The 56,913-nt window shown below is 63.1% G+C and carries 51 protein-coding genes and 1 riboswitch (2 of these 52 cut by a window edge); of the genes, 17 read left to right on the forward strand and 34 right to left on the reverse strand.

What is annotated here, in order from left to right:
* The 3 genes in view from nadB to LQ788_RS14940 are tightly spaced (at most 1 nt apart) and all read left to right on the forward strand, a layout consistent with a single transcriptional unit that may run on beyond the window.
* Positions 1-889: the 3' portion of an L-aspartate oxidase gene (nadB, locus tag LQ788_RS14930; RefSeq protein ID WP_231442266.1), read on the forward strand. The gene continues 785 nt to the left of window position 1, outside the view; only the last 889 of its 1,674 coding nucleotides appear in the window; its start codon lies beyond the left edge, outside the window; its stop codon occupies positions 887-889.
* Entirely contained in the window at positions 883-1,806 is a 924-nt protein-coding gene (gene nadC / locus LQ788_RS14935; RefSeq protein WP_231442268.1) for a carboxylating nicotinate-nucleotide diphosphorylase, read from the forward strand. Before nadB ends, nadC begins: the two co-directional genes overlap by 7 nt.
* A gap of 1 nt (position 1,807) precedes the next feature.
* Positions 1,808-3,022 carry a cysteine desulfurase family protein gene (locus tag LQ788_RS14940; RefSeq protein WP_231442270.1) on the forward strand — a complete coding sequence of 405 codons (1,215 nt, stop codon included), beginning with the start codon at positions 1,808-1,810 and terminating at the stop codon, positions 3,020-3,022.
* A gap of 49 nt (positions 3,023-3,071) precedes the next feature.
* Here the strand turns inward: LQ788_RS14940 and LQ788_RS14945 are convergent, their stop codons facing one another.
* Complete coding sequence (locus LQ788_RS14945) at positions 3,072-5,015, reverse strand: HNH endonuclease signature motif containing protein (protein WP_231442272.1); 1,944 nt, start codon at positions 5,013-5,015, stop codon at positions 3,072-3,074.
* A gap of 754 nt (positions 5,016-5,769) precedes the next feature.
* Here LQ788_RS14945 and LQ788_RS14950 point away from each other — a divergent pair.
* Entirely contained in the window at positions 5,770-5,958 is a 189-nt protein-coding gene (locus LQ788_RS14950; RefSeq protein ID WP_231442273.1) for a hypothetical protein, read from the forward strand.
* A 3-nt stretch (positions 5,959-5,961) separates the two neighbouring features.
* Here LQ788_RS14950 and LQ788_RS14955 read toward each other — a convergent pair whose 3' ends face one another.
* From LQ788_RS14955 to LQ788_RS15020, 14 genes are all read right to left on the reverse strand, one after another.
* Positions 5,962-6,693, reverse strand: a complete 732-nt coding sequence (locus LQ788_RS14955; RefSeq protein WP_231442275.1) for a TenA family protein — start codon at positions 6,691-6,693, stop codon at positions 5,962-5,964.
* A gap of 94 nt (positions 6,694-6,787) precedes the next feature.
* A complete protein-coding gene (thiD, locus tag LQ788_RS14960) occupies positions 6,788-7,654 on the reverse strand; it encodes a bifunctional hydroxymethylpyrimidine kinase/phosphomethylpyrimidine kinase (RefSeq protein ID WP_231442276.1) in 867 nt (288 codons plus the stop codon).
* Entirely contained in the window at positions 7,651-8,394 is a 744-nt protein-coding gene (gene thiE / locus LQ788_RS14965; protein WP_231442278.1) for a thiamine phosphate synthase, read from the reverse strand. Before thiE ends, thiD begins: the two co-directional genes overlap by 4 nt.
* On the reverse strand, positions 8,391-9,257 hold the full coding sequence (gene thiM, locus LQ788_RS14970; protein WP_231442287.1) for a hydroxyethylthiazole kinase: 867 nt from the start codon (positions 9,255-9,257) through the stop codon (positions 8,391-8,393). The genes thiE and thiM overlap by 4 nt, the downstream gene beginning before the upstream one ends.
* A riboswitch (TPP riboswitch) is annotated at positions 9,245-9,348 on the reverse strand. (Overlaps the previous gene by 13 nt.)
* Before the next feature lie 289 nt (positions 9,349-9,637).
* Positions 9,638-10,849 carry a sugar ABC transporter permease gene (locus tag LQ788_RS14975; protein ID WP_231442288.1) on the reverse strand — a complete coding sequence of 404 codons (1,212 nt, stop codon included), beginning with the start codon at positions 10,847-10,849 and terminating at the stop codon, positions 9,638-9,640.
* On the reverse strand, positions 10,846-11,670 hold the full coding sequence (locus tag LQ788_RS14980; RefSeq protein WP_231442290.1) for an ATP-binding cassette domain-containing protein: 825 nt from the start codon (positions 11,668-11,670) through the stop codon (positions 10,846-10,848). The genes LQ788_RS14975 and LQ788_RS14980 overlap by 4 nt, the downstream gene beginning before the upstream one ends.
* Before the next feature lie 20 nt (positions 11,671-11,690).
* The gene (locus LQ788_RS14985) at positions 11,691-12,785 is read right to left on the reverse strand and encodes a substrate-binding domain-containing protein (protein ID WP_231442292.1); all 1,095 of its coding nucleotides are present in this window, start codon (positions 12,783-12,785) and stop codon (positions 11,691-11,693) included.
* Positions 12,786-12,904: 119 nt separating this feature from the next.
* Positions 12,905-13,927: a LacI family DNA-binding transcriptional regulator gene (locus LQ788_RS14990; RefSeq protein WP_231442294.1), complete on the reverse strand. Its 1,023-nt coding sequence runs from the start codon at positions 13,925-13,927 to the stop codon at positions 12,905-12,907.
* Positions 13,928-14,193: 266 nt separating this feature from the next.
* The gene (locus LQ788_RS14995) at positions 14,194-16,731 is read right to left on the reverse strand and encodes a GNAT family N-acetyltransferase (protein ID WP_231442296.1); all 2,538 of its coding nucleotides are present in this window, start codon (positions 16,729-16,731) and stop codon (positions 14,194-14,196) included.
* Complete coding sequence (locus LQ788_RS15000) at positions 16,728-18,305, reverse strand: lysine N(6)-hydroxylase/L-ornithine N(5)-oxygenase family protein (protein ID WP_231442298.1); 1,578 nt, start codon at positions 18,303-18,305, stop codon at positions 16,728-16,730. Before LQ788_RS15000 ends, LQ788_RS14995 begins: the two co-directional genes overlap by 4 nt.
* Positions 18,302-20,011 carry a pyridoxal phosphate-dependent decarboxylase family protein gene (locus tag LQ788_RS15005; RefSeq protein WP_231442300.1) on the reverse strand — a complete coding sequence of 570 codons (1,710 nt, stop codon included), beginning with the start codon at positions 20,009-20,011 and terminating at the stop codon, positions 18,302-18,304. Before LQ788_RS15005 ends, LQ788_RS15000 begins: the two co-directional genes overlap by 4 nt.
* Positions 20,012-20,359: 348 nt before the next feature.
* Positions 20,360-21,886 carry an IMP dehydrogenase gene (guaB, locus tag LQ788_RS15010; protein ID WP_231442302.1) on the reverse strand — a complete coding sequence of 509 codons (1,527 nt, stop codon included), beginning with the start codon at positions 21,884-21,886 and terminating at the stop codon, positions 20,360-20,362.
* Between the two features lie 185 nt (positions 21,887-22,071).
* Positions 22,072-22,734: a GntR family transcriptional regulator gene (locus LQ788_RS15015; RefSeq protein WP_231442304.1), complete on the reverse strand. Its 663-nt coding sequence runs from the start codon at positions 22,732-22,734 to the stop codon at positions 22,072-22,074.
* A gap of 116 nt (positions 22,735-22,850) precedes the next feature.
* Positions 22,851-23,873: a pseudouridine synthase gene (locus LQ788_RS15020; RefSeq protein WP_231442306.1), complete on the reverse strand. Its 1,023-nt coding sequence runs from the start codon at positions 23,871-23,873 to the stop codon at positions 22,851-22,853.
* A gap of 148 nt (positions 23,874-24,021) precedes the next feature.
* Between LQ788_RS15020 and LQ788_RS15025 the strand changes: the two genes are divergently transcribed.
* The 3 genes from LQ788_RS15025 (at position 24,022) to LQ788_RS15035 (ending at position 25,489) form a co-directional block, all read left to right on the forward strand.
* A complete protein-coding gene (locus tag LQ788_RS15025) occupies positions 24,022-24,468 on the forward strand; it encodes a hypothetical protein (RefSeq protein ID WP_231442307.1) in 447 nt (148 codons plus the stop codon).
* Between the two features lie 51 nt (positions 24,469-24,519).
* A complete protein-coding gene (locus LQ788_RS15030) occupies positions 24,520-24,915 on the forward strand; it encodes an SRPBCC family protein (RefSeq protein ID WP_231442309.1) in 396 nt (131 codons plus the stop codon).
* A 109-nt stretch (positions 24,916-25,024) separates the two neighbouring features.
* The gene (locus tag LQ788_RS15035) at positions 25,025-25,489 is read left to right on the forward strand and encodes a hypothetical protein (protein WP_231442311.1); all 465 of its coding nucleotides are present in this window, start codon (positions 25,025-25,027) and stop codon (positions 25,487-25,489) included.
* 92 nt (positions 25,490-25,581) lie between these two features.
* Here the strand turns inward: LQ788_RS15035 and LQ788_RS15040 are convergent, their stop codons facing one another.
* From LQ788_RS15040 to LQ788_RS15095, 12 genes are all read right to left on the reverse strand, one after another.
* Complete coding sequence (locus LQ788_RS15040) at positions 25,582-27,003, reverse strand: FtsX-like permease family protein (RefSeq protein ID WP_231442313.1); 1,422 nt, start codon at positions 27,001-27,003, stop codon at positions 25,582-25,584.
* Complete coding sequence (locus LQ788_RS15045; protein WP_231442315.1) at positions 27,000-27,842, reverse strand: ABC transporter ATP-binding protein; 843 nt, start codon at positions 27,840-27,842, stop codon at positions 27,000-27,002. The genes LQ788_RS15040 and LQ788_RS15045 overlap by 4 nt, the downstream gene beginning before the upstream one ends.
* 244 nt (positions 27,843-28,086) lie before the next feature.
* Complete coding sequence (gene groL / locus LQ788_RS15050) at positions 28,087-29,679, reverse strand: chaperonin GroEL (protein ID WP_231442318.1); 1,593 nt, start codon at positions 29,677-29,679, stop codon at positions 28,087-28,089.
* A 36-nt stretch (positions 29,680-29,715) separates the two neighbouring features.
* On the reverse strand, positions 29,716-30,009 hold the full coding sequence (gene groES, locus LQ788_RS15055) for a co-chaperone GroES (protein WP_009883265.1): 294 nt from the start codon (positions 30,007-30,009) through the stop codon (positions 29,716-29,718).
* Between the two features lie 435 nt (positions 30,010-30,444).
* Positions 30,445-31,596, reverse strand: coding sequence for a resuscitation-promoting factor (locus LQ788_RS15060; protein ID WP_231442319.1), 1,152 nt, complete (start codon positions 31,594-31,596; stop codon positions 30,445-30,447).
* 305 nt (positions 31,597-31,901) lie between these two features.
* Complete coding sequence (locus LQ788_RS15065) at positions 31,902-32,822, reverse strand: TatD family hydrolase (protein WP_231442321.1); 921 nt, start codon at positions 32,820-32,822, stop codon at positions 31,902-31,904.
* Positions 32,822-34,543, reverse strand: a complete 1,722-nt coding sequence (metG, locus tag LQ788_RS15070) for a methionine--tRNA ligase (protein WP_231442323.1) — start codon at positions 34,541-34,543, stop codon at positions 32,822-32,824. The genes LQ788_RS15065 and metG overlap by 1 nt, the downstream gene beginning before the upstream one ends.
* Before the next feature lie 223 nt (positions 34,544-34,766).
* Positions 34,767-35,828: a hypothetical protein gene (locus tag LQ788_RS15075; protein WP_231442325.1), complete on the reverse strand. Its 1,062-nt coding sequence runs from the start codon at positions 35,826-35,828 to the stop codon at positions 34,767-34,769.
* 343 nt (positions 35,829-36,171) lie between these two features.
* Positions 36,172-37,050, reverse strand: a complete 879-nt coding sequence (rsmI, locus tag LQ788_RS15080) for a 16S rRNA (cytidine(1402)-2'-O)-methyltransferase (RefSeq protein WP_231442327.1) — start codon at positions 37,048-37,050, stop codon at positions 36,172-36,174.
* A gap of 104 nt (positions 37,051-37,154) precedes the next feature.
* Positions 37,155-37,619, reverse strand: a complete 465-nt coding sequence (locus LQ788_RS15085) for a DUF4190 domain-containing protein (RefSeq protein WP_231442329.1) — start codon at positions 37,617-37,619, stop codon at positions 37,155-37,157.
* A gap of 88 nt (positions 37,620-37,707) precedes the next feature.
* A complete protein-coding gene (locus LQ788_RS15090; protein ID WP_231442331.1) occupies positions 37,708-38,157 on the reverse strand; it encodes a DUF4190 domain-containing protein in 450 nt (149 codons plus the stop codon).
* Between the two features lie 210 nt (positions 38,158-38,367).
* Positions 38,368-39,003: a DUF4190 domain-containing protein gene (locus LQ788_RS15095; protein ID WP_231442333.1), complete on the reverse strand. Its 636-nt coding sequence runs from the start codon at positions 39,001-39,003 to the stop codon at positions 38,368-38,370.
* 170 nt (positions 39,004-39,173) lie between these two features.
* Here LQ788_RS15095 and LQ788_RS15100 point away from each other — a divergent pair, with 170 nt between their 5' ends.
* The 3 genes from LQ788_RS15100 to LQ788_RS15110 all read left to right on the forward strand — a co-directional run bounded on the left by LQ788_RS15100 (position 39,174) and on the right by LQ788_RS15110 (position 43,556).
* The gene (locus LQ788_RS15100; protein ID WP_231442336.1) at positions 39,174-41,138 is read left to right on the forward strand and encodes a dolichyl-phosphate-mannose--protein mannosyltransferase; all 1,965 of its coding nucleotides are present in this window, start codon (positions 39,174-39,176) and stop codon (positions 41,136-41,138) included.
* 130 nt (positions 41,139-41,268) lie between these two features.
* Positions 41,269-42,672 carry a cytidylyltransferase domain-containing protein gene (locus LQ788_RS15105; protein ID WP_394801313.1) on the forward strand — a complete coding sequence of 468 codons (1,404 nt, stop codon included), beginning with the start codon at positions 41,269-41,271 and terminating at the stop codon, positions 42,670-42,672.
* Positions 42,669-43,556, forward strand: coding sequence for an N-acetylneuraminate synthase family protein (locus LQ788_RS15110; protein WP_231442339.1), 888 nt, complete (start codon positions 42,669-42,671; stop codon positions 43,554-43,556). Before LQ788_RS15105 ends, LQ788_RS15110 begins: the two co-directional genes overlap by 4 nt.
* Positions 43,557-43,713: 157 nt before the next feature.
* Here the strand turns inward: LQ788_RS15110 and LQ788_RS15115 are convergent, their stop codons facing one another.
* Both LQ788_RS15115 and LQ788_RS15120 read right to left on the reverse strand, forming a co-directional pair.
* Positions 43,714-44,928, reverse strand: coding sequence for an MFS transporter (locus LQ788_RS15115; protein WP_231442340.1), 1,215 nt, complete (start codon positions 44,926-44,928; stop codon positions 43,714-43,716).
* Positions 44,925-45,551, reverse strand: a complete 627-nt coding sequence (locus LQ788_RS15120) for a Chromate resistance protein ChrB (RefSeq protein WP_231442342.1) — start codon at positions 45,549-45,551, stop codon at positions 44,925-44,927. Before LQ788_RS15120 ends, LQ788_RS15115 begins: the two co-directional genes overlap by 4 nt.
* 37 nt (positions 45,552-45,588) lie before the next feature.
* Here LQ788_RS15120 and LQ788_RS15125 point away from each other — a divergent pair, with 37 nt between their 5' ends.
* A complete protein-coding gene (locus LQ788_RS15125; protein WP_231442344.1) occupies positions 45,589-46,101 on the forward strand; it encodes a DUF2127 domain-containing protein in 513 nt (170 codons plus the stop codon).
* Positions 46,102-46,154: 53 nt separating this feature from the next.
* Here the strand turns inward: LQ788_RS15125 and LQ788_RS15130 are convergent, their stop codons facing one another.
* Entirely contained in the window at positions 46,155-47,939 is a 1,785-nt protein-coding gene (locus tag LQ788_RS15130; RefSeq protein WP_231442346.1) for a hypothetical protein, read from the reverse strand.
* 147 nt (positions 47,940-48,086) lie between these two features.
* Here LQ788_RS15130 and LQ788_RS15135 point away from each other — a divergent pair, with 147 nt between their 5' ends.
* Genes LQ788_RS15135 through LQ788_RS15150 form a run of 4 tightly spaced genes read left to right on the forward strand, consistent with a single transcriptional unit; the run spans position 48,087 to position 52,852 of the window.
* Entirely contained in the window at positions 48,087-49,058 is a 972-nt protein-coding gene (locus LQ788_RS15135) for a glycosyltransferase family 2 protein (protein ID WP_231442348.1), read from the forward strand.
* Positions 49,058-50,476 carry an alpha-2,8-polysialyltransferase family protein gene (locus LQ788_RS15140; protein ID WP_231442350.1) on the forward strand — a complete coding sequence of 473 codons (1,419 nt, stop codon included), beginning with the start codon at positions 49,058-49,060 and terminating at the stop codon, positions 50,474-50,476. Before LQ788_RS15135 ends, LQ788_RS15140 begins: the two co-directional genes overlap by 1 nt.
* Positions 50,473-51,642, forward strand: coding sequence for a hypothetical protein (locus LQ788_RS15145; RefSeq protein ID WP_231442353.1), 1,170 nt, complete (start codon positions 50,473-50,475; stop codon positions 51,640-51,642). The genes LQ788_RS15140 and LQ788_RS15145 overlap by 4 nt, the downstream gene beginning before the upstream one ends.
* Entirely contained in the window at positions 51,629-52,852 is a 1,224-nt protein-coding gene (locus LQ788_RS15150; RefSeq protein WP_231442355.1) for a DUF6716 putative glycosyltransferase, read from the forward strand. Before LQ788_RS15145 ends, LQ788_RS15150 begins: the two co-directional genes overlap by 14 nt.
* A gap of 3 nt (positions 52,853-52,855) precedes the next feature.
* On the opposite strand, the gene LQ788_RS15155 is transcribed toward LQ788_RS15150, so the two are convergent.
* Positions 52,856-53,635 (reverse strand): TetR/AcrR family transcriptional regulator, encoded by a 780-nt coding sequence (locus LQ788_RS15155; RefSeq protein WP_231442356.1) that lies wholly within the window; start codon positions 53,633-53,635, stop codon positions 52,856-52,858.
* A 77-nt stretch (positions 53,636-53,712) separates the two neighbouring features.
* Here LQ788_RS15155 and LQ788_RS15160 point away from each other — a divergent pair, with 77 nt between their 5' ends.
* Both LQ788_RS15160 and LQ788_RS15165 read left to right on the forward strand, forming a co-directional pair.
* Positions 53,713-54,705 (forward strand): ATP-binding cassette domain-containing protein, encoded by a 993-nt coding sequence (locus LQ788_RS15160; RefSeq protein WP_231442358.1) that lies wholly within the window; start codon positions 53,713-53,715, stop codon positions 54,703-54,705.
* Entirely contained in the window at positions 54,702-55,484 is a 783-nt protein-coding gene (locus LQ788_RS15165; RefSeq protein WP_231442361.1) for an ABC transporter permease, read from the forward strand. The genes LQ788_RS15160 and LQ788_RS15165 overlap by 4 nt, the downstream gene beginning before the upstream one ends.
* A 21-nt stretch (positions 55,485-55,505) precedes the next feature.
* Here LQ788_RS15165 and LQ788_RS15170 read toward each other — a convergent pair whose 3' ends face one another.
* From LQ788_RS15170 to LQ788_RS15180, 3 genes are all read right to left on the reverse strand, one after another.
* The gene (locus LQ788_RS15170; RefSeq protein ID WP_231442364.1) at positions 55,506-55,994 is read right to left on the reverse strand and encodes an SRPBCC family protein; all 489 of its coding nucleotides are present in this window, start codon (positions 55,992-55,994) and stop codon (positions 55,506-55,508) included.
* 76 nt (positions 55,995-56,070) lie between these two features.
* On the reverse strand, positions 56,071-56,433 hold the full coding sequence (locus LQ788_RS15175; protein ID WP_231442365.1) for an iron chaperone: 363 nt from the start codon (positions 56,431-56,433) through the stop codon (positions 56,071-56,073).
* Between the two features lie 54 nt (positions 56,434-56,487).
* Positions 56,488-56,913 carry the 3' portion of an SRPBCC family protein gene (locus LQ788_RS15180; protein WP_231442367.1) on the reverse strand. Its footprint extends 192 nt past the window's final position, so only the last 426 of its 618 coding nucleotides appear in the window; its start codon lies beyond the right edge, outside the window; its stop codon occupies positions 56,488-56,490.

Raw genomic sequence — 56,913 nt, forward strand, 5'->3', positions numbered from 1 at the left:
CGGATCCGGCTTCCTCATCTCCGAGGCCGTCCGTGGCGCCGGAGCTCTCCTCCTCGACGCGAACGGTCACCGTTTCATGCCCGATATTGATCGCCGAGGTGAGCTGGCGCCCCGTGATGTCGTGGCCCTAGCGATCCACCGGAGAATGGCAGCCCAGGATGGCCGCCCGTGCTACCTCGACGCCCGATCTGTTCCCGAGGTTGTCACTCACTTTCCCAGCATCGCTCGCGGCCTGGCTGCGCACGGCTTCGATCTGTCCGCTGATCTCATCCCGGTCACGCCGGCTGCCCACTACTTCATGGGCGGAATCACCACTGACCTGGACGGACGCACCAACATCGCAGGACTCTTCGCCGTCGGTGAGGTCGCCTGCACCGGTGTGCACGGAGCCAACCGTCTGGCATCAAACTCTCTGCTCGAAGGATCCGTCTTCGGAGCCCGCGCGACCGAGGCGATTGCAACGGAGTTCGAAACGCGAACGGGGCCGGTAACGGGATCGATCCGTGCATCGCATTCGGCGACGGCGTTGTCGACGAAACTCGGTTCGCCCTCCAACCGGATCTCCCGTGAGGAACTCCAAGAACTCGCGTGGACCTACCTCGGCGTGGAACGAGAGGGACACGCACTGCGCACCGTGCTCGACCGCCTCGGCGAGGGCGGGCCGTTCGTCGCTGTTGCCGGACCTACCGAACTCCGCGAAGGATTCGAGACCGCGAACCTTGCGCTCATTGCTCGATTCATCGCGGCTCAGGCCCTATCAAGGCAGGAGAGTCGAGGTGCCCACACCCGCACCGACTTTCCCGCGCCCAGCATCCTGTCGACGCGACGACCCGAATCCGTCGACCTCATGTCCACCTCTTCCCTGCTTCAGGAGGCTGCCTCATGCTGAGCGCCACGACCATCGACTCCGCTCTCCGTCTCGCCCTCGACGAGGACGCACCGTGGGGCGACATCACCGGTGAGACGTTCATCCCGGCCACCGCCTCGGCGACGGCGAAGCTGAGCGCACGCGAGGGCGGAGTCCTTGCTGGAATCGATGTGTTCGCTCGCGCCTTCACCCTTGTCGACCCGAGCGTCGATGTGGATCTGACCAGCGCCGATGGCGATGCCTTCGCAGCTGGTGACACAATGGCGACAGTGTCCGGCTCTGCCCGAGCAGTCCTGCGAGCCGAGCGGATCGCACTGAACTTCTGCCAACGGATGAGCGGAATCGCGACTCAGACCAGAGCCTTCGTCGATGCAGCGTCGTCGAATTCCGCAGACGCGAACACAGACGGTCGTGGTGTGCGCATCGTCGACACCCGGAAGACAACTCCTGGGCTGCGGGCGTTCGAGAAGCATGCGGTGCGCTGTGGGGGCGGACACAACCACCGGTTCGGACTCTCCGACGCGGTCATGGTCAAGGACAATCACCTGGCCGTCCTCGCAGGTGAGGGAGCAGATGTAGCGGCCGCGATCCGCTCGGCTCGGGACCGACTGTCGCATACGACGACGATTGAGGTTGAGGTCGATCGCCTCGAGCAGATCCAGGCGGTGCTCGACGGTGGCGCCGACATCATCATGCTCGACAACTTCTCCCTGGCAGATCTGCGTGCCGGCGTGGAGCTCATCGCCGGACGAGCGATCGTCGAAGCCAGCGGAAATGTCTCCCTAGACACCGTCGCAGACATCGCTGCCACCGGAGTCGACGTCATTTCCTCCGGGGCACTGACTCACAGCGTCCGCGCAATCGACCTGGGACTCGACCTGGACCTGACAGCCGAGGTCGGCGGAGTGGAGTCCGACAGCAATGTGGGGCTGAGCTGAGATGGAACTCGAACAGGAGCCAGAGGCGAAGGCACCGCTCTACCTCGACACCGCCTCGGCGGCACCCGTGCGCAGAGAGGCACTCGAGGCAGCTTGGCCATATCTGACCGGTGCGTTCGGCAACCCGTCGAGCCATCATGAGGTCGGACGCACCTCGGCAGACGCGCTCAAGGACGCGCGTCGACGAGTGGCGAAGGTGCTCGGCATGCGCAGCACCGACATCATCTTCACCAGCGGCGGCACCGAATCTGACAATCTTGCGATCATCGGTATCGCACTCGGGGCTCTAGCCGATGGCGATGCTGACCCCGGTGCAGGACCGGACGGTCGGCCACCTCGGCGACATATCGTGACCTCTGCTCTGGAACATGAGGCGGTGCTTGCCGCGACGGATTTCCTGGCTCGTCGGCACGGCTTCGAGATCACAGTGGTGCCCGTCGGACCCGATGGCACGATCGCGGTTGAGACACTCCGTTCGGCACTGCGTGAGGACACGCTCCTGGTCACCCTGGGGTATGCGAACAATGAGATCGGCACGGTCGCCGATATCGCGGCCCTAGCCAAAGTTGCTCACGATGCCGGTGCGCTCTTCCACACCGATGCTGTGCAGGCTGCGGGTTGGCTCCCGCTGAGCGGACTCGGCGTCGATGCCATGAGCTTGGCCGGGCACAAGGTCGGTGCGCCGAAAGGAATCGGAGTCGCTGCAGTTCGCGCACGGATTCCTCTTGAACCGCTTATCCACGGTGGCGGTCAAGAGTCTGGGCGTCGGTCGGGGACGGAGAACGTTGCCCTCGCCGTCGCCTTTGCCACCGCGTTGGAACTCGCCGAGGTGGAGCGAGTTGAGACCGCTGACCGTGTCCAGGCTGTACGGGATGATTTCATCGCCGAGGTGCTGGTTACGGTTGCCGGAGCGTTCCTCACAGGCAGTGAGTGCTCGCGCACTCCGAATCATGCTTCGTTCTGTTTCTCAGGCACCAGTGGTGAGGCCGTACTGCTCGAACTTGAACGCCTGGGCGTCACTGCCTCGAGTGGTTCCGCCTGCGCGGTGGGCTCAGATGAGCCGTCGCATGTGCTCACCGCGCTAGGTATTGCTGATGATGTCGCGAAGACGAGTGTGCGCTTTACTTTCCCAGCAGACGTCACCGCCGAGGAGGGGCGTCGGGCAGCTAATTCCGTATCTGCGGCGGTGCAGAATTTGGCTCTCAGCTACACCTGAGCAGTCAAAGCGGTCTGAGCGGTCTGAGCGGTCAAAGCGGACTGGCCGGTCATTCGTCGAAGAGTGTGTCGATGACTTCTTGAGCCACGAACCTCGCATGCAATATCGGTCGCCTCGCCGGATCAATCGATGCCGGAGGCACCCACGCAGGACGCCCGTCTTTGAGCATCACTGTCTCCCAGTCCGACCGGTCCAGAAGATGGTGATGGGCAGAACAACTCAACGTCATATTATTGACATCCGTTCGACCTTCTTGTGCCCACTCAACAATATGGTGAGCATCGCACCACCCCGGCGGTGCATCACATCCCGGGAACGTACACCCCTGATCACGAGCCGTCAGGACCGCGATCTGTTTCGCATTCGCGAACCGATTCTCCGTCACGACCTGCATCGTCTTCGCCTTCTCCGAAATGAGCTCGAAGAACACTGCCCCGTTCAAACCGTTGCGAGCCAGTTCGCTGATCGGGACCGGATTCTCAGTACCCGTGGTCCCGGTACCGGTTCCGTTCGCCAGATCTTCGGCCTTCGCGGTGACGACTAACGCGTATTGCGCACCCTGGCCGGTGCGAGTCATATCGATTCTGCCAATGAGAGTCGCGAAGCGTTCATAAATCCACTCCTGCGCCGACAGCCTCTGCCCGGTCATATCAACAAGGGTGCCGTCTTCGAGAACACCGGACTCGTTCACATCCGCTGCACTGCTGTCGCTGGTGCTGGTGCTGTTGGTGTTGGCGATTTTGGTTCGGGCTGTCAACAGCCCGTTGAGGACACCGCCCGTAACGGGGTCGAGGAGACCGGCGAGTTCCCAGTCACCGTTGTCTCGGGCATGCATTGTGACCGTGTACATGGACCGGTCCGTGGCATCAATGGGTTCTTGACCATCGGGATCAATATGAGCCAGGATGCGAGCGAAGATCGCCCGTAGGTCATGAACGCGCACACTGGGTGCTTTCTCCACGAGTGTTGTCTCGGCATAGTCACGATTGGCTTGGCTGACCCAGGTGGGCAGTTTCTTCAAACAGTCCTTGATGACTCTGGCCTGATCGGCAGAGAGTCGGCCTTCGTTGAAGGCATCAGCGACCGTGGGAAACAGTGGTGCTTGTGGCTGCCCGGTCAGAGTCACCCTGCCACCCAGGCTTTTGGCCATGTCGGTGCGGCGGTTGGCTTCGCGGCTGGTGATGTTCAGCCTGTCTTGGATGAGTGCCTTCGTTGTTTTCGCACCATAATCCGTCGGCGTGCCCACTCGTTCACACACTGCTAACGCCAGGGTGGATAGGGCTTCATTGACGCGGTGGAGGGCTTCGAGTCCGTCGATGAGCCTGATCGCATCATCGGGACCCATCAGCCGGTCAAAGGTTCGCAGACCGTCCTTGAGTCCGCTGAGTGCGGTGAGGCTGGTCGTGATTTCAGGAGCAAAACGGGAGAGATCAGTCCATTCCTGATTCGAGAGCAAAGGGTGGGGACTCGAAGTGTTGGAATCAGTTTCGGTGGCGGGGTGCGAATCGTTCAAGCCATTCGAACCATCGACGGCCGGTGCTGTACTGGCCACGGCGGAGTCATCGCCGGGCACTGCTTCGTGAGCGTCTTCGAGCACTGCTTCGCGAGTGTCGTCGGTCGCGTCATCATCAGCAGATTCCCCACCCTCGGCTGCTGGTTCTACGGCCTCGTTCGACACATCTGGTTGACCGGTGGGTACGGGTGCCAGTGCTTCGAAGGTTTTCGCGAGGGGGTGGCCGGTGAGGTCGAGGTTGGAGTCTTTGAGCTGGTCGAACAATGTCAGCTCACCGTCAGAAGAAACTACACCATCATCAGATGAGTCATCCGAAGCTGCATCATCAGCACAAGACTCGTCAGCGTCTTCTGGGCCCGTGGCGGCATCACTGGAGTCGGGGCGTGGTTCACGCTTTTCCGGGTTTCCTGGGGTGCGGTCGGGGGTGAGAGTCATGGTGCTGAGGTCCATTCGCCAACATCGTTGTTGCTCTTCTTTCAATTATACATTCATTTCGCTGATTTGCACCCTTTTTTCGAATCCTGTTCGATCATGATTTTATTCTTGTACCTATTGATGGCCCTTAAATCTGGGGATGTTCGCATCACCCCAGGTCAGCATCCCTTACATCGATCGCAGCACTGTCTGTGCTCCTAGGTCGCCTCGCGCCCAGTCGGGCAGAGATAGGAGTGACTCCGGCCTCTCGCGGACAAACACAACCAATGAACCACAAACGACATGCAGGCCACTTGTTGCCAGGTGGCCCTATCTTTCTTTTCCGACCGGGAGGAAAATGGAGACATGAAATAGCTACGGATGTGAGGGGGCCGTCATGGATCTGCTGATTCTATTCATCATGGGTACGTGTTTCGCTACCGTCGTGTTCTTCGTCGGACGCTTTGCCTGTCCGCGACACGACCGAGTCCCCCTGATGGAAGTCGACCATGTGCTCCTGTGGACCACCCTGCGCCGCGGTTGGCATGCAATGGGCTCATTGGGACCCACGCCCCCGGGAAGAAGTGGCCCATCAGGAAGCCATCCGGCCTGATCTGACCTGACAAGTTAGCCGGGTGCCGACACCCGCGGACGCAGGCACCCGACCAGGTGCCAAGCCATTTCGGGGCAAACGGTCAACCCGACGACTGGGCGTCAAAGGGTGAGTTATTCGCGTGGCTCGTTCCATTGAGAGTGGGCATAGGAGTACTGGCTGCAGCACGGCGAACGCGTCTATCTCTTCGACTGTCTGATGGAGTTCATGCGAATCACCGCTGGTGCCTGCGCTCTGCTGTTTGCCTTGTCGCTGGTGCAGACGCTCAGCGTCGGACTGGGCAGATCGTGGCCGGATTCCCTTGTCTTCCTCCCGACCGGTATCTTCCTTGCCATCGTCGCAATCGCGATGTGGAATCTCTTCCGCCGTCTCAAGCCGGACGAGACCGACGCATAGTGCTCAGCACTGCGGAACGAACACTCCTGCATCCCAATTCTGGAGCGCATGGGCAGAGGCCCAGAAGTGGAGCTCGTACACACAGGCCTGCTCGAACGTGGCACGCATCCTCGCGGCCACCTCGGCGGGGGAATTGGTGAGTTCCTGCTCAAGCAGCTGTACGGCCTGCCGGGTCGACTCATCGAATTCAGGTGAGTCGTAGGTCTGGACCCAGGTGCGGTAGGGGTGGTCAGCACTCATCTGACCAGCCCGTTCGACGAGGACCTTGCCCATGTGCGCGTAAACCCAGAAGCACGGCAGCACTCCGGCCACGCCTTCGCCGTAGGAGCGGCTGGCAGCGGTGGCGACGAGGTAGGACACGTAGCCCAATGTGGTGGGTGAGGCCTTGAAACCGGCCCCGCTGCTGACGAGTTCATCGTGGGCCTCGGCCAGGCGAGAATCGGCGAGCAGCTCACCGTGCATCTCCTCCTCCACGCTGATGGCCTCGGCTGCCGAACTGGCCCAGAACCGTGCTTCATCCCGGTCGCTGGCCCCAGCTGCGAGGAAGGACATCGCCTTCGCGTAACCGGTGAGGTAGATGCCGTCCTGAATGATGTAGTTCGTGAAAGCCTTCACATCGAGGCTGCCCTCGGCGAGCTGGCCGAGGAACGGCAAGCGCTCGATCTGTTCGACGATCGGGCGCACACGGTCCCACAGCTGAGTGGTCTGGGGTCCTGCGGAAAAGTCTGTCGTCATTGATATCTCCCATTGTCAGGGGACCTCGGCGGTCCCGCAGCATCATTGAGCGGTATTCGGATGGAAAGCCCATCCGGGTGTGTGACTGGTTGTTCTAACGGCGGACGATGTCGACCTGGTGGTCGACGGGACCGTGAGCGCCCTTCGGATCGAGGCTGACCTGCCAGTTCGCGGCGGACTTCAGTGCCCTGGCCAGGTAGTTCAGGGCATTGTCGACGGCTTCGTGGAGTAGATCCGAGTTCACATCGTCAACGCCACGTTCACGCTTGAGCACAGCCACCTCGGCGGTGATGGCGGCCGACAATGTGCACCCGGTTCCGTGCGTATTCGGTGTCTCCACTCGTGGGTGGGTGAACTCGGTGACCGTGCCCTCGGCGGTGACGAGAACGTCGGCGACGTCGCCCTCGATCGCGTGCCCACCCTTGAGCAGAACCGCCCGAGGTCCGCGGTCGACGAGTTGCCTGGCCTGGGCCAACATCTCCTGCGGGTTCTGTGCCACGGGCTCATCGTCGCCGATCAGCAGAGCCGCCTCGGGCAGGTTCGGGGTGATGAGGTCGGAGACCGGGAGCAGGTGATCGCGGACAGCAGCAACGGCATCAACCTCGAGGAGGCGGTGTCCGGAGGTCGCGACCATGACCGGGTCGACCGTGTAGAAGCCCAGCTGGCCCTGGGCTGCTCGTGCGACGACGAGTTCCACGAGGGAGCGTGAGCCGAGCATCCCCGATTTCGTGGCATCGACGGGCATGTCGTTCAACACGCTGTCGAGTTGGTCGGAGACGAAGTCATCGTCGATTCCGTAGACCCGCGAAACGCCGTGGGTGTTCTGTGCGACCAGTGCGGTGATGGCCGTGGTGCCCAGCACTCCGCGGGCGGTGAAGGTCTTGAGGTCGGCGTGGATGCCGGCTCCCCCGCTGGGGTCGGTGCCGGCGATGGACAGTGCGATGGGCGGCCGAGTGGTCACTGAACTGCCTCCGCATCTCCGTCACCGAATGTCGCACGCCCGTCACCGAATTCCGTGAGCAGCTCTTCGGCTGCGGCACGCGGGTCTTCGGCGCGGCAGATGGCCGAGACCACACAGATGCCGATTAGGCCCCGTCCGCGCAGTTCGGCGGCACGAGCGGTGCTGATCCCTCCGATGGCGACCGCGGGAAGTCCCGCTTCACCCACAAGCTCGCCGAGGCGGTCGGGCCCGATTCCGTCGGGTGCGTCGGTCTTCGTCGTGGTGTCGTAGACGGGCCCGATGCCGACGAGGTCGACGACTCCCGATGCCCGGGCTGCAGCGAATTCGGCATAGTTGGCCGCAGACAGACCAATGAGGGGTTCGGGGCCGAGGAGATCGCGTACCTGCTCGACAGGTGTGTCTGACTGTCCGACGTGGATGTGGACTTCTTCTCCCTCGGCGAGGAGACGCTGGGCGACCGCGACTCGGTCGTTGAGGACGATGGGCACGCGGCGCTTTGTCTCTACCGTCGCGCTGTCGGCCACTGCACTGTCGACGGCTGCGATGACCTCGCGAGTCAACGTGTAGAACGCATCGTCGTCGATGTCCTTGTCGCGGACCTGGACGATCCCCACTCCCCCGGCCACTGCCTCGCGGACAGTTTCGGCGACGCTGCGTCCAGCTTCCCGGCACTGCGCCGAGTCCGTGACGAGGTAGAGGCGGGCGTCGATCCCGGCCAGACGAGAGTTGGCTTCGCTCATGACTGTGATCCTTCACCGACGCTGGCTTCAACCGCGCCGGCCTCGATCGTGCCTGCCTCAACTTGTGCGCCCGCCAACTGTTCGGCGGTCAGCGTGTGCAGCGCGTCGAGGAAGTTCACCGAATAGCTGCCGGGTCCGTTCGCGCCGGTTGCAGCGGCGTCACCGGCGACCTTGAAGTGAGCGTGGGCGGCGACCACAGCCTCGAACCTCGCCGAGGCGGTCGTTGCGCCCACGAGGTATGCGGCGGTGACTGCACCGAGAGAGCAGCCGGTGCCGATGACAAGCGGCATATAGGAGTGTCCCCCATCAAGGCGGGCGACATGGTCGACCCCGTCGATGTGAGCGACGATCGCGTCTTTGGGGCCCGAGATCGCGACGATCGAGCCGGTAGATCTTGCCAACTCGACGGCTCCAGGAATCACGGCATCAACCTCGTCGGTGGAGTCCACTCCCCGACCACCCAGGCCCACTCCGGCCAGTGCCGCGATCTCGGAGGCGTTGCCACGGATGGCAGTGGGTGAAGAGTTCGCCGCGCGACGGATTCGTGTGGTGCGGAAGTCGACGGCTCCGATGCTCACCGGGTCGAGGACCCAGGGCTTGGAGTCTTCGTTGGCTGCGTCGATGGCGGCGTCGGCGGCAAGGAACTGCTGATTCGTGGCGGTGCCGAAGTTGACCAGCAGTCCGCTGGCGATGCGCGTGAACTGTGCGGCATCGGCATCGTGGTCGAGCATCGCCGGTGCGGCGCCGATGGCCAGGAGCACGTTGGCGCTGAACTGCTGCACCACTGTGTTCGTGATGCATTGGATAAGTGGATTGCTCGCACGCAGTCGTGCATTGGCAGAACGCAGGTCGAAGTCAACCATGACGATCCCTTCGCTAGTATGGCCCAGATCAGGTTCGATGGGTGTTCTCTCAGCCTCACGCGATCAACGTCAGGCACCCCATGTCATTGCCCACGACTGTATCAGCACGGCTGAGGCTGGGCGAAGCGGCGGCCCGAAGAAGGCCAGGCGGGAACCCGAGACAGGCGAACCAGACCCCGGGCCCGCCTCGGCGCCCGCATGCCAACACATCGAGCGGACCACTTATCATCCAGAGCACCAGCTGTAACCGGTACTTTCGACGCTAAGTGGTCCGCTCGATGAGTTTGCTGGGTCATACCTCGAGAGCTTGCTGAGCAAGAGGGCGACCCTCGCTGACCGCGAACGCAGCTAACCGCGAGCGCAACTCGCCGCGAACGCAGCTAGCCCCGCCCGACGTAGCGCTGTCCGCGACGGCTCAGGGCGTCGATGACGACAGCTGTGAGCAGGACGAGCGCGGTGATGATCTGCTGCGCATCAGAGTTGAAGCCGATGAGGTAGAGACCGTTGTTGATCGCCCCGACGACCAGCGCACCGAGCACCGCAGCCCAGGCCGTGCCGCGACCGCCGAAGAGCGAAGTGCCGCCGATGACCGCTGCGGCGATCGCATTGAGCAGGTCCTGCGTGCTCACCAGCGTCGATCCCGCGTTGGTCGTCACACCGGTCTTGATGAAGCCGAACAATGCGGCCAGCACACCGGCGGCCATGAACACGCTGACGCGCACCCATGTCACGCGGATGCCGGCACGCCTGGCGGCTTCGACCTTGCCGCCGACCGCGTAGATCGAGCGACCGTACTTGGTCTTGCGCAGCACCAGATCGATGACGATTGCGATGACGATCATGAGGAAGAACGGCATCGCCAGACCGAAGTCCTGGTTGACCAGAATGAGGAAGCCGAAGACGACGACGGTGAGGATGACGATGCGCACGATCACCGAGGTCCAGCTCGGGCTGTCGAGTCCCTCGTTGTGACGGCGCAGCTTCGAGTAGATGATCCCGGCGCCGAAGCCGATGACGGCGACTGCCCCGAATACGTAGGCCCAGATCGCCGGGAAGTAGAAGCTCGCAAAGTCGAAGGCGAAGGTGTCGGCCATCGACAGGTTCTTCTGCACACCCAGAGTTGTCAAGGTCAGCCCGGTGAACGCAAGTAGTCCTGCCAGAGTGACCACGAAGGCCGGGATTCCGACCACCGCGAAGAACCAGCCCTGGATCGCTCCGACGACGAGGCCCAACACCAGCATGATGACCAGTGCGATCAAGGGCGGAACCCCTTGCCTGACGACCAGCACGCCCAGCAGCGAGGCGGAGAGTCCACCCAGCTGCGCCAGCGACAGGTCGATCTCGCCGAGGAGCAGGATGAGGTTGATGCCCAACGCCAGGATCGCCAGGAACGCGACCTGCGTGGACAGGTTGACCAGGTTGGCCGGTGAGATGAACTTGCTGTTCGCCGATTGGAAGACGATGACGATGACGATGAGCGCCAGAATCACGGGGAAGGAGCCGAGCTGGCCCTCCTTGACTCGACGCACAAATGTCGCGAAGAACCCCTCGCTCGAAATGCGTTCGTCGGTGATGAACGAGTTGCGGGTCATCGGCGCTCACCCCTCCGGGTCGCTCGCTGAGTCACGACATTGTCGTTGGCTCCCGTGATCGCGGCGACCAGCACATCCGTACGCTCGTCACCGGGGAAGTCACCGGCATCCTTACCCAAGCGCAGAACGTGGACACGGTCACACACGGCCTGGACATCGGCCATGTTGTGGCTGACCAGGAGCACTCCGAGGTCTCGTTCGCGCAGACGCTCGATGAGGTTGAGGACCTCCGCGGTCTGTGCCACGCCGAGTGCCGCCGTCGGCTCGTCCAACATCACGATCGATGGTTCGCCGAGGAGGGACCTGGCAATCGCGACCGTCTGACGTTGACCGCCGGACAGAGCCGCGATAGGGACCCTTACGCTGGGAATCTTGGCTGAGAGGCTTCGCAGCAGCTCCCACGACTTCGCCTCCATGGTGACTTCGTCGAGAACACCGCCGCGGGTCTTCTCGTGGCCGAGGAACAGGTTGGCCACGACGTCGAGGTTCTCACACAGTGAGAGGTCCTGGAAGACTGTGGCGACTCCCGCCTTCTGTGCGTCCTTCGGCGCTGCGAATTTCTGGGACCGCCCGCCCAGGATGATCTCACCTTCGTCGGCTCCGTGGACTCCGGCGATGACCTTGACCAAGGTGGATTTGCCCGCGCCGTTGTCGCCGACGAGTCCGACGACTTCGCCGCGGCCGATGGTCAGGTTGATATCGGTCAGTGCCTGGACCGCACCGAATCGTTTGTTGATTCCGCGCAGTTCGAGTACTGGTTCGGCTCCGGTCTCCGGCGCCCGCGAGTTCGCGGATGCCGGATCAGTGGGTTGAGAATTCATATGTTCCTACTCGCCGATTTCTACTTGACGCCGGCGTCTTCGCAGAGCTTCTTCACGTCTTTGGTGCAGATGTCTTCCGCCTTGATCTGGTCACCGACGATGTCCTTCACGGTGTCCTTGGTGACGACCTTTGCCTCGACGAAGTCTGTTGGAGTGTCCTTGTAGGTTGTTCCAGCCTTCGGCTCCTCACCTCCGGCCAGGGACACAGCTGCCTTCGCAGCGAACTCCGCCTGCGGTGGGATCGACTTGTAGATCGTGGCGTACTGGTCACCCCTGAGAATGTTCTGCAGTCCGTCGACCTCGGCGTCCTGTCCGGTGACGACCGGCTTCACCTTGGCCTTCTTGGTGGCCGCGAGGACACCACCGGCGGTGCCGTCATTGGCTGAGTAGATGGCGATCGGCTCTTTGTCCGCGCTCTGCAGCTGACCTTCGACCCACTGACGGGCGTCGTCCGGGTTCCAGTCGAGGGTGTCATGGCTTTCGGTGATGTCGACACCGGCCTTCTTCAGGGTCTCCTCGGCGCCGGCCTTGAAGTCAGCGGCGTTCGGGTCCTTCGGATCGCCGTTGACCATCCACACCGGTCCCGACTTCGGGTCTTTGTCCTCGGCTTTGAGTCCGTCGAGGACGGCCTGGCCCTGCAGGTTGCCGATCTTCTTGTTGTCGAACGAGGTGTAGTAGTCCGCGCCTTCGAAGAAGCGGTCGTAGGCGATGACCGGGATCTTCTTGGCTTGAGCCTTCGACAGGGCCGAAGACACCGCCGAGGCATCGACCGGGTCGAGCACGATGGCGTCAACGCCTTCGGTCACTGCAGCCTCGAACTGCTGTTGCTGCTGCGTCGCGTCCTGGTTGGCGTTGCGGTAGGAGACCTTCGCATCAGGGTTGGCTTCGGCGACGTACTTCTCGAAGTTCGGCTTGTCCAGAGATTCGTAGCGGGTGGTCTTTGACTCCGGGAGGAGCAGGGCGATGGTGACTTCACCGTCTCCGCCCGAACCGCCGCCGGATTCCTCATTGCCTTGGCCTTTCTGACTCCCACAGCCGCTGAGCGCAAGAGCGCCGATAGCAACCGAGGCGCCGAGGACGGCGAGCTTCTTCCGGGACTGCAGGTTGTGCCTCATTGTGAACCTTTCGATTTTTCTGACAACGTTGTCAGGCTGTTCAAAATAATGCGCCGATCGGGGCCCGGTGTCAACTGTTTCGGCGAAAAATCGTGATCTGAGTCTCGCTCCAGACAGCGTCACTTGTCCGGCGACTCCTCACCACTGCCACGGGCGATCACATGGACAGGAAACTGAGTAGAACCGCGGCGGGGATTCCCGCCCGCCCCGGAACCGGGCGGATCCTGCAGACGCCGGACCGCCTCGGCGGCCATGGATCGCACATCACGGTCGATGACGGTCACGTCCAAGAGCTCCGCGGCGGGGAAATCGTCGATGCCCACCAGCGCCGGCCACTCGTCGAGCCGGCGGCAGGCGTCGATGGCCCCCTGCGTCAGGGTCGCGGACAAGGTGATGAGCCCGCTCGGTGCGCTGCGCGACCCCAGCCAGGCCGCGACGACGTTCTTCGCGCTGGCCAGATCGTGGGCGTCTTCGCGCATGTAGGCCCGCCATCCGATGTCCGAGCGGCCGGCGAAGGCCGATTGGATTCCGGCGAGTCTGGCGGTGGTGATGGGGCTGGTCGAATGATCGCCGATGACGCCGAGGCTGATGTGTCCGTGCTTGAGGAGTTGAGTCGCGGCCAGTCGCCCGGCAAGCTCCTCATCACCGGCGATGAGGTCGACCCCGGGACCCGCTGTCGACGGATCGAAGGACACGATCTGCACGTCAGCGCTTGCCGCATCAGCGTAGAACCGAGCGGCGTCCGGATGGGATCGGATGACGCAGATTCCGGTCATGTCATTGGCCAGGCATTCGTCGAGGAAGCCGCGTTCACGGTCGGGATCGTCGGCGGTGACCGTCACGACCGGGCGCAGTCCGATCCTGCTCAGCTCGGCTTCCAACAATGTGAAGAGGCGAGCCTGGAACGGGTCGTCCCCGTCGCTCATGACCACGCCGATGTAGGGTGATCTGCCCCCGGCGCGCAGGCGCCTGGCCGTGGAATTGAGGCGAAATCCGAGCTCGGCGGCGGCGTCTTCGACCTTCTCGGCGGTCCTCGCGGCCACATGTTTTTCGCCGTTGAGCACCCGGGATGCGGTCTTGATGCTGACTCCCGCGCGCGAAGCGACCGTGGCCAGGGTAGGCCGATCGTTCTGCTTCGCCATGACCACACCTTTGAGTCGGGAATCCTACGGACCGCTTGCGGCCAGCGCGCAGGCGACCGATAGGAATGATGATAGCCGCTGGTGCTCACATGATCGCAGACCATCCGCCGATTCCGCCTACACCCCACACCCACGCCGAGGTGGCCGCTGGGTTCCAGCGGCCACCTCGATAGGTGCGGTGCACTACGCAATCGGGCGGTGCACGGTGCGATCGGGCGATGAGCTGCGCGATCGGGTTGTGGGGTCAGCGCGGTCGGTCGATCAGATCAACGCGCCACGGGGTTCCTCATCGTTCCGGCGTAGAGCAGCGATTCGGCCTGGTTGCCGATGTCGACCATCTGCACGGTATTGCGCAGCTGCAGCCGGTTGAGGCAGGAATGGGCGAAGCGTTCTGCCCGCAGGTCCACATCTCCGGCGAGCCCACGGGCGAGCTCGGGATGCTCGGTCTCGTAACGATCGAGCACCTCGGCGACCAGCGCCCAGAATTTCTGTGCACCCAGCACACCATCGGAATCCAGGATCCCGCCGAGGTGGCGCAGCACCCCGTCGAACATGTCCGTGAACACGGACAGTGCCTTCTCCTCCCCCGGGACCAGCGCCCGGATCCGCTCGACATCGTCAGGCAGTTCACGGTGGCCGAGGACAGCGACCTCTTCGCCGATGTCCTTCATGAAGGCACCGGTCACGACATGGTCCTCAAGAATGAGAATGAGGTTCTCACCGTGCGGCATGAACACGAGATCATGGGCCAGCAGGGCGTGCACGAGCGGGTGCAGATAGGCCCGCAGATAGGAGCGCACCCAGTCCTCCGGACTAAGGCCTGAGGCGCGGATGAGTTCGCTGACAAAGGCGACTCCCCTGTGATCGCGGTGCAGCAGCGCCGCCATCGTGACGACCTTCTGACCAGGTTCGATGACGCTCAGCGGGTTCTCGCGCCAGAGAGCGGCGAGCATCTTCCGGTGCGGGTTCGTCTCCTGCGTGCGGTGGTAGACATCGCCCGTGTAGCCCAACGCGGTGCGTTCCCGCAGGACTCGGAATCCGGCATCCCCGAAGGCGGGATCGGTGCCGACGAGCTCTGCGATCCAGTCGTTGATGGCCGGCGTATCGCGCATGTACTTCGGGGACAGTCCGCGCAGGAAGCCCATGTTCTGCACGGCGAGCGCGACCTTCACATACGGAGCGTCGACCCGTGAGTGGTTGAAGAAGGTGCGCAGTGACTGCTGCGGCTGATGCTCCTCGAGGCCAGCGCCCAGGGGCAGCAAGTCGCCGCGGGCGATGTCGGCGGCGAATGTGATCGCGAGCCGGTGGTCGGCCTGCCACGGGTGGACCGGGAGGAGATGGAAATCGTCCGGGTTGCGGCCGGCTGATCGGATTCGTGAGTCGAAGAGTTCACGCTCCTCGGCACTCAGCGCCCACTCGCAATGTGCGGCTTCATCGAGTCCGACACCGACCGAGAGGTGGCTGTGTTCACGGCTCGCTGCCACCCATTCGATTCGGGTGGACTGGCCGTTCTCCGGGGCCCATTTCCGATAATCGGAAAGGGAGAATCCGATGCGTCCGTTGTTCGCGATGAACCCGGGATGGCCTTCGGTCATGGCCGCCTCGGTGGTTTGGAAGTCGGAAGTCAGGAGGTCTGTGGAGTCCGGACGGTGGCCCTTGATCGCCTCGGCGAGTTTGAAGGCACTGCTGGCCAGGGTCGACGCGAGTTCCTCGAGGTAAGTCGACATCAGGTTCTCCGGGATGCCGAGGGCCTCCTGGAGTTCGACGACAAGTTCCTGCGCGTCGAGTCCCAACTGCGTGTCACCTCGGCGGCGGGTGATGCTGGCCTCGTCGATGACCCAGTGCTCGAGCGGCAGGACTCGGGCGGTGAACGTGTACGTGACAGCGTCGGCGGCAGTGTCTGTGTCTGGAGAACTGTCGTCAGCGACCTTCAACTCCCAGTCATCGGCCCCGGCGTCCGGGCCTGTGGCGCGAACCGGGGCGATGAGGCGTTCGTGGGCGAACTCGGACAGCGCCTTGGCCACGAGGTGGCGTTGGGCGACCCCGAAGGTGTCGGGATTTAGATGGGAGTATGTTTCTGGAACCGCGAGGTCCGACGATGGTCGGTCGTCAGCAGCAATCGGCACTCCCCCTGGAGCGGGAACGCCGGCTTCGACGTCCTCACGGCCCAGAAGCGCAACCAGCTCGCTGGATTCGAAGTCCTCGTGGGTGCAGATGCTGATCAGGGCCCGCTTGCGCTCCTCCCCCATCATGATGGTCGCCTCACTCACCGGGCGGAATCCAGCTGCCCGGTTCTTCTCGAGGATGGCGGTGTTGCGCACATCGGGTTCGACGATGACTCGGCGTCCGCCTCGGCCACCCTGTTCGATCGGGCGGATGCAGAAGTCGATGACCTCGGCCATGATCCGGTTCGTGAGTCCGCGCACCCCGTCGCCGTCGGGTGGGGCGACGAGCAGGTGCATTCCGATGTCCTCGGGCCCGGTGGGGACAACGTCGTGCGGGATCAGTGTGGAGGGCAGGTACGTTTCGACGTAGAAGCAGTCGATGCCGTCGACCGAGCCCACCCATCCGTTGTCATCGGCGGAGTTCTGCACGCCGCCGAGGTAGTCGCGGACTCCGGACTCGTCGAGTGCGGTCATCTGCCAGTATTGGGCGCGCGGGTGGGTCAGCCACACGTGGATGTTCTTGGCATCGCGGTCGGGGTCCAGCGCTCGGATGTCGACGGTGCGATTTGCTGCTGCTGGTGCTGCGGTGGTGGCTGATTCTGCGGTTATGGCTGCGTCTGTCATGAGTTCGGTGGTCATACGTGTGTCATCTCCCTGTCGTCTGCAGGCTGGGAATCGGAATCAGAATAGGAAATGGAGTAGGAATCGGAGTCGGCGAAGTGCGAATCGAAGTCGTCCTGACTGTTCAAAGGTGCGGCGTCCGGATCAGCCGAGTCCGGGGTTGCCGTATCCGCGGTCACCCGGTCGAGGGCCCCTTCGTCGAGTACCCCGCCATCATCCGCCGCGCCTTCCGGAATCCCGAAGGTCTGGAACGCAATGGTCTTCTCGATCGGGTACGGTTCGCGTCCGGTCACGTGTGAGAGCACGACGGATGCGCGCCAGGGGCCGAAGCCGAGATCGGGTGCGGTGACGCCGTGGGTGTGCTCTTCGCCGTTGAGGACGTGGATGGTGCCTGTGTCGTTGACCGTGTAGTGGCGGCTGACGTCGAGGCGGCCCTTGGCATCCAGCCGGACTTCGTCTCCCAACGGAGCGAGGAAGTCTGGTACCTGGGACTTGTACCCGGTGGCAGAGACGACCGATCCGCTGCGCCGGTCGAAGCAGTTATCCAGTGCCGTGTTGCGGAAGCGCAGGGCATAGTCGCCGCTGCTGACATCCCGTTCGGCGGAGATCAGTTCGGATTCGGCCAGCAGGTGGGTGCGCAGCTTCCGACCGCCGCGGCTGAGCCGATAGAGGGTGTCGTGGATGTCATCGACGAGCTCGGCACTGATGCCCTTGTACAGGGTTCGCTGCTCACGGCCCAGCTGTTCGCGCAGGTCATCGGGCAGAGCACGGAAATAATCCGTGTATTCCGGGGATGTCATCTCCAAAGTCAGCTTCGTGTACTCCATCGGGAAGAAGCGCGGCGAGCGCGTCACCCAGTCGAGTCGCACCTTGCGAGCTTCGGCTTCGTCGATGAGATCACGGTAGATCTCAGCCGCGGACTGTCCGCTGCCGACGATCGTGATCGATCCGCTCTCCAATAGAGCCTCTCGGTGGTCGAGATACTGCGAAGTGTGGATGACCGGACCGGCATCCTCGGCACCGACGCCCCGCGCAGCCCGGCCACCCTCAACACCGACACCCTCGGCCCCCAAACCCTGCAGGGCGGGAGGCAGCACCGGTGAGGTGCCGACACCCAGAACGAGGTGGCGGGCTCGGTAGGACTCGGTACTCAGCGTCTGACCGGTTTGATCGGCCACCTCGGCGGTCACGGTGTAGATGTCATTGTCCCTGGTCACCGAGGTGACCGTGCGGTTCCAGCGCAGTGTGTCCAGCTGGGCGGCGACCCAGCGGCAGTACTCGTCGAATTCGGCGCGCAGGGGGTAGAAGGATTCGCGGATGTAGAAGGGATAGAGCCGGCCGCGGTCTTTGAGGAACTGGAGGAAGGAGAAGCGGGAGGTGGGGTCGGCCATGGTCACCAGGTCGGCGAGGAATGGGACCTGGACCGTTGCGCCTTCGATCATCATGCCCGGGTGCCAGCGGAACTCTTCGCGCTGGTCGAGGAAGACCGCGTCGACGTCGGGCAGCGGGTCGGACAGGGCCGCCAGCCCCAGCCCGAAGGGTCCGATGCCGATGCCGACGATGTCGTGGATGTGTGTCTCGGGTGTGCTCATGCCGCGCCTCCTTCGATCGAGGTGAATGCCCGTTCCTGGTCAGGGGTCGTGCTCTCCAGGTGCCGGCCGGCGAGGATGCCGTGGCCGGTGGCGCGGACGAGGTCGAGTACGGCGGTGATGTCGGCGACCGTGGTGTCGGGGTTGAGCAGGGTGAGTTTGAGCCAGGGTGTGCCGTCGATGGTGGTGCGGGCGATGGCTGCGCGTCCGGAGCGGAAGAGGACGCGACGGATCATCGGCACCAGTTCATCGGCCGTCCTCGTATCGGCAGCAACCGGCGAGAACCGGAAGAGGACCGTGCTCAGGTCCGAGGCTCCCAGCACCTCGAAGTCGGGCTGGTCTTCGAGGAGTTCGCGGACCTCGGAGGCCAGGTCGCACACGACATCGAGCAGCTCGCCGATCTCACCGGCGCCGCGGGCACGCAATGTCGTCCACAGTTTCAGGGCGTCGAAGCGGCGGGTAGTCTGCAGCGATTTGTCGACCTGGTTCGGTTCTGCCTCGGCGCTCTGGGCCTCTGCTTCCGGGTTGAGATAGTCGTTGTGGTGCAGCGTCGGGTCGAACAGTCTGATGTCGCGCACGAGCAGTGCGCTCGAGGACACGGGCTGGAAGAAGGTCTTGTGGAAGTCGATCGTCACCGAAGTGGCCCGGCCGATGCCCTCAAGAAGGTGTTTGCGGCGTGGTGCCCACAGCAGTCCCCCGCCGTATGCGGCGTCGACGTGCATCCACACGTTCGCGTTTTCACAGATTTCGGCGATGGAGGCCAGCGGGTCGATGACGCCGAGGTCGGTGGTGCCGGCCGTGGCGACGACGGCCATGACGATTCCGCCGGTGTCGTCGATGTCGCGCATCAGCTCGGCCAGAGCTTCGGCGTCCATGCGTCCGGCGGCGTCGGTGTCCACGCTCACGACCGCCTCGGCGTCGAGCCCGAGGAGGTGCGCTGCGCGGGCGATCGAGAAGTGAGTCTGACTCGTCGTGAGGATTCGCAGCCGGGACATGATGTCGCGGCGTGATGCCTCACCCCGACCAACCTGGGCGCCCTCGACCCCCTGTGCTCGAAGTGCCTGCTGGTCGCGCAGGACGTTCTCCCTGGCCAGGAACAGTGCCTGGAGGTTGGACTGGGTGCCACCCGAGGTGAAGATTCCGTCTCCGGTGTCGAACCCGACGTGCCGGCTGGCCCACTGCACGAGTCGGCGCTCCATGAGCGTGGCGACTTCGGATTGGTCGTAGGTGTCGACGGAGGTGTTGATCGCCGCGAGCATCGCTTCGGCGGCGACGGCGGGAACGGCGACCGGGCAGTTGAGATGGGCGACGTAGCTGGGGTGGTGGAACCAGACGGCATTGCGGGCGTAGAGGTCATCGGCCTCACGCAGGGCGGCGAGGTTGCCGATGCCCTGCCCGTCGAGGTCGAAGCCTGCGACCTGTGCCTCGAGGCTGGTGCGGTCGTTCGCCGAGGCGGGTGCGTCGACATCGGTGAAGCGCTGAGCGAGTGCGTCGACGACCTCGTGCATGAGCTCGGCGTAGGCGTCGGCGCTGTGGGCACCCAGCAGTGCGTCGCCGGTGCGCGCCGAGGCTGCGTCGGTCAGCGACGTGTTCGACAGTGGAGCTGCATCAGTCAGCGATCCTGCGTCGGTCAGTGATCCAGCATCGCCGGTGCGCGCTGATCCTGCGTCGGTCAGCGGAGTTGGGGTGTCAGAGAGCAGTGAAGTCATAGCGGTACGGTTGCCTCCTTCGGTTCACGGTCCGGTAAGGCCGGACTACATTAGGGAAACCTACCCTAAGTAAAAGAAGAAGCAAGGCGAGTGGTGCCGTCGATCGCCGACTACATGAGTAACCTCAGACGGGACCCGGAGTCGCCTTCGTCAGCTCTCGCGCGGCCAAGCCCACGATCGACGACAGGCGTATACCGCCTCGGAAATTCGCACGTGGTCTTCGTCACATACGGGCGTTTCGTCTGACATCCTGAGACAGCGAAAACGGCCGTAGTCCCTGCACAGGAGGCAGGAACCACGGCCGTTGACGGTCGCACGGAACCGTCCGAGACGGTCGGTCGAGAACTCTTATTTCACGACGTAGTTCGGGGCTTCGACGGTCATCTGAATGTCGTGCGGGTGGCTCTCCTTGAGGCCCGCAGTGGTCAGACGGACGAACTTGCCCTTGGCCTTGAGGTCTTCGATGGTCGGTGCGCCGACGTAGAACATCGACTGGCGCAGGCCGCCGGTGAGCTGGTGCGCGACCTGGCGAAGTGGTCCGCGGTAGGCCACGCGGCCTTCAATGCCTTCTGGGATGAGTTCGGTGTCGGTCTCGATATCGTCCTGGAAGTAGCGGTCCTTCGAATACGACTTGCCCTGGCGCGGAGCCATGGCACCCAGTGAGCCCATGCCGCGGTAGGCCTTGTACTGCTTGCCGTTGACGAAGATGAGCTCGCCCGGTGATTCGCTGCAGCCAGCCAGCAGGGAGCCGAGCATCACGGTGTCGGCACCGGCAACCATGGCCTTGGCGATGTCGCCAGAGTACTGAAGTCCGCCATCGGCGATGACCGGCACACCGGCCGCACGTGCTGCCTGGGCGGCCAGGTAGACGGCGGTGACCTGCGGGACACCGACTCCTGCGACCACGCGGGTGGTGCAGATCGAGCCTGGACCGACACCGACCTTGATGGCGTCGGCACCGGCGTCGATGAGGGCCTGAGCCCCCTCCTTCGTGGCCACGTTTCCGCCGATGATCTGGACGTTGTCGAACGTCGAATCGGCCTTGATCTTACGGATCATATCGGTCACACCGCGAGCGTGGCCGTTGGCCGTGTCGACGACGAGGACGTCGACACCCGCCTCGGCGAGGAGGACTGCGCGCTCATAGGCGTCGCCGTGGAATCCAACGGCCGCACCAACACGCAGGCGTCCCTCGTCGTCCTTCGTCGCCAGCGGGTATTCCTCGGTCTTGACGAAGTCCTTGACAGTGATGAGGCCCTTGATGACGTTATTCTCATCGACCAGGGGCAGCTTCTCGACCTTGTGCTCGGCGAGCAGTTCGAAGGCCTTCTCCGCGGACACGCCGTCCGGGGCGGTGATCAGCGGCATCCGGGTCATGGTGTCGGCCACGGTGCGGTGCGGGAATTCGCTGCGGGTGACGAAGCGCAGGTCGCGGTTGGTCACGATGCCCAGCAGCACATTGTTCTCGTCGACGACGGGCAGTCCGGAGATCCGGTACTTGCCGCAGATCTCGTCGAGTTCTTCCAGCGTCTTCTCTGGGGTGATCGTCAGCGGGTCGTTGATCATGCCGGACTCGGAGCGCTTGACGTAGTCGACCTGGGCCGCCTGGTCTTCCATCGACAGGTTGCGGTGGATGATGCCCAGACCGCCGATGCGCGCCATGGCAATGGCCATGCGCGACTCGGTCACGGTGTCCATGGCGGCCGAGACCAGCGGAATGTTGAGCTCGATCTCTTTGGTCAGGCGGGTCGTGGTGAAGGCGTCGGAGGGGATGACATCGGTGTCACCGGGCAGGAGAAGGACATCGTCATACGTAAGTCCCGTCAGCGAGAACGGATCGTTTGCGGCCTGTGTTTCCTGCTCGGGAATCCCCATGGGTACAGCCTTTCGACGCGGTGAGTACGGTGGCTCAATGCTATCGAAGTCATACAGCGCTTATCTAGCGTTTCAAATACCGAGCACTGTGAGACTGCCGACACCGATACTCAGGAATGCTCGCCGAGGTGGTCCCGCCGTTGCATAGTCCGGCCCGCCGCCGAGGTGGTCCGACGGTTCCGTGGTCAGCGGCCTTCGCCGACCGAGCGTGCCAGGTCGAGTGTCGAGGCCTCGGAGTCATCGAGGTGGATGCGCAGCAGGCCTTCGGCTCCGTGTCGGTCACCCGAACGCATCTTCTCCAAGATGTCGCGGTGCGGGTTCGCCCAGTGGGAGTGGTATTTGCCTGGTTCCTGCGAGCGGGCGAATGTCGTTGAGAGGCGGGCCATGAGATTGAGGTAGAACTCATCGAGCATCGGCGAGCCGAGCAGGCCGACGATGGCCCTGTGGAAGGAAGCGGAGTGCTCCTGCGCGTCGGTCCAGCTCTCGTTGCTCGGAGCGGTCTCGGCACGGACGACGGAGGCTTCGACTCGGCTCATCGCTTCCTCGGTGGCGTCCTGTGATTCCTGGACGGCACGGATCTCGAAGACACGTCTTGCCTGGTAGAGGTCCTTGAGTTCGTCGAGGTCGAAGGTGCGTACGAAGAAGCCGCGGTTCGTCTCCTGAGTCAGCAGGCCGGCGTGGCGGAGCAGGCTCAGAGACTCGCGTGCGGTGTTGCGAGAAACGTTGAATTCCTTCGCCAGCGCACCGTCTCGGACCGGGGATCCGGCAGGGTATTCGCCGGTCGTGATTCGGGACCGGACCAAGGCGACGATCGCCTCTGAGGTACATCCGGGTGCGTGTGGGCTCATACCACCAGGCTACCGTGTCGTCACCGCTCGCGGGCAAAGCCGGAGCGCAGTCGTCGATGATGATACCGAGTCGAGACACGAGAAGTCACCACCTCGCCTCCTCTTCGCTGGCGCCGCTACGGCGTTTCCCCATGCTGGTGCCGTTGCTGCACCTCGCCGAGGCTGAGGCCGGACTCGAATCGTCGTGGTTGCCCGGTCAGCGGATCCTCAAACCCGATCGACGCCGCCAACAGCTGCAGCGGCGAGCTGAAGTCATAGGGATCCGGAGCACGGTCGACGGGATAGACCGGGTCACCGAGGATGGGCAGCTCGAGCGAGTTCATATGGACCCGCAGCTGGTGAGTCCGACCCGTCAGTGGTTCGAGCTGGTATTCCCCGATCGACGGGCACTCCGCCGATCGCCGAGGTGGGGGCACGGTTACGTCGGACCACCTCGGCGAGGGTGGGGTGCGTTCACCCAGCAGGCTGATCTTGGAGAATGCGTTGGGTTCGCCTTCGACCTCGAGGACCTGTCTGCCGCCGCGCGGTTTGACCAGCCTGGACTCTTTGATGAGCGGGAGCTCGAGGTCTGCTGGCGGCAGCGCAGCGAGGGCGCGGTAGGTCTTGGTCACCAGCCGGTCCTGGAACAGGCGCTGATAGCGGCCGCGGGTATCGGGGCGCTTCGACAGGATGAGCAGTCCCGCTGTGACGCGGTCGAGGCGGTGGATGGCCACCAGATCGGGTTGGTCGAAATCCAGGCGGGCCCGGGTCACGACGCATTCGCGGACGAAGCGGCCGTTGGGAGTGCTCGCGAGGAAGTGGGGTTTGTCGACGACGAGCAGATCGTCGTCCTCGAAGACCACGGAGATCTCGAAGGGAATCCGCTCCTCGGCCGGTACCGGCCGGTGGAAGAAATAGAAGCCGCCGGGGACCACAGCATCGTCCCAGTGAATCGGCTCGCCCGTCTCATCGCGCATATCACCCGAAGTGAGCAGGCTGCGCCGGGCCTCATCGTCGGCCTCGGGGAACTCTGCCTCCAGCCACTCGCCGATCGTGTCCGGGACCGGAAGATGGTTCTTGTCGTGCGTCGCCTTCCCACCAGGAGCGCGCAGCGAAGTCGCGGAGATCCCTTCTCGGGGTGGGAGCGGGCTGCGTGGCATCGGATCAGTCTAACTGTCGACGCGATGCCCGATGCGGCACCGACGCCATGCCGCACTCGACTCTGAGCCGGCACAACGCGCCGTGGGCTCGCGAAACGTTCCGTGGGCCTGCGAGAAATCTGGGGCGCGGAGTCCTATGGTGGGAGGTATGGACAACACCGAACTGACGGAAGAGTTCCTTCTCAACGAAGTCATCGCTCCGGTTGTTCTCAGGCTGTTCGCCGATGATGAATGGGACAGCTTCGGGGTGAACCATCCCACGGCCGGTGAGGAGACCTGGGTCGTCAGCGTCGTCGCCGACCAGGAGGCTGTCGACATCCCCCTCGAATACGCAGAGGGATCCGAGTCGGTCGATGACCTCCAGCACAAGCTCATCGCCGAGCTCAGAGCATTCATCGACCGGTCGGAGTTCGGGCAGCGCCGCGATGAGGACGAGCCGCCCGATGAACACATCGCTGCTCACCTGAACGCGAGCCGGCGCCCCCTCCCGAACATCACCGGGCGACCGGAGTGTGTGATGCGGACGCTGAGGATCCGCTCGCGCAACCTCAGACTCGACCGGCGCCGATGCCGCTCGGCCCACCGCAGGGGCTGACTCACGCCTCCAGCCCTGGTCGGATCACGGCTCCTGTGGTGCACTTGGTGCATGAGCTTCGACGCGCACCACATTTCGCAGACGATCCACTGCAACCCTTCCGACATCGCAGTCTTTGCCGGCAATCCGGCGAATCTCCCGCAGTGGGCCGCTGGCCTGAGTGAGGGCATCCGCAACGAGGCAGGGAGATGGATCACCGATTCGCCGATGGGTGAGGTCGAGGTCAAGTTCCGTCCGGGCATCGAGTTCGGCATCCTCGACCATGACGTGATCTTTCCCGACGGTACTGCCGTGCACAATCCGCTGCGCGTGCTCCACAACGATGACGTCAGCGAGATCGTCTTCACCGTCTACCGCCTGCCGAATGTCAGCGACGAGGATTTCGCCCGGGATATCGCGGCAGTCGAGAAGGACTTGGAACGCCTGCGCGATGTCCTCGAAGGCTGAGACCCGATTTACTCCCACCGCCACATTCATGCAAGGATTCTTGTATCGGATTCGGAACCATGTAGTCGACGATGCACTTGCACCGTCGGGCAAGAGCCGTGAGGCGGTCATGACCAACACAGACGACAACGCTTTCGCGTTGACCCGCACATGGGTGAACACCGTGGTGGCCGTACTCGTCCTCGTGGCAGGTCTGCTGCTCTACCTGCCTTTTGCCAACCAACACATCGGAGAAGGCACCTTCCTCTCGGTGCGCAGTCTGCACGACATGTCTTACGTGCTGCTGGCACCGGTGATCACCATGGTCGTTATGCTGTTTCTTCTGCGTCGATCCCTCGGCCGATTCCTCGCCTACACCTATGGCGTACTAGTCGTCGCTGAAATTGCCGCTGCGTTGATCAACGATGTGCTCTTCTCTCGGTTCGGTTACTTAGACAATGAGCTTTTCCCGACACTCACGGTAGCCGTACCGGTCATCTGTATCTTCACTGGTCTGGCGGCAGTCTTCGTGTCGGGCGAGTCGATCGTGAGAGAACTGGCAAAACGTCGACGCCGCAGGCCAGTTTCCATCTGACGATCAGTGCACAAAGCTCAGAACTCAGTGCTCAGCGCTGGCCGTCTGATATATGCCATCAGGCGCACAACCACCTCGGCGAGGGCCTGAACTCATACCGCCTGAAGAGCGTCCACTGGACTGATCGATGTCGCCGCGCGTGCTGGGGCACGGCTGGCGGCGAGCACGGCCAGAAGCGAGCCGGCGACGACGGAGATGATGACCCACCAGGGCACGGACGGAGCGAAGAATCCGGTCAGCGGTGACAGCAGCACCAGCGCACCGATCCACCCGAAGGCGATCCCAAGGGGCACGGCGACCAGGCAGGCGGTCACACTTAGCTGCATGCCTTCGGCGACGATCATGCGTCGCACCCGTCGCGGAGTCTGGCCGAGGGCCATGAGCAGACCGATCTCCTGAGTGCGCTGTCGCACGGAGAGAGTGAGGGCGTTCGCGACTCCGATGACGGCGATAATGACGGAGAAGAGGACCATCCCGAGGAAGAACATCATCGTCTGGTCGATGACGGTCTTCAGCACATCCTCGAAGCCGCCCCACCCGTCGTCGCCGAGCGATTCGGCGTAGTCGAGAAGCTGATCTCTGAAGGTTGTCATGGCCGTGGCGAACATGACGATGAGGGTGATGCCGATGACGAGTCCGATCACCGTGCGCGCATTGCGGGTGGGGTGGCGAGCGATCGTCGACGCAGCCAGACGTGCGGTTGCCGTTCGGCCGAGCAGCCACCCGGTCAGCGTCTGCAGCGGCGGAAGGATCCAGGGGTTGCCGACGATGACACCGACGAAGGTCAGTGCGGCACCGACGGCGACAAGGAGCACGCCCAGTACACTCACTGTGTTCCCGCTGGCACCGACGATGCCGCTGATGAGAAGGGTGATCCCCATGGACAGCAGGATGAGTGCACCTGCCAAGGCCCCCATCGACGCGCGTGTGTCTTCGGGGCGACGTTCGACAGCCTGCGAGGTGGCCTCGATCGGCGAGATGCCGCTGATGCGTTGGGCGCCCAGATACGCGGAGAACCAGGTCACGACGATCGTCGCCGCCCCGGGCAGGAACATCATAGGGCTGAGCAGTTCGGGTTCCACGGTGATCTGTTCGCCGAGGTAGGCCGTCGTTGCCTTCGCGAGTGCAGTGGAGACGAGGAATGCAACGACGGCGCTGGGTATCGAAACGAGCAGTCCCTCCACCGAGGCGGCTCGACGCAGCCGTCGTGAGGAAGCTCCTATGAGCCGCAGCAATGCCAGTTGGCGGCTGCGCCCGGCGATGATGATGGAGAACGTATTCGCGATGACGATGCTCGAGACGAACAGTGCGATGACGAAGAAGACCAGCCCCACCATTGTGAGCAGGCCCTGCGCGGTGTCTGACTCGGAGACGATCTTCGCTGACGACATCCAGGCGGTGAGGATCTCGATGCCCTGCATGATGACGGTGCCGAAGAGTGCCGCAATGAAGACGACGAGGAAGCTGGGGGCGAACTGCCGCGGGTTGGTCCGGATCTCCCGCAACGGGTTCATCGGCGCCCTCCAGACTCCGCTGCATACTGCGGGGTCCGTCCGGTTTGTGGTGAGGATCCTGCGTCCGCGTTCTCGGCAGCCTCGGCCTGCGCGTCGAGGTCGAGCATCGTCTGCGCGATCACCTCGGCGCTGATCGAGTCGTTGAGCTCAGAGACGGGCGTGCCGTCGGCGATGAACACAACCCGGTCGGCATAGGCAGCCACGATCGGATCATGGGTCACGAGCACGATCGACTGACCGAGCTCGCGCACTGCCTCGGACATGATGGCCATGACCTCGCGGCCCGACCGGCCGTCGAGGTTGCCGGTCGGTTCATCGGCAAAGAGGATATCCGGTCGGGTAGCCAGAGCACGGGCGATGGCCGTGCGCTGCTGCTGCCCGCCCGAGATCTCGCTGGGCCGATGCTTCAGCCGCTCGTCGAGGCCGAGCCGCTTGATGATGCTGGAGATCCAGGCGCGTTCATCGGCGTTTGGCCTGCGATCGTCGAGTTCGAATGGCAACATGATGTTCTCCCGCACCGTGAGGGTCGGCACCAGGTTGAATGCTTGGAACACGAAGCCGATCCGCCGCCGGCGCAAGGCCGTGAGCTCGTCTTCACGCAATGCGGTGATCTCACGTTCGCCGATGTGCACAGTGCCCGAGCTCGGCCGATCAAGCCCGGCGAGGATGTGCATGAGGGTGGATTTGCCCGAACCCGAGGGCCCCATCACGGCCGTCAGGTGTGCGGGGGCGATATCGAGGGAGACCTCGTTGAGAGCGACCAGCGCTGCCCCGTTCGGATCAAAGATCTTCGAAACATCACGAAGTTGAGCGATGGGCATCGGTGAGGCGGTCGTCATGGGGTCCCTACATTGTTGCGTCAATCTGTCTTGTCCAGACTAACGACCCTCGGGCGCAAGAAACATAGGATCTGACTGATCAGTAGGTGTGAGCCGCCTGTACAGCACGGGGACGACGACAGGACGAACAGCCTCGGCGGGTGAATTCGATGGGTGAATACACGTGTGGCCCGGAACCAATTTCCGGGCCACACGTGTATCAGGTCAGCGCATTCACTGCGCGCCGATGCGAATCAGATGAGGATCAGTCCTCGTCCTCTTCTTCCTTCTTCTCGACGACCAGTGTCTCAGTGGTGAGAACCAGTGCGGCGATCGAAGCGGCGTTGCGCAGTGCCGAGCGGGTGACCTTGACCGGGTCGATGATTCCGGCGCCGATGAGGTCGCCATAGGAATCGGTAGCCGCGTTGTATCCCTGGCCGGAAGCGAGTTCCTTGACCTTGGACACGACGACGTAGCCGTCCTGGCCAGCGTTGGCAGCAATCCAGCGCAGTGGCTGAACGACTCCGCGCTTGACGATCTCAGCACCGGTGGCTGCATCGCCGGTCAGGCTCAGGTCGTTACCGTCCAGAACCTTGGCTGCGTGGATCAGAGCCGATCCGCCGCCGGCGACGACGCCCTCTTCGATGGCTGCACGAGTAGCAGACACTGCGTCTTCGACGCGGTGCTTACGTTCCTTGAGCTCCACCTCGGTGGCGGCGCCGACCTTGATGACTGCGACTCCGCCGGAGAGCTTGGCCAAGCGCTCCTGCAGCTTCTCGCGGTCCCAATCGGAGTCCGTGTTCTCGACTTCGCTGCGGATCTGGGCGACCCGACCGTTGACGTCCTCGTCGGAGCCAGCACCATCGATGATGGTGGTGTTGTCCTTGGTGACGGTGATGGTGCGGGCGTTGCCGAGCTCTTCCAGGGTGACCTGGTCGAGCTTCATGCCCATATCAGCGGTGACGACCTGGCCGCCGGTGAGGACGGCGAGGTCTTCGAGGATCGCCTTGCGGCGGTCGCCGAATCCGGGAGCCTTGACGGCGGCAACGTTGATGATGCCGCGCAGCTTGTTGACGACCAGCGTCGACAGAGCTTCGCCTTCGATGTCCTCGGCCACGATGAACAGAGGCTTTCCGGCCTGCTGCACCTTCTCCAGCACAGGGAGGAGCTCCTGGATGTTGGAGATCTTGCCCTGGTTGATGAGGATGAGCGCGTCGGAGAGCACAGCTTCCTGGCGATCAGCATCGGTCACGAAGTGCGGCGAGAGGTAACCCTTGTCGAACTGCATTCCCTCGGTGATTTCGAGTTCCACAGATGCGGCCTGGGATTCGTCGATCGTGATGACGCCGTCCTTGCCCACCTTGTCGAAGGCATCGGCAATGAGCTTGCCGATCTCTTCGGACTGAGCAGACAGACCGGCGACGTGTGCGATCTCCGAGGAGTCGAGAACATCGCGGGCGATGGTTCCGAGTTCGGTGGAGACAGCCTCGACGGCAGCTTCGATTCCGCGCTTGAGGGCACCTGGTGCGGCGCCGGCAGCGACGTTGCGCAGACCTTCGTTGACGAAGGCCTGTGCCAGGACGGTCGCGGTGGTGGTTCCGTCACCGGCGATGTCGTTGGTCTTGGTGGCAACTTCCTTGGCCAGCTGAGCGCCAAGGTTTTCGTATGGGTCGTCAACCTCGACCTCACGAGCGATGGTCACGCCATCGTTGGTGATAGTGGGTGCGCCCCACTTCTTGTCGAGAACAACGTTGCGGCCCTTGGGTCCCAGCGTCACCTTGACGGTGTCCGCGAGGATATTCACACCCTTTTCGAGTGCACGACGGGCCTCGTCGTTGAATTCCAGATTCTTAGGCATTCGTCCTCCTGTCAGTGAAGTAGTTGTTCAGGGGATTCAGCCGATGACGGCGAGCACGTCACGAGCCGAGAGCACGAGGAACTCTTCTCCTGCGTACTTGACTTCGGTGCCGCCGAACTTGGAGTAGATGACCTTGTCGCCGATGGCCACGTCAACTGGGACGCGGTTTCCGTTGTCAGCAACGCGGCCTGGGCCCACTGCGACAACTTCGCCTTCCTGAGGCTTTTCCTTGGCGGTTTCGGGAATGACCAGACCACTGGCGGTAGTCTGCTCTGCTTCGACCTGACGGATGACAATCCGATCTTCGAGTGGCTTGATGGAGACCGACATATCGGGCCCTCTCCCTTCGCTGGGTTCAATTCTTCTTTGAGTCAGACGGCGGCTGCTGCCATGAACCTCTCGTCGTCGCGGGTGCCGAGCGATTCGACCGTCTCATAAAACTGGCACTCACTGAGTGCTAGTGCTAATTCGACTTTAGAACGCTCTTAGCACTCGGTCAACTCGAGTGCCAAGGATTGTCCACGCTCTGGGCGAAACTCCAGAAAAGGCGCTCGAAGACCGCCCCGTGGCGGCCCTGAGACGGTCCTGGCACGGCGCTGGCACCAACTCATCTCCCATGCGCCGCCAGCAGAGAACTCCCATTTGGCATCGGTGGTGAATGCACAAGTGCGGACCCGGGATAATCCCGGATCCGCACTCGGTGCATGTTGCCTATAGCGTCAGCTCATATGCCTATCGCTTCAGGTCAGAGGTTACACTCTGCGATCAGGCGCAGGCCCACTGTCCCCAGCCGGCTTCAGCCTGGAGCTTCTTGGCACGATCGAACTGCTCCTGGGGGCTGGCATCGATCGGGTTACCGCTGCCGCCCATGGACTGCCATGTCTGGAGCTTGAACTGGAAGAGACCGAAGTGTGCATGGTTCGACTGGTTCACAGCGCGCGGGTTGAATTCCGACTCACACTTGGCGACCTGGTACCACTTGGATCCCGGTCCGCCGAGCATGTCCTTGATCTCCTGGGTGCTCATGTCGCCACCGCCGCCGGAGCCGCCGCCGGTGCTGTTGTCACCGTCGTCGGAGCCGCCTGAACCGTTGTCGGAGCCGCCGTCGCCGGTTCCTGCGTCCGAGCCGTTGTCGGAGTCGTCCGGCTTCTCCGCGGGGGCTTCCTTCTTCTTGGTGCCCTGGATGACAACCTTGGCCTTAGGCTCGGAGAGGACCTTCTCGCCCTTCTTCTCCTTCTTCACCTCATCGCCGTTGACGGTCTTGACCTTGTAGGAGACCTGCTTCTCGCCGTCCTTGCCCTCTTCTTCGACTTTGGTTTCGCCGACGTAGAGGTCGTCAGACTTCTTGGTCTCGGTCTTGGCCTCGATGGCCTGCTTCTCCTTGACCGTGTCGTTCTTCACACGGTTCACGGTCAGAACCTGGCCGTCGGAGACCTTGGAGCTGAGCGGTACGGAGAGGAAGTCGTCTTTGTCGAGTTTCAGCTTGGTCTCGCCGAGGGCTTCCTTGGCGGTGCCTGCTGCGGCCGAGACCTTGTGGTCCTTGCCGTCGGCAACGATGGTGAGATCCTTGGCGGTCGTCACATCGATCTTGTTGCCATCTTCTTTGAGCTTCTGATTCGGCTCAGCATTGAGATCGGCGTGCTTCGCGTCCACACCCAGGTCGGCCAATGCCTGACCAACAGTGTTCGCGTTCGTCCACTCATTGCTCTTATTGCCGTCGACGGACAGTGAGAGCTTCTTCGCGGTATTGACGGTGATCGTCATATCCCGCGAGATCTTCTTGTCTACGCCTGGCTTGATCTGGTCGCGCTTGTCGATGTCGAGGTCGCGGCTGTCGAGGACATCCCCCACGGTACCGCCGAAGGTCCGAACTTCTTCGGACTGACCGTTGACATCAAGGGTCACGGGCTTGTTCATGGTAACCACGGCACCCGTGCCACCCACGAGTCCGGTAATCACAACCGCCTGTGCAGCAATTTGCACTTTGCGGTTCTTGAGAAAATCAATCACAAAAATATCCCTGGGGCAGAGGTCATCAACTCATCTACTGTAACCGATTCGTTACAAGATACGCAAAACATTACGAACATGTAACAGCGAGGGTCCCGAAGTTGGCGCTCTGACCAGGACTTCCCCGTGTTTCCGGGCTTCGTCACAATCGTGACATTTACCCGCCGAGGTGTCTGATCGAGCGTCATCCTCTCCCTCGCCGAGGTGGCTGGTCAGTCCCAGCCTCCCAGCGCGGTCTCCGCGTTCTGCCATACCGCTGAGCAGAGGTCCTCTTCGCTCATCCCCCGCACCTCGGCGAGCATGCGTGCCGTGACTGCGGTCAGATACGGGCCTCCCGGTTTGCCACGGTGCGGGTGCGGGGTGAGGAACGGCGCGTCGGTCTCGGTCAGCAGCCGATCCAATGGGGCAGCGGCTGCCGCGCGGCGGAGTTCATCCGCGTTCTTGAACGTGAGGTTCCCGGCGAACGACATGTAGTACCCGGCCTCCGCGCAATCGCGGGCCATCGCCTCGTCGCCGGAATAACAGTGGAAGATCGTCACCTCGGGTGCGCCTTCCTCCTTGAGGATGCGCAGCACGTCGGCGTGTGCCTCACGGTCGTGGATCTGCAGGGCCTTGCCCGTGCGTTTGGCGATCTCGATGTGGGCGCGGAAGGAGCGCTGCTGTTCGGCGACACCGTCTTCACCGGTGCGGAAGTAGTCAAGGCCGGTCTCCCCCACCACGCGCATGCGGTCGTTGGAGGCCACGAGCGACTCGATCTCTGTGAGTGCATCGTCGAGCATGCCTCGCTCGGCCAGCCTCGGCGCTTCATTCGGGTGCAATGCCGCGCCGCCGAGCATCCACTTCCGGCCCTGCTGTGACTGCTGGGTGACCAGCTCGGTCGTCCACCGGGCTGCCGGCAGGTCGCAGCCGATCTGCACGATGCGCTGGACGCCAGCCGACTGCGCGGTGTCGAAGAAGAAGTCGAGGCTCGGGAACTCCTCGTCATCGTCGGGTCGCACCTCTGGTTCGGGTTCGCCGGCGCCCAAGGGCAGTCGCACACCCGTGCAGATATCGAGATGCGTATGGGTGTCGACGACCGGGTGGGCAAGCGGCTCAGGCACCGGAGGATAGGTTCCGGCGGCGCGAGAGGCCATTATTCGGTCTCCTCCACGAACTTGGGGAACACGGGCTCGGGTTTAGGCAGCGATGTGCCTGGCTCGAGCGGATACTCGATGGCGGCGAACGACCGGGGATCCACCTCGGCGGCGGAGATTCCACCCGCGGTGGTTTCGGCGACCGAAGGTGCCAGGCCGGCGGAGGCATAGGCTGCTCCGGCGGCGACACCGATGCCGGCGTTCGCGGTGACGGTTTCCATCGCCTCGGCGCCGGCTCCGCTGTCGGTCGCTGTCGCTGTCGGCAGAACCTTGGCGCCGGCCTCACCTGCACCAGCGGAGACGCCGAGGAGGTCGAGGATCTTGCCGGCGGACTCGGGCATGACGGGCTGGATGAGAATCGAGATGATGCGCACGACCTCGATCGTCACCCACAGCACGGTGGCCATGCGATCGGGATCGGTCTTCTTCAGCTTCCATGGCTCCTGGGCGGAGAAGTAGCGGTTGGCCTCGGAGAGAACCTTCCAGCAGGCCTCCACGTAGAGGTGCAGGGCCTGGGTGTCGACGTGGCGACGGGCATTGTCGGGGACCGCACGGGCCAACGCCAACAGGGCTTCATCGTCATCGGTGAGCTCACCTGGCTGGGGAACTCGGGCGTCACAGTTCTTCGCGATCATCGACAGCGAACGCTGGGCAAGATTGCCGTACTCGTTGGCGAGGTCGGAGTTCTTGCGGGTGATGATCGAGTCCTTCGTGTAGGACCCGTCGTTGCCGTAGGAGAACTCGCGGAAGAGGAAGAAGCGCAGGGTGTCGAGGCCGAACGCGTCGACGAGGTCGATGGGATCGACGACGTTGCCGACGGACTTCGACATCTTCTCGCCGGCGTTGAAGAGGAAGCCGTGGGCGTGGACGCGCCCCGGCAGCTCGATTCCAGCACTCATGAGGAACGCCGGCCAGTAGACGCTGTGGAAGCGGATGATGTCCTTGCCGATGATGTGGACGTCGGCGGGCCACCACTTCTTGAACGACTCGTCGTCATTCGGATATCCGGCGGACGTGATGTAGTTCGTCAGGGCATCGATCCACACGTACATCACGTGCTTTTCGTTGCCGGGCACCGGTACACCCCAGTCGAATGTGGTGCGCGAGACCGAGAGGTCCTTGAGGCCGGAGGCGACGAAGGAGGCGACCTCGTTGCGGCGGGAGTCGGGGCCGATGAACTCAGGGTGATTCTTGTACAGCTCGAGCAGCTTGTCCTGGTATTTCGAGAGGCGGAAGAAGTAGGACTCCTCCTCCGTCCAAGTCACCTCGGTGCGGGTTTCCTTGGACAGGCGGACACCGTCGACGACCTCGGTCTCGTCCTGCGCGTAGTAGGCCTCGTCACGAACTGAGTACCAGCCGGAGTAGGTGTCGAGGTAGATGTCGCCGGCCTCTTCGAGCTTGCGCCAGATCGCCTTGCACGACTCGTAGTGGTCCTCATCCGTGGTGCGGATGAACCGATCAAACGTGGAGCCGAGCGCCAGCTGCGTGTCGCGGAAGTTCTTCGCATTGTCGTCGGCGAGCTCCTTCGGCGTGATACCCAGCTTGTTCGCGGCCTGCAGCATCTTCAGCCCATGCTCATCGGTGCCGGTGCTGAAGAACACATCGTGGTTGTCGAGGCGCTTGAACCGCGCGATCGTATCGGCCGCAATGTACTCATATGCGTGCCCGATGTGGATGGCCCCATTGGGGTAAGCGATAGCTGTCGTCAAGTAATAACCCATAGGTCACACAGTCTAAGGGAAGCCGAGCCGCAGTCGCGCAGTGGTCCGCGGGGAGTGAGTGTGCCCCCTATTGGAAATAGCCCCGTCTGAGTTCTATAGCTCGACTTTAAACGTGAGCCCTCAAACTTCGATCGATCCCTAACTCTGCTTCCATCGAGAAGAGGCCTCTTCACGCCCACACTGTGCGGCAGTTGACCTCAGTTCGCCGCGAGCTGGGCGTGCTTCACAGCGCCAGCTTCTTTTTGCAGTGCTGCCGCAGCTCGGGTGCCTGGTCGAACAGCTTCCGCGAGAAAGTCGCTACATTCAAAATCTCGCTGAACTTGAAGCGGATCACTTTGTACCCCATCGACAGCAGACGGTTCTGCTGCCAGCTCTCCTTGTTCATGACGGCGAATCCTCCGTCCACATACTTCTGAGTTCCGTCGATGTACAAGGCAACTCCGCACTCTTCGAAAAGGTGATCCAGTCGCGTTATGGTCCGATACCCGTCTTTGACGTCGAACTGCTGTACGAAGTTATGCAGGCCGAGCAGGTGCAAATTGAACGAAGCCCGGCTCTCGGCATAGCTCTCCGAAAGCGGCGTGATCAATGAAGCAAGCTTTCTCGCACTCTGATCTCCCCTTGCCATCCGAATTATTGGTGGGCCGAACAACCCGTCGACTGCATTGGGAACCAGAGACATGATGTGAGGCGGATAGCCCTTCTTGAAGATGGCATCTTCATCGATGCCGATCATGGACCATCGGAGAACTTGTTCCATGGCGGCGAATGCGGCCGCTGGCCCGAGCGCCGTTCTCAGGTCCAGCGCGGTCTTCGCTTGCGTAGTGACCCTGATCCCTTCGACTTCGCAGATGTCCTCGGCATGCACCGAAATTCGCCGCCTGGTCAACGAGCCGGTGCGGGAACTGGACACAGCATGCGCGACATTTACCGGCTGAGTCGGCACGTCGAACAGCCCCAATTTGTGGAGCTTCGCAGCCGATGCGCCCCAGACCACGTCACCCGACCGGTACCTGGGATAGTGGAGAATCCGAAGCCGATCGAGATGTTCCAGATACTTCCTCCGCTGGGAGCGCTCGCGGTGGCGACCGGTCTCGTGATAGACCAACCACGCCTCGTCGATTGCAAAGCTGACGAATCGCCGATGTGAGGAATCCTTGCACCGGCGTATGACCGAATAGACACCGCGATCGAGCTTCAATAGGCAGCACCCCAGCGCGTTTTTGATGTCGGTGGTGGCCGCACCCGCTGCCCTGAGGTCCTGGAAGTAGACGACGTTGTACATGCCACCACACTGATCTGCCGATAGTGCTGGTAGCCAGCCGAGACGAATCGTGTGTGGATCACGCGATTCTGTCCCCAAGCTCAGTGCACGCGAGTCAGTGGAGATTTCACAGCCAGTCGCGGCCAAGTGAACCGCGGTTTCAGACAAACGCACCACGCTCACTCAGTGCAGCAGAGACGCTCCGCTGAGCTGATCGTGCGCGCGCCACCACGCAGCGTCCGGCGCACAGGGAAAGGGATCGATCGAAGTTTCAGAGCCCCGCTTTAAAGGAGAGCTCTGAAACTTCGATCGATCCCTCACCTATCCACACCCTCATACGCCCAACTCAGAGGCGCCGAGCACCTCACTCCCGGTGCAGCCAGGCCTCGTAGATCTCACGTTTGGACAGTCCGAACCGCTTCGCGATCTGCCCTGCGGCATCTTTTGCGCGGACACCGGACTCCACGAGTTCACCGACGGCGTCGAGGTGGTCCTCCGGTGCGGTCTCGACCACGGTGGCTCCGGCGAGGACGAGAGTCAGCTCCCCGCGCAGTCCGTCGGCTGCGAGGTCGCGCAGCGAAGATACAGTACCGCGCAGCGTCTCCTCATAGGTCTTCGTCAGCTCGCGGCTGATGCTCATGGGCCGGTCTGGCCCCATGACGGTGAGGAAATCGTCCATGGTGTCCGCAATGCGGTGGGGGCTTTCGAAGAACACCATGGTCCGCTTCTCGCCGCGCAGTTCCTCAAGCAGGGTCTTGCGTGCCCCGGATTTGCGCGGCAGGAAGCCTTCGAAGCTGAACCGGTCGCTGGGCAGCCCGGAGACCGCGAGCGCCATAAGCACGGCAGACGGTCCCGGTGTGGACGTGATCGGAAGCCCGGCCTCGGCACATGCCTTGACGACGCGGTAGCCGGGGTCGGAGACCGCAGGCATTCCCGCATCGCTGAGCAGGACAACGGTCTGACCGGAGCGGATGAGTTCGACGAGTTCGGGTGCCCGAGACTGCTCGTTGTGGTCGAAGACGCTGATGACACGCTTGGTGTGCGTGAGTTCCAATCGCTGCGTCAGCGACAGGAAACGACGAGTGTCCTCAGCTGCAATGACATCGGCGGTGGCGATGGCACGTTGCATGCGATCGCTCGCATCGCCGAGGTTGCCGATCGGAGTGCCGACCAGGACGAGTTTGCCGCCGGCTGAGGCTGAAGCAGGATCGGAATCCGTCGAGCCGAAGTCGTCCTGCGCCATATCCACATCGTTAGGCGCAGCCGGGGACGGGTCCGCCTCATCAGCGACGCCGTCAAAGTCACCTGCGCCGTCAAAGTCTCCAGCGTCTTCCGGTCTCCCGGACATCAACCGGCTGACCCCACACCGACCATGGCGACTCCGAACATCAGGACCATGATGCCGACGTAGACGACCCAGAACAGTACCCACCAAGCGGTGCCGATGTAGCCGACCCACAGAGCGGCGACAGCCAATCCGTCTCCGCGTTCGCCTGACTGCCGAATCTGCTTACGGGCAATGTGGCCCATGATGATGCCGGCGATGCCGGCGAGGAAGAAGCTGCTCAGGATTCCGAAGATCGAAGCCACGAGGGCGATGATCGCCAAAGTGTTCGTCGGCGGAAGCGGCTGGTAGACGTAGGTGGGCGCACCACCGGCGTACTGGGCGTTGGCGCCATAAGCGGCGTTCGGATTATAGCTCGCAGCGCCGTAGTTGGCATTCGCGTTGTTGTAGCCGCTGCCCGCTGCAGGGCCCGACTGCGGCTGTTGGTAATACATGTCTGGATTGTTCCAGTTGTTCTGACTGCTCATGGCGCGATCTCCTTGTGTATGCCTACAACGGTACCGAGTCGTACTCCGCGACAAAAGGTGAGGTTGTCACAGATGGGTCTCAGTTCGCTCAGTAGGTAGCTTCTTCGGCGGCGATGCCCGCCATGATTGCAAGCACCATGACTCCAATGTAGAGGCCCCAGAAGATCAGCCAGAACCCCGTACCGATGTAGCCCACCCAGAGCGCGGTCAGTGCCATCGCGTCTCCGCGCTCACCCCGCTGGCGTATCTGCTTGCGAGCGATATGGCCCATGATGATCCCGGCGATTCCGGCGGGAACGAACGATGTCATCACCGCGGCGAGCGAGAGCACCATGCCGACGATCGCTACGGAGTTGGTGGGAGCAACCGGCTGATAGATGTACGTCACCGGGCCGACGAACCCCGGGTTGGGACCGAACCCAGGGGTTGCCCCGTATGCGGCAGGATTCGGCTGAGCAGAATAGCCTGGGTAGCCACCGTAGTTCGAGTGGGCTGATGCTGCGTTGCCGCCGCTGGCGGGCAGTTGCCGAGTGTACATATCTGGTTCGCTCCTGTTGCTCTGGCTGCTCACGGGATGATCCCTGCTGAAGGGATGTTCCCCTTGCGTCTGATTACAACGCTATCGAGCCGAACAGGCTGCGAAGAGCAGAACGTGTTGCAGTCCTGCACCACCGGTGTCAGGGCAGAAAACGGACCCTCGTGAGCTGGTCCGTCCGAAGACAGTCGCTCACCGGTCTATGCCGCCCCCTCAGTAGACCATGGCTGCAGCGAAGACTCCCAGTCCCACAACGCCGACGATGATGATGAGTCCCAGCAGACCCAAGCCGATGCCGACATAGCCCATGATCAGTCCCGCAGTGGCCTGACCTCGACCTTCTTCGCCAGACTTCTTGATCTGTCCACGAGACACATGACCGAAGATGACAGCGAGGATGGGCGCGATCCAGAGGAACATCGTCAAAAACATGAAGAAGTAGCCGAGGATAGGAATCAGGGAGAGGACGCCGCAGACGAAGCCGCCGCCGAGGCCAATGACACCCATCCACATCGCCCAGCTAGACAGTCTATTCACCGCTGGCCGCACCATCATCGGCGCCCCGTAGGTCATCGGCTGATTGTAGCCGTACGCGCCGGGCTGACTGTAAGAATTCGGCTGGCCGTCGCCGTATGCGCCGGGCTGGCCGTAATCGTTCGGCTGGCTGTAGATCGCAGGACCGGATTGGTTCTGCTGATACGCGTTCGGATTCGAATACGACTCCGAGCCATACCCTTGGTTCTGCCCCGAGCCGTAACCGGGCTGCTGCGGCGTCTCGTAGGAGTTATTGAACTGTTGGGATCCGACCTGGGGTGGATCGCTCGGGCGATAGTTCGGATTGTAGGACACGCTCTTCACCGTTTCACTCGTTGCCGCCTGTTGTGGACTACCTTAGTCGTCCTCAGCGCCCGAATGACAATGCACGAGGCGAATGAAATCGACGTCACTGCCCGCGCACGCGACTCACCCTGGGGACCAGATGGGAGCCAGCGCCTTCTCGGACCTTAAACTTGACGACGATGACTCATTCCGAAGATCCCCAGGCGCCGAGGTGGTCGACCGACCCCACGGATGAGTCCACCGACCCCGCAGAATCCCACACCGATTCCGAACGCCCTCGCACCTATTTCCCCGCAGCATCCGCAACGCCTGCAATGCCCACATCATCTGCGGCCCCTGCTGCAACCCCTGCATCACCTTCTGCGCCCACCACGCTCATGGCCCGGGAACGTCGTGCTGACCGGCGCGAATCGATCCGCGCCAATGCTGCCGCCATCCGCCGGCGTTCGTTCACCGCCGGCATGTGGGCGACTCGGGCCCCGATCTGGATGTGGCCGGCCCTGCTGATCATCACAGCGATCGGCGGGGTCCTCCGCCTCTTCAACCTCAACTTCCCTCATCGCCTGATCTTCGACGAAACCTATTACGTCAAGGACGGCTACTCCGTCTTCAAGTACGGCTACGAACGTTCCTGGCCGGAGAACGCCGACGACTCGTTCAATGCCGGTGACCCGAGCGTCATCGAGTCCACTCCCGAATATGTCGTCCACCCGCCCTTGGGCAAATGGATCATCGGCGCAGGCATCCACCTCTTCGGCGCCGATGACTCCTTCGGATGGCGCTTCTCCGTCGCAATCGTGGGAACGCTGACGATCTTCCTCATGGGCTTCATCGCCTGGAAGCTCTTCCGTTCGGCGTTCTTCGCCTGTGTCGCGGCCGGGCTGCTCTCCATCGACGGCGAGCACTTCGTGCATTCGCGCACGAGCCTGCTCGACATCATCCTCATGGCCTTCATCCTTCTGGCCTTCGCATTCATCGTCGTCGACCGAGAGTTCGTCACGAAGAAGCTCGCCCGGTACACGGCCTCGACCAGTCCCCCGGACCAAGCTCGTGACCGTCGCCCCTCCAGAGGCAAGGATCTGATCAATTTCGGGCCCCACCTCGGCGTGCGTCCCTGGCTCATCGCCGCGGGCATCAGCCTCGGTCTGGCGATGGGGGTGAAGTGGTCGGGACTCTACGCTCTCGCCGCGTTCGGGATCCTCGTCGTCGCCTGGGACGTGCATACGCGGCACCGTGCAGGCGTCGTCCACCCCTGGCTGGGGATGCTCATCCGCGACAGCATTCCTGCATTTCTCAAACTGGTGCCGGCGGCGCTGCTGACCTACATCGTCACGTGGACCGGGTGGATCCGCTCCGATGATGCCTGGGATCGGCAGTGGGCGTTCGAGAACAGCGGCTGGTGGAGCGCACTGCCTGACTGGCTGCTGTGGCTGCCGTCTCTGGCCCACTATCACTACACGGCGTACTCGTTCCATGTCGGACTCGACTCCGAACACCCCTATATGTCGAATCCGTGGGGGTGGATCGTGCAATGGCGGCCGACCTCCTTCTACTACGAATCCCCCGACCAGGGAAGCATGGGCTGCGCCGTTGAGCACTGCTCCTCGGCGATCACCTCGGTGGGCAATCCGGTCATCTGGGGGCTGGCGCCCATCGCCATCCTCGTCGCTCTGGTGGCCTGGATCATCCGCCGCGATGTCCGCGCCGGCGTCATCCTGGCCGGACTCGCCGCCACCTGGCTGCCGTGGTTCACCTACCAGGACCGAACCATCTTCACCTTCTACACGATCGTCATGGTGCCCTTCGTCGTCCTCGCCTTCACCTACTGCCTCACCCTCATATGGGGCAGGGTGCCCACGCCAGCAACTGCGACCGCCACGACCCGGACTACTTCCTCAGAGACCTCGACGGCCCCGTCAGCCACCCCCGATGCCTTCCCTTCCTCTGCCCCCAAACCACGTGGCCTCCTCTTCGCCGGCCGAGGCAGTCGAATCCCCTGGCCGCTGTTCGGGCGTCGCATGACTGTTGGGCTGATCCTCGTGGCCGCAATCATGGCCTTCGCCTACTTCTGGCCGGTCTACACCGGCGAGGTCATTCCGTTCGAAGCGTGGAACAACCGCATGTGGAACGTCACCTGGCGCTAGCCCCTCAGCCCCACCACGGGTGACAGACCCCGCCCACGGCACCTCGACACACACCCGCCACGAAGCCGTCGCCTCGGCGACATTGATCGTTCACCTCAGGGCCACATGCCGTCGTTAGCGTCGAATCATTGTGAACTACCAATCGACTCTGACTCCCCCAGCGCCCACCGATCGCGTGGCCACAGCGCCCGCTGATGATGAGAGCGCAGCACGGCAGCATCGGGCCGTGGCCATCATTCCCGCCCGCGGCGGATCCAAGGGAATTCCGCTGAAGAACCTGCAGAAGGTCGCCGGCGTCTCGCTTCTTGCGCGCGCGATCAATGCGGCGAAGTCAACGCCGAGCATCGACCGGGTGATCGTCTCGACCGACCATGACGGCATCGCTGCGGAGGCAATCCGGGCCGGCGCCGAGGTGTCCCACCGTCCCGCAGACATCGCCGGTGACTCCGCGACCAGTGAGTCGGCACTCATCTACACTCTGGCCAACCTCGGCGAGGAATTCGACACCACGGTCTTCATGCAGTGCACCTCCCCGTTCATCGACTCGGCCTCGATCGACAACGCGGTCGCCGCTGTCCGTGACGGTGAAGCCGACGTCGTGTTCTCCGCCGTTGAGGATCATTCGTTTCTGTGGCGCCTCGACGATGGCGAATCGGCAGTCGCCGTCGGACACGAGGCCAGCTTCCGCCCCCGCCGCCAGGACCGAGCCAAGCACTACAACGAGACCGGCGCGTTCTACGTCATGCGCACCGACGGCCTCATCGAACACGAGCACCGCTTCTTCGGCCGCGTCACGATCGAAGAGGTTCCGCCCGAGCACGCCCGCGAAATCGACGACATGTCGGACCTGTCACTGGTCCGTGCGATCGCCTCGACGCAGGAGACAGCGCAGGTCATCGACGTCGACGCACTCGTCACAGACTTCGACGGAGTCCACACCGACGACGGCGCCTACGTCGACGAGGACGGCAACGAACAGGTGCGCGTCCACCGCGGCGACGGCATGGGAGTCTCACGCCTCGTGAAGTCAGGGCTGCCTGTCATGATCCTGTCGAAGGAACGCAATCCAGTTGTCACCCGCAGGGCAGAGAAACTTCACGTGGATGTCACTCAGGGCGTCGACAATAAAGCGCAGGTCCTGGCCTCGTGGATCGAAGGACAGGGTCTCGACGCGGCCCGAGTGGCCTACGTCGGAAACGACATCAACGACCTCGAAGCCTTCGACGTCGTCGGCTGGCCCATTGCAGTCGCGGACGCCCAACCCAAGGTGCTCGCAGCGGCTCGTGTGGTCCTCGATCGGCCCGGCGGCAAGGGAGCGGTTCGCGAAGTCTGCGACCTCATCCCGGTCCCCGACCAGGCCACGCAGCAGCTGCCGACGCGGGGACTGACATCGGTGCTGAGCTCCGAACGCTTCGACTCACACGATGCAGACACACACCAGACAAGCAATCATCGACCATCCATCCCGCAGCAACAGCCGTTGCTCACGAATCACGCAGAAGGTTTGCGTACCAATCGAAAGCAGGTTTCATGACTGATCAACTCGCCCCCGTGGCCTTCGGAAATCACCTCGTCGGCCCGAATCAGCCCGTGTACATGATCGGCGAAATCGGCATCAACCACAACGGCGACGTCGAGATCGCGAAGCAGCTCATGGATGCCGCCGTCACCGCAGGTGCCCAGGCCGTGAAGTTCCAGAAGCGCAACCCCGATGTGGCTGTGCCCGAACACCAGAAGTCGAAGATGCGCTCCACCCCGTGGGGCGAGATGACCTACCTCGACTACAAGTGGCGCGTCGAGTTCGGCCAGGAAGAATACGCCGAGATCGACCGCTACGCCAAGGAAGTCGGTCTGCAGTGGTTCGCCTCCCCCTGGGACACTGACTCCGTGGACTTCCTCGAAAACGAGTTCGACGCACTGACCTACAAGGTCGCTTCGGCCTCGCTGACGGACTTCGAACTCCTCCGTGCGATCGCCGCCACCGGCAAGCCTGTCCTGTGCTCCTCGGGCATGTCCGATTGGGCCACACTGGACAATGCCGTCGAGGTCTTCGACCGCGACAAGCTGGTCCTCATGCACGCCACCTCGACCTACCCGCTGCCTCCCGAAGAGGTCAACCTCAAGGCCATCCCGGCAATGCGCGAGCGTTACGGTGTGCCCGTGGGCTACTCCGGCCACGAGCTGGGCCTCGAGATCTCCTTCGCCGCCGCAGCACTGGGCGCTGTGACCATCGAACGCCACATCACCCTTGACTCCTCGATGTGGGGCTCCGATCAGTCAGCATCGATGGAACCACGCGAGTTCGCCTCGCTCGTCAAGGGCGTGCGCGTCCTCGAAACCGCCTTCGGCGACGGCGAGAAGCGCGTCATGCCAGGCGAAGAGTCGAAGATCGACTCGCTGCGCAAGGTCAGCGTCTGATCTGATCTGGCTTGATCGCACTCCGATCAGCTGACAAGGGCCCCATCACCTCGCCGAGGTGGTGGGGCCCTTGTCGTGTTCCCTCGCCGAGGTGGCCGGTCGTTTTCGTGCTCAATCTGCGCCCCCAGGTTGAGAAGGAGAGACGACGAGAGCGAGCTCAGCTCTTCGCTCGTACCCCTATGTCGAGCAGCATCGCGGCCAGGACCGCGGCAAGCCCGATGAGAAGGGCGAGGACGCCGAGTCCGACGGCAAGTCCGAGGCCCGCGGCCACCGCACCGACGATGAGAGGTCCGCCGGCGTCCCCGATCTCGCGACCGATCTCCGCCGAGCCCATCGTCCTGCCCATGCGTTCGGGAGGGGTCGTGGCAGCGAGGTGTGCGAAGCCCAACGGTGTGGTGATGCCGATGCCGCAGCCGATGATGACCGCCGCGATGTAGAGCATGGCAGGCAGTGGGAAGAACGCAAGGCAGGCGATACCGACCGCCGTCGTGATCAATCCGATGCTCAGACCCTTCCGAGACGAGATTCGTCCCTGATCTCGCAGGCTGCCGATGAACGGCTGTGTGAGTGCGGAGGAGAGTGCGAGTACGGCGACGACCGCCATGCTCGCCCCGATCGGCAAATTGAGGTCGGCTCCCACCAGCGGTAGGAATCCTGCCGCGACGCCCAGTGCACCGGTGGCACCGGCCAACGCCAATGTGGGGATGAGGAAGGATCGTTGTGTGCTCTGACGGAAGAGATCCATTGCGGAGTAGCGCGGTCGAGGCAGAGGCGCCAGATGAGGCATGGAGACCCACACCCAAAGCGCAGCGCCGGCAGAGATCACGGACATCGTGAGGAAGAGTGCGGGGAATCCGCCCACCCAGATGAGCAGCGCGCCCAGCAACGGACCCAGAACGTAGCCCAGCGTCTTCCACGACCCGTACCTGCCGAAGTAGCCTCCTGCAGATGCAGGTCCGGCGAGTCTGGCGACGGCCGCCGACGATGCCGGGGAGAAGGCAGATGCCGCAGCTCCCTGGCCCAGCCGAGCCAACCCCAACAGCAGCGGAGTGGTTCCCAGCGTTCCGAGCAGCGAGGCAAGCGCGAACGCCGCCAACCCTGCCACGATGACCGGTTTCGCTCCGATCTTGTCACTGAGGGAGCCGAAGAGGGGCTTGAGTACGACCTCCGCCGCGTCATAGAGCGCCAGAAGAACACCGAAGGTGAGCAGCCCCAGGCCGATCCCGCCGCTTTCGGCACCCAGCCCGGCGGCGATGCTGTGAGCGCCGAACGCCGTGGTGAAGCCAGCGGCATAGAGCGGAGCCAGCACCCGAGGAGCAGGGCCGGGGTTCGTCGCGTCTTCCGGTTGACCGTTGTCGTGTGACCGGCTCATCGCGTCGGCTCCTCGGGATCAATGCCGATCGCGTCGGACCAGGTCTCGATCGTCTGGCCATTCGTCTGGCCGATCGTCTGACTGGTCGCATGGACTGCCTGGTAGACCCGCTCGGCATAGTCATCGAGGGCGGCGGCACAGCTGCGCAGGCGGTCCTCGGCAACCACCGCCTCGGGCAGTTCTAGGACGTCACGCTTCTTCAGGTCTCGGAACCAGCGACGCAACCGGTCGAGGCTCTGCTCTTCTTCCTCGAGCTCGGCGAAGGTGAACTTCCGCTTCGCGATCTCTCGAGCGATCTCTTCGTCGAATTTTCCGCAGTCGGCGGTGAATTCGGACCATTCGTCGATTCGCGCCGTGGTGAAGACCTGCCGGATCACAGCTTCGGATTGCTCGTCCCGCGCGCGAGCATCGAAGATCGCGAGCGTGCCGTCGCCGGCGCGGCACAGCTCCTCGGCACGGTCGAGACCGGGGCCAAACACCGGAGATTCGGGCAGAGCCCACAGCCCGGAGGCGACGGGAACGGCGCCGGTTCTGCGCAGCTGTCGCCACACGGCAACTCGGTGCCGTGACGGCTCGGAGGGGATCTGGACGAGCAACAGCATCCATTCAGTATTCTCTGTCACACTGTCGAGTGTAACAGTCGTTACAAATAGGGGACTGATGAAGTCGTCACTGCTCGATCGAACTTTTCAGATCAGCCTGATCCTCAAAGGGATCGACGGGCTGCTGGAGATCTTCGGTGGTGTCCTGCTGCTGGCAGTCACTCCCAGTCAGATCGGAGCAGTCGTCCGCGCCCTCACTCTGCATGAGCTCGCTGAGGATCCCACTGACCTCATCGCCGGAGCCTTGGTCCATTCCGCCGGAGCACTGACCACGTCGGCCTCCCTACTCGCTGCCGTGTACCTCCTCGCCCACGGGCTGGTGAAGGTCGTCCTGGTGTGGGCCGTACTCAGCGACCGCCTCTGGGCCTTTCCGTGGATGATCGCGTTCCTGCTGCTTTTCATCGCTCTCCAGACCTATCGACTCTGGGGTAGCTTCACTTGGGCCCTTCTGGCGCTGACCCTCTTCGACGCCTTCGTCGCCTGGCTCACCTGGCATGAATACCGAGTCCACCGGAAACGGAGGAGACGGCTTTCACCAAATAGACCCTCACGACCGCCGAGGCGATTGTGAGGTCAGCGTCGAAGGCGACGTGAGTGCCGAGAGCGATGGAGGCGACGTCATCGTCAGCGACGTGAGTCTCGGAGACGTCGGATGCCTGTGGTGACTCTCTTCGCCCGCCATGTCAGTCCGTGCCCGACCTTGCCGGTGAGCACCTTCGCCTCGGCCAGTGCCGTGCGATCGTTGACGGATTTGAGCTGCGAGAGTGCTTCGTCTAGGCGCAGCTGCCGCTCGGCCGATTCCTCGGTGGCACGCTTGACTTCTGCGGTGCGGTCCTCGAGTTCTTCGGATCGGCGATTGAGTCGCTGGGACGTCTGGTTCAGTTCGCTTCGGAGATCGTCGCGCTCGGTTTCGACGCGTGAACGCATCGCCGTTGCGTCCTCCAGCTGTTGCCGGTGATCACGCCGCGTTTTCGACAGTAAGCGGGTCTGGGCGGCGCTGAATTCCTCTGCCTCAGCCACTGCAGCAAGGTGGAATTCCTCGGCCCGAATCTCGGAGACCGTCCGCGTGCGTTCGTCCCCCACCAACCTACCGCCCGTTGCGGGAGCAACCGCTCCCGAGCGGGATCGCAGCGCTTCGGCGATGGCGAGGTGATTCTCGCGTGTAGTGTCGAACAGGTCCTGCCGAGTCGTCAGCAGGTCGCCTTGCAGATCATTGCCCTCGGCGTAGGCCGCTTCGATAGTCTCGACGATCCTCTCGGCCAGGGCATGCGCCCGCAGAGCAACGCTGTCGGTCGCGGCGGTGCCCTCGCCGCCGCGGCGCTCGGAGGACAAGCCCTCCGGCCCCACAGGGACGACAAACTCGGAATGACCGATGTCGGTAGCGAAATAGCCCAGTTTGGCATGCAGGTCCAGAGAGATCGGGATTGAGCCGACTCCGAACGGGATCATCTGCGCATGCCCACGACCGCCGAGCACATAGGGAATAGAGGCAAACAGATCGAAGCCGGCGAAGAACCCGACGTCGGCTCCATAGAGCCTGATCTCCTCGACCTCGGGCACTTCGGCGACCATTTGCCTCGACACCTCGGCGTCGTCCGGGTGGAACGGGACACTGAGAACGGTCCAGTCCTTGGCCACGAGCATCCGGGCGGCGTCGATCGTGGCCTGATGGATCACCTCGGCGTCATAGCCTGCGGCCTGCTGACGTGGGTGAACGAGCATCTGGATGGCCAAGACCTTCTCGCGCGGATCCGGACGGCGATCGCGCAGCGGTTCGTAGAGTAGGCCCGCGATGGTCGTCGGGCACGGCTGGAACCGGATCGAGTCAGTCCGTGAGGGCACCCCCGTCCGCGAACCCGCGGATGCTCCTGACCCTTCAGCGTCTCCCCCGCCGGTACCCAGGTCTCCCCCGCCGGCACCCACGAACTTCGTCATCGTGTCGATGCTGCCGATGTTGCGCAGGCCGAAGAACACGGACTGGTCGAGGACCTGGCTGACATGGGAGCGCATGAGATCGTCGAACTCGGGCTGACCGGGGAACCGGTTGTCGCCGAGCGCATAGATGATGAGCGGGACCTCGATGGCGGCGAGCGTCTCGGCGGATATCTTCCACTGCCAGCCCGAGAGACGGTTCGGGTTCGTATCCTGCAGGAACAGCCCACCGCCGCCGATGACCACAGCATCCGCCGAGGAGTTGATTCGCTGCACCAGCGCCAGGTCCACCTCGCGGCGCAGTGCGGCCGCCGATGTGAAATCGACCTCAGTGCTCGACTTCCCCGAGCCGCCTGAGCCAGCTGGGCCTCCAGAACCCATCACTCGGAAGGCGTCCCTGACCACAGGGAAAAGGGCCTTGTCGCCGTAGTTTCCCCAGGTCGGGATGTCGAAGTGGAAGAGCTTCAGGTCCGGCATTGACCAAGGCTATGGGCGGAGGGAGAACAGTAGGTGAACTTCACCTGACCGGGGCGTCAACCTCGGCGCAACCCACCGTTCGCTTGGGAATTCTACGATCAATCGAATGCGAACCCGCCACTACGCACACCCTTGCGAAAGGACCCAATGACAGCCCCAGTCGTCAGTGTCATCATCGCCGCGAAGAACGCCGAGGAAACGATCGGCGGGAGCCTGAAGAGTCTGGTCAACCAGCGCTTCGGCCGTGACGAACTGGAGGTCGTCGTCGTCAACGACGGGTCCACCGATGACACCGCGGGAGTCATAGACGAATTCGCGAGCCAGCTCAATCTCGTCGCGATCCACAATGCCGAATCACGCGGGGTCTCCACCGCGCGCAACACTGCGTTGGAAGCTGCCACAGGTGAGACGATCACCTACCTCGACGGGGACGACTGGTATGCGCCGGGACATCTGCGGTCCCTGACGGATTCGATCACCGGGTTGGACGTGGACTTCGTCAAGACCAACTACCTCATCGTCAACGGCTTCAACCGCAAACTGCGCAACGCCCCCTGCCTCACCCACAACACGGCGCTCAACCCCAGGGACTTCATCCTCCCCCACGACGCCTCGACGATGGTCGACTTCCCCGAGTGCTGGACCGGCATCTACTCCCGGTCGATGGCCGAGCGAGGACTGCTGGAGTTCAACCCGGAACTGCGCACCTGCGAGGACCGACCTTGGACGTGGCGACACCACCTCGAGACCGACAGCTTCGCCGTCGTCGACACCGCAGGCCTCTGCTATCGCAAGGGCAGCGCCACCTCGTTGACGGCGATCTTCGATGAACGCCAGCTCGATTTCATTCCGGCGTTCCGATCCGTGTTCGCCATGCTCGAGGACAAGCCGGAGTTCCGCCGCTTCGAACGCAAGGCGGTGCGCAACTTCCTCTCCATCCTCTACTTCCAGATCCACAACCGCGGCTCCTCGATGAACCATGAGGTCAGGTCGAAGCTCAATGTCGGTGCGGTGAACACCCTGCAGGACATCGATAACGACATCATCGACCAGGCGCTGCACAACTACGGGGAGCACCGACTGCCCGTGATCGAGTCGATCGTCAGGAGGGCCCGCTGATGACCCAGATCATCCAGATCTCAACCCAGTACCAGCTCGCGAGCATTGTTGCCCTGATCCGGGCCGGACACCTCGGTGAGGCCGAGGTGCGCCGGATCCTCGTCATTGCCAACAACTCCTTCGCCCCCGAACTGACCCCGGCCGCCGATGCCATGCCCGGTTCGGCCAGCCTGCTGTCCTCCTTCGATCTCATCGTCGACTGGAACGCCACCATCTGGCCCAACCACCCGAAGGCCTTCGGCATCTCCGGCGAACGTGCCCCGCTCATGCAGCGGTCGCTGCGCTCCGAATGGGCGATCGCCGATGACGAGCCCATCGACCTCATCGTCGAATCCCTGCCCGGACATCCGGCCGGCGTGCTCACTCAGATCTTCACCACGGCCACGATCTCGGTGCACTCCGATGGGCTGATGAGCTACGGCCCGATCCGCAATCCGCTGTCCCTGCCGCAGTACCAGCGCCTGTCCACGATCTACTACACGGACCTCCTGCCGGGCATCACCCCACGTCAGCTCGCGGAGCACTCCCCCGACCGGGTGGCTCTGCCGCCGGCTGACCTCAAGTCGGTCTTCGATGACATGGCCGCCGAGGTGGCTCCGGAGTTGGCGGCGGCGGATCTCGCCGATCCGATCCCCGACGCCGCCATGGTCCTCGGCCAGTACCTGGCCCAGATCGACCTCATCACCGCCGAGGAAGAGCTGGATCTGCACCTGCAGATGATCGATGAGGTCAAGGCGCGCGGACTCTCCACGGTCATCTTCAAACCTCACCCCACCTCGGCGAGGACGACGACCGAACCCCTACGCAGGCGCAGTCACGAACTGGGACTGACGTTCGTGCTCGCCGATGTGCCGCTGCTGGCCGAGCTCGTCATCTCCACCACCCGGCCGGAACTCGTCGTCTCCTGCTATTCGACCGGACTTGCGACCGCACGCGCACTCTTCGGGACCGACACCGCCGCGATCGGCACCTCGATGATGCTCCAGGTCCTCGCCCCGTATCAGAACAGCAATCGGATCCCGCTGACCATCGTCGATGCTCTCCATTCGGGCGGATATGCTCTGAAGGATCTGGGCCCGCTCATCGACGCCGTCACCTACTGCATGCAGTCCGAGACAGCCTCCTACCTGCGCGGCAATGCGATCGAGTTCCTCGAATCGGCCGTCGGCGGGGATGACATGAAGTACTTCAAACGCAAGCGCCTGTCGAAGTTGGACCTGCCAGGGCAGTTGGAGATTCCACCGCATCGCAAGGGACTCAGCTCAGCCAAGCGTCGTCTGCGCACGCGGGCCAAGCGCGCTCAGCACACGCTGAAGAACTACGGGATCTCCATCGACGGCCCGAAGCTCGTTCCGAAGGTGAAGTCGACACTGAACTCGAGGCTCGGTGTGAAGCTCAGATCGGAGCCGGACGGATGATGGCCAAGAAGGGCTCCGCGAAGAAGGATCCCAAGAAGAAGTCGAACAAGAAGCAGACGGACAAGAAGAAGTCAGGCCCGAAGAAAGACGAGGTCACAATGACTATCACGAAGGACTCAGAAGCCCCCACACAGAAGGCGTCCGCCCCACCTGCTGAAAAGTCAGCAGCGAAGTCCAAGAAGATTCGGCTGACCTCGATCGCCTTCGTCGAGTCTCCCCTGCAGTTCCTCTCCGCTCTCGAAGCTCACGAACCGGCAGAGGACCTGCTCATTCGTGCCAGAGCCAACGCGAAGGGAATGACCTCATTCCTCGATGCCTTCGACTCCGCCTGGCTGCCGAAGAACATCACCCTCGAACGCGTCGGTGCCAAGCCCGGAATCCTGCGCCAACAGAGCTTCGACCGCATCTACATCGGCGATGCCTGCTCCGGACAGGTCCACAAGGCACTCGCGCTGGCCTACCTGGAGCGTCGCATGCCCGAAGTCGTCATCCTCGATGACGGTCTGGCCACCTATTCGACGATCGAAATCCTCACCGCCAAACGCGGACCGTTGGTGCGGCCACGGCAGAAGCTCAAGGCCTCACGTGCGATTATGGCGGCACACGTCGCGGATCGTCTGCGGGGCCTGGCCCCGGTGGGCAAGCTGCGCTGGCACACCGCCTTGCCCGTATCGAAGGCCATGCGCAAGGCCTTCCTCAAAACGGGCGCCGAGATCACCCGCCATAAGTTCGAGCACCTGCAGACCCTGCCTACCGGCGGCAGCCACCCCCGAGACAACCCGGTCATCGGCTCGGCGCTGGTCGCCGATGGGCTCATCCACGCAGATTCCTACCGGGCCTGGCTCGAGGAGCTCATGGCCAACGGTCCGATCACCTACTACCCGCACCGCCGCGAAACCGACGAGTTCCTTGCCGAGCTCGGCCGCGACGAGCGTGTGCGCATCAAACACGTCGGCCTGCCCATCGAGCTGCGTCTGGTGAACCTGCCGCCGGACTCCACCATCCGCAGCCTGCCCAGCACCGCGGCGATTTCGCTGGCGACGCTCAACCCGGACGTGACCATCGCCGTCACCGAGATTCCGGCGGAATGGTGGACCGGTGCCTCCGCCGATAGTCTGCGTAAGTCCCTCAATGCCCAATCGGTCAAGGCAGATGTCGACTCCTGAACCACCACCACACGCAGACGCACCTCTCCGGATCGTCTCCATCTCGGATTCCGAGTCCTACCTCAAATGGGCGACCCAGCTGCTGAGTTCCCTCCCCGGCATCGAGGCTCACGTCTACCTCATCGACAATCCGATTCTGCCCACCGATGAGCAGATCACCCACGCCATCGCCGGCACCGCCTGGGCTGGGCGCAGCATCCCGGTCGTGACCCGCGCCGACCTGGCCCACATCATCGCCGACCATCACGCCGACATCGTGCTCGGCGCCGCCACCGGTCCGATCGTCGCCCAGCTCTTCCTCACCGCGAACCTGCTCGAGCAGCGCCCGGCTCTGGTCTCGGGGCTGCCCGGCATGGGGCTGCCTGCCAGCACCAAGGGCATGAATTATCGGCGGCTGATGGACGCCTTCATCACCCATTCCTTCGCCGAGGTGGCCCAGTACACCGAGGTCAGTGCACTTACGCAGGTGCCCTGTGAGATCTACCTGTCCCGCCTGCCGATGCTGCGCTCGGCCGGTGTCCCGGAGTCGAAGGCCGAGACCGCCGAAACCCCGCAGACACTCGTATTCGCTCCACAGGCCAAGGTTCCCGAATCGCTGGCCGATCGTGAGGCAATCGTGCGCGCCCTCGCGAATTTCGCCTCTTGCCACGGAGAATCGAGCGTGATCATCAAGATGCGCTCACGCCCCGGCGAGCATGAGACGCATCACGAGCTCCACTCGTACTACGACATTCTCGAGTCGCTGCGCGGCGAAGAGGTCCCTGGCGCCGACCTCATCGGCCTCGGCTACGGCCCCCTCGACGAGTTCCTCGTGCCCGGGGCTGCCCTGGTGACGGTATCGTCGACGGCGGCCTTGGAGGCCTTCGACCGTGGCATTCCGACCCTGCTGATCTCGGACTTCGGCTTCGATCGGGACCTTCTCAACGAGCCCTTCGCCGATTCCGGTGCCACCGGGACCCTCGCCGAGGTGGCCGCCGGGGACATCGGATTCCCCACCTCGGCATGGTTGGCTGAGAACTACTTCCATTCCGACGACGGCAGGCTGCGTCACCATCTGAAGCTGCTCGCTGTACGTGCCCGAGCAGGTCAGCTGCCGAACCGGCGAAGTGCCGTGTGGAAGCAGAAGCGTCTGCTGATCCGCGCCGAGCTGCGCACTATGGCGCCGACTCCAGTCATCCGCGCCTACCGAAAGCTGCGGTACGCGCGGTAGGTCTCAGGCACGACTCTGCAGCTGAGCCTCCACACCGAGGATGATGGTCTCCAACCCGTATTCGTAGATCGCCCTATGGCTGGTCACCGCTTGGTACTTCTCCCCCACAGCTGACCCCACCCTGCTCGAGATGGGGAATGAGCCTGCGGGCATCACCTGTTCGAGCAGTGGAGCATTGGCATTCCACCAATCGAGGTCGCTCACACCCGAACCGGCCATGAGTCTCTGCGCATTGATGCTGCCAGCCGCGCTGGCCGAGGCATGCGATTCGATGAGTGAGACCGTGTGGTCCATGGCGATGTCGTCGAGTCCGGTGCCTTCGAAGGCCTCGAGCGCCCATTCGTAGCGGGCCGAAATCTCGGGGCCGATCCACGGCCGATGTGACTGTGCATCGACCAGCCACGGATGCCGGTGATACTCGTCCCAGAGGATCTCCGAAAAGGTGCGCACCCGGTCCGCCAACGACCCCGAATGCTCAGGCTGCGGACTGAGCCCGATGACCTTGTCGACCATGAGTCCGATCAGGCCGGATCTGTGCGGCACGTAGCTGTACAGGGTCATGACCGAGACTCCGACCGCCTCGGCGACCTTGCGCATCGAGAGCGCCTCAAGTCCTTCCGCGTCGGAGAGGACGATCGCGGCATCGATGACCTGATCGACGCTGAGCTTCCGACGCGGACCGCGCCGGCCTTGCTCCACGTCGAGATGATCGCGCCAGAGCAAGCGCAGGACCACGTCGGCACTCTCCGGATCGAACCGTTGCGAGTCGGCTTCGGAATTCATTCTTGCAGTCTACTCCGTGCGGTGTACAATGTTTCAATCAAAATAATTCCGTACAGTGTTAATAGTTAGGAATCGGTATGCGCGAAACAGGCGAACGACCCCGGGGAGGTCCGGCGGTGCGAGCCGCAGGACTGGTCAAGACCTACGGCAAGGTGCGTGCCCTCGACGAGCTCTCGATCGAGATCCCAGCAGGACGGATCCATGGCCTGCTCGGACCGAATGGTGCAGGAAAGTCGACGCTGATCAACATCCTGAGCACGCTCGTCGACGTCTCCGAAGGCAGCGCAGAGGTCGTCGGCTTCGACGTCAGCGCCCAGGCGACCGAGGTGCGCCGCCGCATCGGACTGATCGGCCAGAGCGCGGCTCTCGACGAAATCCTCGGCGGCCGCCAGAATCTTGTGATGTTCGGTCAGCTGTTCGGACTCTCTCGTCGTGAGGCCGGGTCGAGGGCCGATGAGCTGCTCGAGAAGTTCTCCCTCGCCGAGGCGGCAGACCGCGCCGTGAGCACCTATTCGGGAGGAATGCGCCGACGTCTCGACATCGCCGTGGGAATGATCCTCGACCCCGAGGTCCTTTTCCTCGACGAACCGACCACCGGCCTCGACCCGCGCGGACGCACAGATGTGTGGAACTCGGTGCGCGAGATCGCCGGACGGGGCACCACCGTGTTGCTGACCACCCAGTATCTGGAAGAGGCAGATGTTCTGGCAGATCGGATCTCGATCATGAAGTCGGGCAGGATCATCGCCGAGGGCACCCCGAGCGAACTCAAACAGCAGCGCGGCGGTGACCGGATCGAGATCACCGGAGGCGACGCGGCCAAGGCACGGGCCATCCACCAGGCGCTGCGCATCGGGGCAGAGACCCTAGAGACTAACGGAGCGACAAGCGAGGTGGAACTGGACGAGGACACCGGCGTCGTCACCTACCCGGCGACACGAGGCTCTCGCGATCTCAGCACGGTCATCCTCCGCCTCGACAACGCAGGAATCATCGCAGACGACATCGTTCTGCGCCGACCGACTTTGGACGAGGTCTTCCTCGCCCTGACGGAGAAGGAGCACGCATGAGCATTGTCAGAGAGGGCCTCATCCTCACCCGCAGAGATCTCGCCCATTGGGTGCGCCAGCCATGGACCCCGATCTTCAACCTGCTGTTCACCATCATGCTGCTGCTGATGTTCGCCTTCATCTTCGGCGGATCCATCCAGCTGCCCGGCGGCGGTGACTACATCCAGTTCCTATTGCCGGGCATGATGACGCTGGCGATGATGTTCGGGCTCGAGTCCACCATGACGACGATGGCCGCCGACGCCAAAAAGGGCATCACCAACCGGTTCAGATCAATGCCGATCAGCGATTCCTCTGTCTCACTCGGCAGGGTCGGGGCCGACATGGTCACCTCCATCGTCGAGATCGCCATTCTCCTCGTCGGCGGACTGCTGCTCGGGTGGCGGGCGACGAACTCGCCGCTCGCGGGACTTGCCGCCGTGGCACTGCTTCTATGGCTGCGCTTCGCTGTTCTGTGGGTAGGGATCTTCCTCGCATTGACCGCGGGCAGGCACGATGGGGCGACCGTCCTCGTGCAGGTGCTCGTCTGGCCTGCGGGCTTCCTGTCCAACGTCTTCGTCGCGCCGGAGTTCATGCCCTCCTGGCTGGGAGCGGTGGCGGCGTGGAATCCCATTTCGGCGACCTCAACGGCAGTGCGCGAACTGTTCGGGAACCCACTTGGCATCAGCGGCGGATGGTTGACCGATTATGGGGTCCTTGCCGCAATAGCCTGGCCGCTGGTGATCACAGCAGTCTTCCTGCCGCTGTCGGCTCGGGCATACCGTCGGTTGCGGAAATAGGAGTCACCGAACAGCAAGCAGTCACTCTGCCGCGTCGCGGACGTCCTGTCCGTCCTCGGCGTAGGCCTTGAAGTCCTGCATGTGCTGGCGCGTCTGTTTGATGAAGGCACCGCGCATAAAGGGTGCCACCACTCGCAGCAGGCCGGTGAACCGGTATTCGTTTTCACTCACCCAGTGGGTGGTCTCCGGGCCGCTTTCAGTCAGGTGCTCATGCGCGGCGCTCCACATGCCGGTCGCGACGATCTCGCGCCCGAAATGGATGACCTGATCCGAGGTGATGTCATGCAGATTCGTCGGTTCCCGACGCGTGATGGTCTCGGTGCATTCCATCGATTGGCGTCCTGACTGAAATACAACCCTCGATTCGGTTCCGACTTGTCCGTCCTCACCGTGAACAGTCTCGTGCAGCACTAGGCCTCGTAACCACTTAGGCCGGTGCTCGGGGTCGCTGAGGAGCTGGATGACCCTCTCCCGTGGGCGCGCGATCTCAATCGAGATGGTGAATTTCATGGTGAAGGTCTCCGGACTCCGCGGGGGTCGGCCCTGCAGTGGTCGGCTCTACAGTGGTCTGCCCTGCAGCGTGTGGTCATTGCCGGTTCTCGTCGATCTGACGCTTGTGGAAGAGAACGAGATCCTCAATCAGTTCAGCGGGCAGGGGCTTGTCCAGGGTGAACTGAATCGCGTGGGCGGTTGTCCTGTAGCCCTCCAGTCGGTCCTTGAACTCGTCGATCGCCCACGACGAGGGGTAGAAGCTCATGTGCTTCTTCGAGGCAGTGAAGTACACCAGCGCGCGGTCCTTGTACTTCAGCGTCGGCATGCGGTAGCTCACCGACTCTTGAACGCTCGGGACGAGCCTTGTCACTAATGCACGAATTCGCTCGAGTTCCGTTCGGAAGACCGGATCTATCCCGTCGAGGTACTCGTCAATGCTCGTCACCTTTTCACTCATCGTCTTGTTCCTCTCTGGTCAGTGAACGCCTCAGCCTTTGGGTGGCGGCACATCTCATGTCATGGCCACGTAGAACTCGGCCGTTTTCAGTGCACGCGCCTCCGCATCTCCGGCGGGTGTTCCAGCTTCTCCATCCACCTGGCCCCACGCATGGGCAACCAGCCGGATCAGTTTCTGGCTCTCGGAGGAACTCATGTCCTCCTCCACCGCATCAGGAACCGCTCGAGCACCGCCGGAAAGATAGAGTGACAGGGCTCGCAGGCCCTCTTCCCACCCCACACCCGTGGCTCCGGGACCGTAGGTCTCCCAGTGTTCCCCGAGTGGAACGTGATGAGTCAATCGGAGCACGGTGCGCTCCCCAGCAGCCTCGATGAGGTCGACATCGACGTAGCTGACATCCCCTTCGTACTCCCACGTAAGCGCCAGCTGGTGGGGTGCCTCGCATCGCAGGATGTCTCCCTCCGTGCCGCTGCCCATGAG

The organism is Brevibacterium zhoupengii (assembly GCF_021117425.1).
Lineage (GTDB): Bacteria > Actinomycetota > Actinomycetes > Actinomycetales > Brevibacteriaceae > Brevibacterium > Brevibacterium zhoupengii.

What these genes read in the sequence shown, in the direction of transcription:
- LQ788_RS15030 (WP_231442309.1), top strand. Translation starts at nt 24,520, where the DNA reads ATGAGCTTCGACGCGCACCACATTTCGCAGACGATCCACTGCAACCCT.
- LQ788_RS15110 (WP_231442339.1), top strand. Translation starts at nt 42,669, where the DNA reads ATGACTGATCAACTCGCCCCCGTGGCCTTCGGAAATCACCTCGTCGGC.
- LQ788_RS15155 (WP_231442356.1), bottom strand. Translation starts at nt 53,635, where the DNA reads ATGAATTCCGAAGCCGACTCGCAACGGTTCGATCCGGAGAGTGCCGAC.
- LQ788_RS14995 (WP_231442296.1), bottom strand. Translation starts at nt 16,731, where the DNA reads ATGACCACCGAACTCATGACAGACGCAGCCATAACCGCAGAATCAGCC.
- LQ788_RS15075 (WP_231442325.1), bottom strand. Translation starts at nt 35,828, where the DNA reads ATGTACAACGTCGTCTACTTCCAGGACCTCAGGGCAGCGGGTGCGGCC.
- LQ788_RS15175 (WP_231442365.1), bottom strand. Translation starts at nt 56,433, where the DNA reads ATGAGTGAAAAGGTGACGAGCATTGACGAGTACCTCGACGGGATAGAT.
- LQ788_RS15100 (WP_231442336.1), top strand. Translation starts at nt 39,174, where the DNA reads ATGACTCATTCCGAAGATCCCCAGGCGCCGAGGTGGTCGACCGACCCC.
- rsmI (WP_231442327.1), bottom strand. Translation starts at nt 37,050, where the DNA reads ATGGCGCAGGACGACTTCGGCTCGACGGATTCCGATCCTGCTTCAGCC.
- LQ788_RS15115 (WP_231442340.1), bottom strand. Translation starts at nt 44,928, where the DNA reads ATGAGCCGGTCACACGACAACGGTCAACCGGAAGACGCGACGAACCCC.
- LQ788_RS14990 (WP_231442294.1), bottom strand. Translation starts at nt 13,927, where the DNA reads ATGGCGAAGCAGAACGATCGGCCTACCCTGGCCACGGTCGCTTCGCGC.
- LQ788_RS15150 (WP_231442355.1), top strand. Translation starts at nt 51,629, where the DNA reads ATGTCGACTCCTGAACCACCACCACACGCAGACGCACCTCTCCGGATC.
- LQ788_RS14950 (WP_231442273.1), top strand. Translation starts at nt 5,770, where the DNA reads ATGCGAATCACCGCTGGTGCCTGCGCTCTGCTGTTTGCCTTGTCGCTG.
- LQ788_RS15015 (WP_231442304.1), bottom strand. Translation starts at nt 22,734, where the DNA reads ATGAGCCCACACGCACCCGGATGTACCTCAGAGGCGATCGTCGCCTTG.
- thiM (WP_231442287.1), bottom strand. Translation starts at nt 9,257, where the DNA reads ATGGTTGACTTCGACCTGCGTTCTGCCAATGCACGACTGCGTGCGAGC.
- LQ788_RS15005 (WP_231442300.1), bottom strand. Translation starts at nt 20,011, where the DNA reads ATGACTTCACTGCTCTCTGACACCCCAACTCCGCTGACCGACGCAGGA.
- metG (WP_231442323.1), bottom strand. Translation starts at nt 34,543, where the DNA reads ATGGGTTATTACTTGACGACAGCTATCGCTTACCCCAATGGGGCCATC.
- LQ788_RS15160 (WP_231442358.1), top strand. Translation starts at nt 53,713, where the DNA reads ATGCGCGAAACAGGCGAACGACCCCGGGGAGGTCCGGCGGTGCGAGCC.
- LQ788_RS15085 (WP_231442329.1), bottom strand. Translation starts at nt 37,619, where the DNA reads ATGAGCAGTCAGAACAACTGGAACAATCCAGACATGTATTACCAACAG.
- LQ788_RS15125 (WP_231442344.1), top strand. Translation starts at nt 45,589, where the DNA reads ATGAAGTCGTCACTGCTCGATCGAACTTTTCAGATCAGCCTGATCCTC.
- LQ788_RS15140 (WP_231442350.1), top strand. Translation starts at nt 49,058, where the DNA reads ATGACCCAGATCATCCAGATCTCAACCCAGTACCAGCTCGCGAGCATT.
- LQ788_RS15045 (WP_231442315.1), bottom strand. Translation starts at nt 27,842, where the DNA reads ATGACGACCGCCTCACCGATGCCCATCGCTCAACTTCGTGATGTTTCG.
- guaB (WP_231442302.1), bottom strand. Translation starts at nt 21,886, where the DNA reads ATGGGGATTCCCGAGCAGGAAACACAGGCCGCAAACGATCCGTTCTCG.
- LQ788_RS15135 (WP_231442348.1), top strand. Translation starts at nt 48,087, where the DNA reads ATGACAGCCCCAGTCGTCAGTGTCATCATCGCCGCGAAGAACGCCGAG.
- nadC (WP_231442268.1), top strand. Translation starts at nt 883, where the DNA reads ATGCTGAGCGCCACGACCATCGACTCCGCTCTCCGTCTCGCCCTCGAC.
- LQ788_RS15020 (WP_231442306.1), bottom strand. Translation starts at nt 23,873, where the DNA reads ATGCCACGCAGCCCGCTCCCACCCCGAGAAGGGATCTCCGCGACTTCG.
- LQ788_RS14955 (WP_231442275.1), bottom strand. Translation starts at nt 6,693, where the DNA reads ATGACGACAGACTTTTCCGCAGGACCCCAGACCACTCAGCTGTGGGAC.
- LQ788_RS14985 (WP_231442292.1), bottom strand. Translation starts at nt 12,785, where the DNA reads ATGAGGCACAACCTGCAGTCCCGGAAGAAGCTCGCCGTCCTCGGCGCC.
- LQ788_RS14940 (WP_231442270.1), top strand. Translation starts at nt 1,808, where the DNA reads ATGGAACTCGAACAGGAGCCAGAGGCGAAGGCACCGCTCTACCTCGAC.
- LQ788_RS15035 (WP_231442311.1), top strand. Translation starts at nt 25,025, where the DNA reads ATGACCAACACAGACGACAACGCTTTCGCGTTGACCCGCACATGGGTG.
- groES (WP_009883265.1), bottom strand. Translation starts at nt 30,009, where the DNA reads ATGTCGGTCTCCATCAAGCCACTCGAAGATCGGATTGTCATCCGTCAG.
- LQ788_RS14980 (WP_231442290.1), bottom strand. Translation starts at nt 11,670, where the DNA reads ATGAATTCTCAACCCACTGATCCGGCATCCGCGAACTCGCGGGCGCCG.
- LQ788_RS14975 (WP_231442288.1), bottom strand. Translation starts at nt 10,849, where the DNA reads ATGACCCGCAACTCGTTCATCACCGACGAACGCATTTCGAGCGAGGGG.
- LQ788_RS15000 (WP_231442298.1), bottom strand. Translation starts at nt 18,305, where the DNA reads ATGAGCACACCCGAGACACACATCCACGACATCGTCGGCATCGGCATC.
- thiE (WP_231442278.1), bottom strand. Translation starts at nt 8,394, where the DNA reads ATGAGCGAAGCCAACTCTCGTCTGGCCGGGATCGACGCCCGCCTCTAC.
- LQ788_RS15130 (WP_231442346.1), bottom strand. Translation starts at nt 47,939, where the DNA reads ATGCCGGACCTGAAGCTCTTCCACTTCGACATCCCGACCTGGGGAAAC.
- groL (WP_231442318.1), bottom strand. Translation starts at nt 29,679, where the DNA reads ATGCCTAAGAATCTGGAATTCAACGACGAGGCCCGTCGTGCACTCGAA.
- LQ788_RS15170 (WP_231442364.1), bottom strand. Translation starts at nt 55,994, where the DNA reads ATGAAATTCACCATCTCGATTGAGATCGCGCGCCCACGGGAGAGGGTC.
- LQ788_RS15145 (WP_231442353.1), top strand. Translation starts at nt 50,473, where the DNA reads ATGATGGCCAAGAAGGGCTCCGCGAAGAAGGATCCCAAGAAGAAGTCG.
- LQ788_RS15025 (WP_231442307.1), top strand. Translation starts at nt 24,022, where the DNA reads ATGGACAACACCGAACTGACGGAAGAGTTCCTTCTCAACGAAGTCATC.
- LQ788_RS15040 (WP_231442313.1), bottom strand. Translation starts at nt 27,003, where the DNA reads ATGAACCCGTTGCGGGAGATCCGGACCAACCCGCGGCAGTTCGCCCCC.
- LQ788_RS15165 (WP_231442361.1), top strand. Translation starts at nt 54,702, where the DNA reads ATGAGCATTGTCAGAGAGGGCCTCATCCTCACCCGCAGAGATCTCGCC.
- LQ788_RS15065 (WP_231442321.1), bottom strand. Translation starts at nt 32,822, where the DNA reads ATGGCCTCTCGCGCCGCCGGAACCTATCCTCCGGTGCCTGAGCCGCTT.
- LQ788_RS15090 (WP_231442331.1), bottom strand. Translation starts at nt 38,157, where the DNA reads ATGTACACTCGGCAACTGCCCGCCAGCGGCGGCAACGCAGCATCAGCC.
- LQ788_RS15060 (WP_231442319.1), bottom strand. Translation starts at nt 31,596, where the DNA reads ATGAACAAGCCCGTGACCCTTGATGTCAACGGTCAGTCCGAAGAAGTT.